The organism is Streptomyces sp. NPDC004065, assembly GCF_044903565.1.
GTDB lineage: Bacteria > Actinomycetota > Actinomycetes > Streptomycetales > Streptomycetaceae > Streptomyces.
Genome location: NZ_JBJDQT010000002.1, coordinates 1 through 56,382, shown reverse-complemented (window position 1 = coordinate 56,382; position 56,382 = coordinate 1). Strand labels below are relative to the sequence as shown.

Genomic DNA, 56,382 nt, shown 5'->3' with positions numbered 1-56,382 from the left:
GTACTGGGCCAGGGCCCGCTCGTAGCGCCACACCACCGACAGCTCGTAGGCCCGCAGTCCGGGGACCTGCTTGGTGAGCCGGTAGCGCTGGACCGAGAACGCCGGGTTCTCCGCGTACATGAGCAGCACCATCCGGGCGGCGTCACAGGCCCGGCGCACCGGATCGGCGCCTCCGTCGGGCGCGGCGAGGAAGGCCGTCATGTCGGCCAGGCACCGCTCGTGGTCGGGGAAGACCACGTCCTCCTTGGAGGGGAAGTAGCGGAAGAACGACCTGCGTCCGACCCCGGCGAGCGCCACGATGTCGTCGACGGTGGTCTGTTCGTAGCCCCGCTCCAGGAACAGCCGGAAGGCGGCCGCCACCAGGGCGTCCCTCATGGGCGGCTTCCCGGCCGCGACAGGTGTCTCCGGCGCCGCCCTCGTGCCGTGCGCCGTCCGCGCGCCCTGCGCTGCCCGGTCCTTCTCGCCGCGACGGGGTGCCGCGCTGCTGGAGCTCATGGACGGGAACGTAGCATCCGGACGGGACAGGATGGCACTCAGTGCACTTCAGGAGGGAACTGAGTGCGCACATCGGACCCCCGGGGTTCCCGAAGTAACCTTTCTCCGCCGCCCTCGCACCCAGGAGCCCCGTATGCCGCCCGCACGTCCCCGCATCCTCTACGTCACCGACCTGGCGTACCCGGCACGCGGCCGGCGCTACTGCGACGAGGACATCCGGCTCACCGCCCGCCTGCGCGAGGACTTCGACCTGGCCCTGTGCCACCCGCGCGACGCCGCCGCGCTGATGGACGCCTTCGACGCGGTCGTCGTCCGCAACAGCGGCCCGGTGCTGGAGTACCGGGAGGCCTACGACGACTTCAGGGCCCGGGCGCTCGCGCGCGGCACCCGCGTCTACAACCCCCTCACCGGCCGCGCCGACATGGCCGGCAAGCAGTACCTCCTCGACCTGACCGCCGCCGGCCTCCCCGTCATCCCCACCGTCGACCGGCCCGAGGACCTGCACCGCCTGCCCCGGGCCGCACGCTACGTGGTCAAGCCGAAGCTCGGCGCCGACTCCATCGGACTGCGCGTCGTCCCCGCCGAGCGGCTGCCCGGGCTCGCCGACGGCACCGTCCTGGTCCAGCCGCACATCGACTTCGCCTACGAGGTGTCCTTCTACTTCGTCGACCACGACTTCCAGTACGCCCTGCACGCCCCCGACCCCGAGCGGCGCTGGGAGCTGCGGCCGTACGCACCCTCCCGCGCGGACCTGGAGTTCGCCCGGCGCTTCATCGACTGGAACACGCTCGGCCACGGCATCCAGCGGGTCGACGCCTGCCGTGCCCCCGGCGGCGAGCTGCTGCTGGTGGAGCTGGAGGACCTCAACCCGTACCTCTCCCTGGACGCCCTCGACGACGACCGCCGGGACGCCTTCGTCGCCGCCGTGAAGTCCTCCCTGCGCCGCTTCCTCGACGCCGTGCACTGACCGTGGCCTGCGCGGACGGCGGCCCGTGAACCGACCCGGCGGCGGACACGTATCCCTCCCCGGGGATGGGGCCGTTGCAGGGACGGAAGGAGTGCAGTGTGTCGACACCGCCCGGACGCGGACAGCCCCACGGCGGGCCGCCCCTCGAGCCGGTCCGCGTCATACGGGCCAGACGGACCGACGCCCTCGCCGAACTGATGCGGGAGTTCGAGCGCGACACCCGCGGACCGGGCGGCGGGGCGACCGCCGGCCCGTCGGCCACCGGAACCGGATCCTGGGCCGGGCCGGCACCCGCGTCCGCCGGGGCGGGGGAGGGCGAGGAGGCGGCCACACAGCGGATGCCGCCCGTGCCGCCGCCCCCGCCACCGGGGCCGCCCCGGCCCTCCGCACGCGGACGGGAGCCCGCGCCCGCCGCGCACCGCCGCGGGGTGCGCCGGGCCGCCGTCGCGGTCGCCGTCGCCGCGGCGGCCACGGCCGGCTTCGCCTGCGCCCTGCTGCTGCCCGGCCGGGGCGAGGCCGGCACGGCGGCCGCGGCGGTCCCGCACCCTTCCACGAGCACGAGCACGAGCACGGGCACGGGCACCTCCAGCGCACCCCCTCCCGCCGGCGCCCCCGCCGCCACCGTCCCACCACCCCCGGCCGGCGCCACCGCCGCCACGGACCCCGACGGACCCGGCACCCTCCGCGAGGGCGACAGCGGCCCGGAGGTCGCCGAACTCCAGCAACGCCTGCTGCGCGTCCCGGACGTCTACCGCGACGGCTCCACCGGCGGCCGGTACGACGCGGCGCTCAAGGCGGCGGTGGCGCGCTTCCAGCTCTGGTACGGCATCAGCGGCGACGAGACCGGCGTCTACGGCGACGACACCCGCCGCTCCCTGGAGGCCCGCACGACGGTGGAGGGAGGCTGACGGCGGGCGAGGCGGCCCCGGACCCCGGCCCGCGGCGCGGCCGCCCGAACCCCGGTCCCCGGTCTTCGGCCCGCGACCGGTGAACGGGCCGCCCGGCCAGGACCAGCCGCCCGGCCAGGACGGGGTGCGTGCCTAGGACGGGTCGTGCGGAACCCGGACGTCCAGCACGCACACGTCGTCGCGCCGGTCGCCCTCCAGTACGGCGGACAGCAGCGGGGTGAGGGAACCCGCCGCGTCGGTGCCGTGGGCGGCGGCGGCCGCGGCGAGCCGGTCCAGACCCCGTTCGATGATCTCGCCGGGCCGCTCGACCAGGCCGTCGGTGTACAGCAGCAGCCGGTCTCCGGGCTCCAGCCGGACCTGCCCCTCCTCGTACACCGGCGCCCTCGCGGCGCCCAGCAGCACACCGTGCGGGCGCTCCAGGTAGCGGGGCTCGCCCCGGCGCAGCAGCAGGGGCGGCGGATGGCCCGCCTGCGCCCACACGAGCAGGTGCTCGGCCCGCTTGTAGCGCGCCAGCACCATGGTGGCGGTCCGGTGGTTCTCGCCGGAGTGCAGCAGCAGCGTGTTCAGCCGGGACAGCGCGCCGGTCAGCGACGAACCCGTGATGATCATGCCCTTCGCCGTGAAGCGGAGCTGGGCCATCGTGGCCACCGCGTCGATGCCGTGCCCCGCGACGTCGCCCACCACGAACAGGGCGTCGCCGTCGGCGAGTTCTATCGCGCTGAACCAGTCGCCGCCGACGTTGATCCCTACCTGCGCCGGCAGGTAGGCGAGGTCGACCCGCAGTCCCGCCAGGCGCACCGCCCGGCGCGGCAGCGGCAGCAGCGCGTGCTGCAGCCGCCCCGCCAGCATCCGTTCCGCCCGCAGGACGCCGTGCTGCGCCAGCATCGCCCGCTCGCTCTCCACCAGGGCCAGCTCGGCGCTGCGCTGCGCGGTCAGGTCCTGCACGAACCCGAGGATCTCCGCCGGGCTGCCCCGACGGTCCGCCACGGTCTCGGCGACCAGCCGCAGATGCCGCGTCCCGGCCCCGGTCCTGACCCGGAACGGCACGTCGAACGGCTTGCCCTCGGTGACCAGTTCCCGCGCGGCCTCGGCCAGCGCGGGCGCGTCCTCGGGGACGGCCAGGTCCGCCAGCTCCTCCAGCCGCAGCGGTCCGTGCGCCGGGTCGCGGTCGAGCAGCGCGTAGACGTGGGAGGACCAGGCCGCCTCCCGGGTGCGCAGGTTCCAGGTGGCCCAGCCCAGGCGGCCGAGGCGCTGCAGGTCCGCCAGACGCTGTTCCTGCCGGTCCGAGGAGTCCTGCCGCAGCCAGGTCACGACCAGGCAGTCGCCCATCCGGGCCGCGCGCACGGAGTAGGTGGACAGCTCCCGGCCGCCGGACGAGAGCTCCTGCTGCGCGTACGGTTCGCTCTCGTACGGCTCTCCGGTCGTGAGCGTGCGCAGCCAGCCCTGCCACACGGGCTCCTCCGCGACGGCCGGCCAGCACTCGAGGACCCGCAGCCCGACCAGTTCACGCCCGCTGCGGCCGACCACGTCGACGGTGGCCGCGGTGGCGGCGTCGACACGGTAGTCCTCCACCTGTCCGGAGGGAGAGCGCAGCGGGGTGAGCAGCGTGGTCGCGCCCGGCATCGCCGCGAACAGCGCGTGCACCCGTTCGTCGTCGGCGCCGCCTTCGAACCGCTCGCCGCGGGCCAGGAAGGCCCGCATCCGGCCCGCGCACAGCCGGGCGACGGCCTGCAGCAGTTCCCGCTCGCGCGGGGTGAACGCGCCCCGCCGCTCGCGCAGTACGCCGATGGCCACGTCCGCCGAGCCGCCGCTCAGCACGGGCAGCCAGGCCCGTGACGGCCACCGCCCGGTGGCGTCCCCGATCAGCAGGTAGCGCTTGCTGTCCGACTCGTGATGCTCCAGCCACAGCGCCTGCCCGCTGCCGAGCACGTCCAGTGCGGCGACCCCGCTGAGCGGCGGCACGTGCCGCCACTGCGCGGCGAGCGTGTCGCCGACGCCCGAGTGGCCCATCAGGGCCATGCCGCCTGCCGGCAGCCGCCGGTACACCATCACCGCGGCGGCCCCGACGGGCCCGGCGAGGTGCTCGTGCAGACACCGCGCGAGGTCGTCCGGCGTACCCACCCGCGCGAGTCCAAGCCCGATCACGGCGAGCACGGCCGACTCGTCCTCCTCCTCGAGGAGGGCGGCTGTGACCGCCCAGGCGCGGCCCTCGTCCGCCGCGGCCCCGGTTCCGGCCCCGGCGCCGGCGTCCGCCCGACCGCCGGGGCCCGTCCCGGTCCCGGCGCCCTCGGCCCCCGTGCCGGCGCCCCTGGCGTCGGCAGGGGTGGCGCTCCCGGTCCCGGCGGCGGACCCGACGCCCGCGCTTCCGGTCCCTTCGGCGGGGGCTCCGGTCCGGGCGGCGGTGCTTGTGACGTCGGCGGGGGTCGCGGTCCCGTCCTCGGCCACGGGCACGGTCCCGGCACCGGCGCCGGTCCTGCCTTCGGCGGCGACTGCTTCGGCCGCGGTTCCCTTACCGGCGGCGGTCCCGGACTCGGCCCTGCGGGCGGTCCCGGCGGTCCCGGTGGCGTCACCGGCGGGCTTGTCGTCCCGGTCCGCGCCGGCCCCGGGCCCCGCGTCGGCGGACGGACCGGACCCGGTGGACGGACCGGACCCGGCGGCGGGTCTCCCGCCTCCCGTGCCGGACGCGCCCTCTCCGCCGGCCGTGCCGGTGGCGGTGCGGTGCGAGCGGGCGGGGGAACCGTCGCCGGCCTCGGCGCCGGGCGCGGGGCTGCCTGTCGTGGCGCCGGGCGCGGGGCTGTCCGCCGTGGGGCCGGGCGAGGGCACCAGGGTGCCGAGGGTGATCCAGCACTCCTCCATCAGGCTGTGGCCGGCGTTCCTCGCCCGCTGGAGCAGCATCTCGTGCGCGGCCTCGGGGGAGCAGCCGGTCAGTGCCATCAGCACGCCCTTGGCGCGCTCGATCACGGCCGAGGCGGCGGCCAGGTCCTGCAGCCGGTCCATCTCGGCGCGCTGCCTGGCCACCACCTTGGCCAGCGCCGCTACATCGGGGACGGCGCCGGGCTCCCCGGGAAGGGCGGGCTCGCTCGTCACGCCACGAGCATTGCACATCCGGCCCGCTTCGATCACGGGCGTGCCTGCGCGAATCCCGTGGACCACCGGTTCCGAGGCCCGGTCACGTCCGCGGCCGGGCTCCCGGACCCCCGCCAGGGAGCCCGGGCGGTCCCCGCCCAGGAGCCCGACCGCGGTGCCCGGGCGGTCCCCGCCCGCGGTCGCCGCGCCGGACCCTGCGACCGTCCGTCCGCGGCGCCTCAGCGGCCGGTGTGGCTGCCGTGCCGCTCCACCAGGGCCTCGGTCACGGCCCGGACGCTGCGGGCGATGTGCTGCAACTGGAGCAGCTCGGCGGCGTACAGCTTGATCGTGTGCTCGATGACCGACTCGGGCATCCCGAGCCGGGGCAGGTCGGCGCGCGCGGTCTGCAGCGCCGTACGGGCCACCCGGATCTCCTGCTGCACCTGGATCTGCGCGTGCCGGGCGAGCAGCACGGGGTGCCGGATCAGCACCGGGTAGCTGCCGTAGCGCGCCGGCACCAGCTCGCGCAGCCACTTGGCCGCCGAGCGCTCCCAGTCGTAGCTGCCCGGCGTCTTGACCTGGCAGGGCCAGTCCGGGCTGATGCGCGTGGTCGTCAGGTGCATGATCATCGCTTCCGGGTGTGCGGCGTCGTGAGGGGTGGTCCGACGAGGGTGGGGTGGCCCCGGCCTAGGGGATGACCGGGGCCACCGCGGGCGATCGCGCAGGCGATGCCCGCTCGAACACCCCGTGTGCCGACGTGGGTAGGAGACGGCGGCGCGGCGTGTCCGTGCAGGAGCCCGGGAGACCGGCGGCACCCGTGCGGGAGGCGGTGCGCACTGCACATGGCGGCCGTCGGCTTTCTCGGGCGTCGCGGATGGTGAGGGCTGGGCTGCGGAACGTGCCTGGAGTGGGCCGGGCCGCGATCCGTGAGCAGTATTTATATATGCCGTCTGCTTTGCAAGACGTATGAAAACATTCATGCCTGCTTTGAACGGCATCCTCCCGCTGAGCGCCGGGGCCGCTCCCGGTCGTCAGTCGCGCAGGAAGAACTGGTGCTGGTCGGCGATCTGCTCGTACTCCTCCAGCCGGGCCTGGGTGCGCTCGGGGTCGGCGTCCGTCATGGCCTGGAGCAGGGCCGCGCACATCACGCCGGACGCCGCGTAGGAGTCGAACACCAGCCGGGAGCCGGTGCCGGTGGTGAACACGACGTCGGCCTCGTCGGCCACCGGGCCGAGCGCGAGGTCGGTGATCAGCGCGACCTTCAGCCCGGCGCTGCGGGCGACCCGGACCGCGGTCAGGGTCTCGTGCGCGTGCCGGGGCATGGAGAAGGCCAGCACCCAGGTGCCGCCGGCCTCCCGGGACTGCAGCAGCGCGTCGTAGGCGACGCTGCCGCCGTGGGTGACCAGCCGTACGTCGGGATGGATGCGCCGGGCCGCGTAGGCGAAGTACTCGGCGAGCGAGACCGAGATGCGCAGGCCCAGCACGGTCAGCGGGGCCGACCGCGACAGCTCGCGGCCGACGGCGATCACCGCGTCCGGGTCGGCGAAGTCGCGGCGCAGGTTCTCCAGGTTCTCGATCTCGGCGTCCACGGCCGCCTGGAGTTCGTTGGCCCGGTCCTCCTCGGCCGCCCCGGGGCCGGTCGCGAGCGTCCGCAGCGCGATGGACTGCAGCTTCTCCCGCAGCGCGGGGTAGCCGCTGAACCCGACCGCCGCGGCGAACCGCGTCACCGAGGGCTGGCTCACACCGGCCCGGTCGGCGAGCTCCGTGATCGACAGGAAGGCCGCCTCGGCGATGTTCTCGATCAGGTACTGCGCGATGCGGCGCTGCCCGGGGGAGAGGTGGGGGCCGTCGAAGAGCGCTCGCAGCTGCGACGCCGGGGCGGCCTCGGCCTCCGGAGCCGTCTTCCCCGAGGTGATCGCGGACGCACTCGCGCGAGCCTGCTGCGGCGATGGCACGGAGCCGCCTCCTTTGTCTCCCACAGAGGTTCAACATAGCTCACTCACCGTTGTGACCAGGGCTTGTACGAACGCATCCGGCCGCGCACCGCGGGAGAAACGGGCACCGGCACGGATAGCCGCGCCGAGCGCGGGCACCCGCTTCACCAGCCCCCCATGAGCCCAGCAGACGACGACCGACGTATCGGCAGGTGAAACCGGACATGAGCGCACTCAGCGCCCTCGAACAGGCTCTGGAGAACCGGTGGGAGGCGCTGTGGGCGCGGATCGCCGGCAAGGGACCGGTCGAACTCCTCGACGCCCTGCGCCGCGAGTGCGACGCGAACGCCGTCGTGTGCAGCGGGCGGCGGGTCATGGTGCCCAACGCCTACGACGTCGAACTCGACGCCTCCGTGCACGACGGACTGGGGCGCCACCGCAACCGGGTGGGCCAGGTGCTCACCGACAGCCTGGCCCGGCACGCCGAGCGCCACGGCTACGAGTGGGCCGGACCGCTGACGGTGCACGTCGCCCGCGCCCGCCGGGTGCCCAACGGCCGCTACCGCGTGGCCAGTCGGGTCATGCCCCACGTCAGCGCCGAGGCGTTCCGGCGCCCGGCCTGAACGGTCCGCCCCCTGGCCGCCGGCCCTCGACCCTCGACCCTCGACCCCCGGCCGTCCCCGACCCCGACCACGGCCCGTCCCCGGCCCGCGCCGCCGTTCACCGCCGGTAGATCGTGATCGAGTGACCGACCTCGTCCACCGCGCGGCTGGAGGCGATCAGGGCGGCCAGCCGCCCGGTGGCCTTGGCCACGGACGAGTCCGACACCACGAGCAGTCCGCGCACCCGTCGCGGGGGCACCGTGCGCGGGTCGGCGGCGCGGATGCCGTAGTACGACGGCACACCGCTGCCCTTGTAGACGAGCCAGACCCGCTCCCGCGGATACCGGGTGCGCAGCCGCTCGGCCAGCCGGCCCAGGTCCTGCCCCCAGTCGACGTTGGAGTCGTGCAGCCACAGATGCGTGCGGGCCGGCCCGCCGAACGCCTCGTTGGAGTACGGCAGATAGTACGGATACGTGCGCAGCGAGCTGACCGCCACGAAGGCCACCAGCGCCGCCGCCACCGCGAGCACCCACCGGGTACGGCGGACGGCGGGCAGGGCGGCGGGCACGGCGGCGGCCACGACGGCGAGGAACATCGGCAGGAACAGCGCGTAGCGGGTGCCGAAGTCGCGCGAGGAGTGCATCGCCGCGGCCAGCAGCACCGCCGGCGGCAGCAGCAGGTACGGCGCCGCCGGCCGCAGCCGCCGCACCGCGAGCAGGAAGGCGGCGCCCGCACCCCACAGGACCAGCATGCCGAGCGGGGTCTTCACCAGCAGCGCGGCCGGCAGGTAGTACCAGCGCGCCCCGGTGTAGACGTGACCGAACAGGAAGCCCTGCCAGGGGTAGTTCTCGAAGCCGAACTGGACCCGCATGCCGTCGCGGTACGCCTCGGGGAACGGCATCAGCGCGACCAGCGCCCCGCGCAGCCCGTGCACCGCCGGCACCGGCTGCGCCGGCGTCCACCGCAGCCGCGGGTCGACCACCAGATAGGCCGCCCAGACCACCGCGACCGCGACCGCCGCCGTCACGGCGGCCCACCCGGCGCCCGCGGCCAGGGCGCGCAGCCGGGCGGCCCGGCCGCGCGGACGGCGGCCCGTCCACACCGACAGCACGGCCAGCGGCAGCAGCACCGCCACCGCCGGCAGCGCGTTCATCTTGGTCGCCAGGGCCGCGCCGAGCGCCGCGCCGGCCAGGGGGACGTACCACCGGGGCCGCCGGCGCGCCCGCCACAGCAGCCACGCCGAGGTGAGCACGAAACCCGCCGCCGGCACGTCCAGCGTGGCGAGGGAGCCGTGCGCGATCAGGTCCGGCGAGAAGGTGTACAGGGCCAGCGCGGTGAGCGCGCCCAGCCGGCCGGCCGGCTCCCGGGCGAAGGCGAACACCACCAGCCCGAACAGCAGCGTGACCGCGACGACCGGCAGCCGGGCCCACAGCATCAGCCGCCAGGGGTCGTTGCCCGACTCGTACAGCAGATGCCGTCCGAGCCGGCCCTGGTCGCCGTGGAACGACGGGTCGAAGCGCGGATCGGCGACCGCGACCCCGGCGGCGATCAGCAGCTTGCCCAGCGGCGGGTGCTCCGGGTTGTAGGCCAGGCTGTGCTGGTGCAGGTAGACGGCCGCCGTGCCCACGTACACCGGCTCGTCGATGGTGGGGGTCTGCCGGGCCGCCGCGGTGACCATCGCGAAGGCCATCTGCGCCAGCAGCAGCACCGCCGCCAGCGGTACCAGCCACCGCCGGTGCCGGTGCAGCGGACCGCGCGGGCGGCGCGGGCGCGCGGTGGCGCCTCCGGCGCGCGGCGGCTCGTGCGCCGCCCCCGCGTCCCCTTCCCCACCGGTCTCGCGGGCCGGGCCGGCGGCGGGCCCGGGAGCCACGGCCGTGTGCTGATCCTGCGCCATCATCCGCCTCGCGGCACGCGTCGTACCGGCAGACCCTCTGCCGTACCCACCCGTACGGCCCGCGACCGGCCGGAGTTCACCCCGGGCCGCCCCCGACTTCACCGCCGCCGGCCGCTCCCGGGTCGCAGCCCGGGCCGGCCCCGTCGTCCGCGCCGGGTCCGGACGGCACGACGTGCGCCGGTACGACGTGCGCGGGTACGACGTGGGCCGGCACGACGAGGTCCGCGCGGTCCCGGGTGGCCGCCACCAGGTCCGCGTTGCGCTGGTCGCTGCGCCGGACCCAGGCGACCGCCTCCTCGTGCGTCTTGCCGAACTGCTCGTGGCGCGCGACGAGACGGCGCACGCGTTCCGCCTCGTCCAGTTCGCAGAACCACACCTCGTCCAGCTCGGCGCGCACCCGCGCCCAGGCGCCGGTGTCCAGCAGCAGGTAGTTGCCCTCCGTCACCACCAGCCGGACCGAGGGGGGCACGGGGATCGCGCCCGCGAGCGGCTGCTCCAGCACGCGCTCGAACCCGGGCGCGTACACCGTCACGCCCTTCCCGCCCCCGCCCGCCGTCACGCCCTTCCCGCCCCCGCCCGCCGTCACGCCCTTCCCGCCCCCGCCCGCCGTCACGCCCTTCCCGCCCCCGCCGGCCGTCCCGCCGCGCCCGTCGCCCGCCGGGCCGGCCGTGTCCCCGGACCGCCCGCCGTACTCCTCGCGCAGCCGGCGCAGCAGGGCCGCGTACCCGGCCGCGTCGAAGGTGTCCGGGGCGCCCTTGCGGTCGCGGCGGCCCAGCCGTTCGAGTTCGGCGTCGGCGAGGTGGAAGCCGTCCATCGGGACGTGCGCGACCCAGGGTTCGCCCGTGCCGTTCAGCGCCCGCACCAGATGCTCGGCGAGCGTCGACTTGCCCGCGCCGGGGCTGCCCGCGATGCCGAGGATCGCGCGGTGTCCCTCGCGGGGCAGGGCCCGGGCCCGTCGCAGCAGTTCGTCCAAGGTCGGCGGCACACCGGACAGTGTGTCACCCGGCGGCGGCGCGTCCCGACGTACCGTGGGCATCTGCCGGCCGCCGAACGGGTCGCCACGTGCCCGATGTGGCGCTCCCCACCCTCTCGACGCCGCGACGCGGGGAAAGGTTCCTGTATGACGGAGCTCGGTCTGCCCGAACACATCAGGGTCTGCCTCTTCGACCTCGACGGGGTGGTGACCCGGACGGCGGTGGTGCACGCGGCTGCCTGGAAGGAGACGTTCGACGCGTTCCTGCGGGAGCGGGAGGGCCCGGACTTCCGGCCCTTCGACGCCGTCGCCGACTACGACGAGTACGTCGACGGACGCCCCCGCGCCGACGGCGTGCGCACCTTCCTCGCCTCCCGCGGCATCCACCTGCCCGAGGGAGAGCCCGACGACCCGCCGGACGCCCCGACCGTCAACGGTGTCGGCAACCGCAAGAACGAGCTGCTGCTGCGGAAGATCCGCACCGAGGGCGTGGAGCCGTACGAGGGCACCCTGCGCTACATCGAGGCGGTCCGGGCGGCCGGCCTGCGCACCGCGATCGTCTCCTCCAGCGCCAACACCCTGGACGTGCTGCGCTCGATCGACGCCGAACGGCTCTTCGACGTGCGCATCGACGGGGTGGTCGCCCGGGAGCGCGGACTGCCCGGCAAGCCGCACCCCGACACGTTCCTGGCCGCCGCCCACGACCTGGGCGTCGACGCCAAGCAGGCCGCGGTCTTCGAGGACGCGCTGGCGGGCATGGACGCGGGCCGCGCCGGCGGCTTCGGATACGTCGTCGGCGTGGACCGCGTCGGCCAGCGCGACGCGCTGTACGCGCACGGCGCCGACGTGGTGGTCGAGGACCTGGCCGACCTGCTGGACGGACCCTGCGCGAAGGGAGGGGACGCGTGATCACCCACCGTTCGTACGCGGTCGAGCCGTGGACCGTGCGCGAGACCGAGCTCAGCCTGGACGTCCTGGCGCAGAGCGAGTCCGTCTTCGCGCTGTCCAACGGCCACGTCGGCTGGCGCGGCAACCTCGACGAGGGCGAGCCGCACGGTCTGCCGGGCTCCTATCTCAACGGGGTGTACGAGGTGCACCCGCTGCCCTACGCGGAGGCCGGCTACGGCTATCCGGAGTCCGGCCAGACGGTCATCGACATCACCAACGGCAAGGTGCTGCGCCTCCTCGTCGACGACGAGCCGTTCGACCTGCGCTACGGCCGGCTCGTCTCCCACGAGCGCGTCCTCGACCTGCGCCGGGGCGTGATGGAGCGGACCTGCGAGTGGATCTCCCCGGCCGGCACGCGGGTCCGGGTGCGCTCCACCCGGCTGGTCTCCCTCACCCAGCGGTCCATCGCGGCGGTGGCCTACGAGGTGGAGGCGGTCGGCGGCCCGGCGCGGGTGGTCGTCCAGTCGGAGCTGGTCGCCAACGAGCAGCTGCCGGAGTCCGACGGCGACCCGCGGGCGGCCAGGGCGCTGCAGGCGCCGCTGGAGCCGGAGGAGGACTTCGCCTCCGGCAGCAGACTGCGGCTGGTGCACCGCACCCGGCACAGCGGGCTGCGCGTGGCCGTGGCCGCCGACCACGTCGTCTCCGGCCCCGAGAGCACCACGACCGACAGCGAGAGCCATCCGGACCTGGCCCGGCTGACGGTGGCCGCGGTCCTGGAGCCGGGGCAGAAGCTGCGGTTGGAGAAGTCCGTCGCCCACGGCTGGTCCGGCGCCCGGTCCCGGCCGGCCATGAGCGACCAGGTGGACGCCGCCCTGGCGGCCGCCGCGCACGGCGGCTGGGCCAACCTGGTCGAGGAGCAGCGGGCGTTCCTCGACGACTTCTGGGCGCGCGCGGACGTGGAGGTGGACGGCGACGAGGAGATCCAGCAGGCCGTCCGCTTCGCCCTCTTCCACGTGCTGCAGGCCGGTGCCCGCGCCGAGGAGCGGGCCATCCCGGCCAAGGGGCTGACCGGTTCGGGCTACGACGGGCACGCCTTCTGGGACACCGAGATGTTCGTGCTGCCGGTGCTGACCTACACCTCGCCGGACGCGGTGGCCGAGGCGCTGCGCTGGCGGCAGAACACGCTGCCCGCCGCCCGCGAGCGCGCCGCCCAGCTGGGCCTGCGCGGCGCGGCGTTCCCCTGGCGGACCATCGAGGGCGAGGAGGGCTCGGCGTACTGGCCGGCCGGCACCGCCGCCTTCCACGTCAACGCGGACATCGCGCACGCGGTGGTGCGTTACGTCGCGGCGACCGGCGACGAGGACTTCGAACGGGACACCGCGCTGGAACTGCTGGTGGAGACCGCCCGGCTGTGGCGTTCGCTCGGCCATCACGACCACCACGGGACCTTCCACATCGACGGCGTGACCGGGCCCGACGAGTACAGTGCGATCGCCGACGACAACACGTACACCAACCTGATGGCGCGGGCGAACCTGCTGGCCGCCGCCGACGCGGTCGAGCGCTGGCCGAAGGAGGCCGAGCGGCTCGGCGCGGACGACGAGGAGAGCGCCACCTGGCGGGACGCCGCCGAGGCCATGAACATCCCGTACAACGGCGAGCTGGGCGTGCACGAGCAGCACGCGGGGTTCACCCGCTACCAGCGCTGGGACTTCGCCGCCACCCGCGCCGACCAGTACCCGCTGCTGCTGCACTTCCCCTACTTCGACCTGTACCGCAAGCAGGTGGTCAAGCAGGCCGACCTGGTGCTCGCGATGTACACCTGCGGCAGCGAGTTCGACGAGCCGCACGTCGCCCGCAACTTCGCGTACTACGAGCCGCTGACGGTGCGCGACTCCTCGCTGTCGGCGTGCGTGCAGGCCGTCATCGCCGCGCAGACGGGCCATCTGCGGCTCGCCTACGACTACGCGGCCGAGGCGGCCCTGATGGATCTGGAGGACCTGGAGCACAACACCCGCGACGGCCTGCACATCGCCTCGCTGGCCGGCACCTGGCTGGCGCTGGTGGCCGGCTTCGGCGGCACGCGCCGGGTGGGCGACCGGCTGGAGTTCTCGCCCCGGCTGCCGGAGAAGTTCAGCCGGCTGGCCTTCACGCTCCAGTTCCGCGGCCGCCGGCTGCGGGTGGAGATCGACCAGCAGAGCGCCACGTACACGCTGCTGGCCGGTACGCGGCTGACGATCCGTCACCACGGCGAGACGTTCACCGTCCACCCCGGCGCTCCCGCGACCGGCCCGGTGCCGCCCCCGAAGCACCTGCCACCCCCGGAACAGCCCCCGCACCGCAAACCGAACAGCCGCTGACCCCCACCGTCCGCGCACCCGCACGACGGACCGCCCCGCGATGCGACCGCCCCGCGTCCGGCAGGCCCGCCGTCCCGCCGTCCGGCTGTCCCGCCGTCCGGCTGTCTCGCCGTGCGGCTGTCCCGGCGTGCGGTTGTCCGGGCGTGCGGTTGTCCAGGCGTGCGGTTGTCCGGGCGTGCGGTTGTCCGGGCGTGCGGCCGTCCCGCGTCCGGCAGGCCGGTCGTCCGGCCCTGCGGCCGTCCGGCCGTTCCGTCGTGCGGCAGGCCGGCCGTGCGGCCGACCCGCCCTCCGGGCGTCCCGTGCTCCGGGGGCCCGCCGTCGCGCCGTGCGGCCGTCCCGGCGGCTCGCTGTCCCGCTGGACGCCCGCGCTCGGGGCAGGGCTGGGCCCTCTGGGCGCGCCCGGGCGGGCCGGGCAGGGGTGCGCCGGACCGCCGCTGACCCGGGCCGTGTGCGGGCCGGGCACCCGGCCGTCCCGGCGTCGGGCCGTTCCGCCGTGCGGCTGGCCCGCCCTCGGCCCGTCCCGTGCTCCGGCGGGCCCGCCATCGCGCCGTGCGGCCGTCCCGGCGGCCTTCCGTCCCGCCGGAAGCCCGCGCCCGGGGAACGGCTGCGCCCTCCGGGCGCGGCCGGGCGGCCGGGTACAGGGTGCGCCCCGCTGCGACCCGGGCTGCGCCGTGACACCTGGACGTCCGGCGGCGACCGGGTGGCGCTGCGGCACCGAGGTGCCGGGACGCCCGGCGGCGGGGACGCGGACGTGATGCCGGACGCGGCGAGGAGCGGCGCCATGGTGCCCAGTCCGTCCGGGTGGCGGCGCCGTGGTGTCGGGACGCCCGGCGGTGGAGGCGGGGCCGGGCAGTCCCGTGCGCGCCCGGCGGCGGAGGGGGCGGAGACGTGATGCCGGACGCGGCGGGTGCGGACGCGGTGGTCAGGCCGGGTCGCCGGTGAGCAGTGCGCGCAGGGCGCGCTCCTCCTCGGGGCTCAGCCCGGTCACGAACTGCTGCAGCGCCGCGATCGGGTCGGGCCCGCGGTCCAGGGCCTCGTGCATCGCCTCGGCGGTCACCTGGGCCGCGTTCTTCGCGGGCCGGTACGCACCGCGCCGCCCGTCGACCTCGCGCAGCACCAGGCCCTTGTCGTAGAGCCGCTTGAGGATGGTGTGCACGGTGTTGTACGCCAGATCGCCGCTTATCCCCGCCTGGATGTCGGCCGGCGTCAGCGGCTGCTCGGTGGCCCACAGCGCCGCGAGGACCTCGCTCTCCAGCTCCCCGGAGCTGCGCCGTTCCGCCCTGCCATGAGGCCCTCCACCAGCCATGCCCTCAACCTTACAGCGCGTAGTAGAAGTCAGGCGTTCGGCCGTATCGCACCCGGCGAGCGCCTCCGGAGCGGGCTACTTTGTCCCTGGTTCCCCGGTTCGCCCGGTGCCCGACGTCCTGCCCGGCTCCCGTGCCGATCCCGCACCTTGCGGCGCAAGAGACCCTACAGTGTGTAGGGGGAGGGGTGGAGATGGCCGACACAGCACACGCGATTCTCGGTGCCATCCGGCGATCCTCGGGCGCCCCCGGGGCCGCGCGGGCGCGGCGGAGTCCCGGCGGCGGCCCCGGACGCCACGCCGAGCGGCGACGGGAGCGCGCGCTCCCGGGCGCGGTGGCCGCCGCCTTCGTCCTGGCCCAGCTCGTCCTCGTACGCCCCGGCCTCGGCCTCGGCTGGGACGAGACCGTGTACGTCAGCCAGGTCGGCACGCACGCGCCCGCGGCCTTCTTCAGCGCCCCACGCGCCCGCGGCGTGCCGCTGCTCGTGGCCCCGGTCGCCGCCTGGTCGTCCTCCACCCCCCTGCTGCGCGTCTACCTCGCGCTGCTGTCCGGCCTGGCCCTGTACCTGGCGCTGCGCGCGTGGCGCGGACTGTTCCCCGCCGGTGTGACGGCCCTGGCCGGCGCCCTGTTCGCCTCCCTGTGGATCACCGTGTTCTACGGCCCGCAGGCCATGCCCAACTACTGGGTCGCCGTCGGCGCCCTCGGCTGCGCCGGCTGCTTCCTGCGCGCCACCGCGGGGAACCGCGACGAGGGCCCCGCCGTGTGGGGAGTGGCCGGGTGCGCGGCCCTCATGGCGTGGATGCGGCCCATGGACGCGGTCTGGGCGGCGTTACCGCTGCTCGTCCTCGCCGTGCGCCGATGGCGGCGCCCGGGGCCGCTGGTCGCGCTGCTCGCCGGCCTCGCCGCCGGATCCGCGGAGTGGGTCGTGGAGGCGCACTTCGCCTACGGCGGCGTGCTGCGCAGACTGTCCGACGCCTCCGCCATCCAGGGCGGCCTGGGCTGGCACCTCGCCGTGGTGGACCAGTTGCGCAGCCTGGGCGGGCGCGCCCTGTGCCGGCCGTGCACGGGGGCGCTGCCGCACCCGGTCGTCACCCTGTGGTGGTACGCCCTGCCGGTGCTCGCGCTGCTCGGCCTCGCCGTGGCCGTACGCGCCCGCCGCGCCCGGCGCACCGTGGTGGTGCTGGCCTGCGCGACGACGGCGGCTTTCCCGTACCTGTTCCTGATCGGCTACGCGGCGCCCCGCTTCCTGCTGCCTGCCTACGCCCTGCTCGCCCTCCCGGTCGCCGACGCCCTGGCCCACCTCGTCAGGACGCCGGACGGCACCTGGCGGCCACGGGCGCTGACCCTGGTCTCCCTCGCACTGGCCGTCCACCTCGCGGCGCAGTACGCCGTCCTGGCGCACACCGTCGGCCGCACCACCGACGACCGGCGCGGCTGGGACCGCACCGCCGCCGCCCTGCACCGGCTCGGCGTGCGCCCGCCGTGCCTGCTCACCGGCGAGGAGGCCATCCCCATCGCCTACTACACCGGCTGTGCCTCCGCCGCGACCTCCGGGCACAACGCCAACACCACACAGCCGGCCATCGAGCGCGCGGCACGGCGCATGCCGGTCGCCGCGCTCGTCCCCGCGCACGCGGCCCCGCCCGCCTACGCCCGTGCCTGGCCCTCCCACCCCCTCGGCGGCCTCAGGGTGTACGTCGCGCCGTCCGCGCGCTGAGGCGCCACGCGGGGAAGCGGCGTACGGGCCCCCGGTCCCGGCACCCTGCGCGCAAGCGGCCGGATTGGGACGGCCGCAGCGGGAAACGCGGTTCGACGACGGCGGACACCGCCGCGGACCGAACCGCCGCTAGGGAGGAAACCCGTGAGCACCGATCCCATGGCCGACGACGCCTACCAGCCCACCGGCAGCAACGAGGAGCAGGAGGACGCCGCGCCGCTGGACATGCAGGACGCGGTGGACGAACGGACGTACGACGACACCCTCGACGAGGGGTACTCCCCGCCGGAGAAGCCGCTGGGCGTCACCAAGTACGGGACCACGGCCGCCGAGCAGCACGAGGGGGAGAGCCTGGACCAGCGGCTGGCCCAGGAGCGGCCCGACGTGGGGGAGCCGGAGGGCGACGACATCGGCGACCTGCCCGGCGGCGAGGGGGAACCGGTCGACCCCGAGGCGGGCGCCGGCCGCGCCGGCCGGCTGGTGGCCCCGGACGAGGGCGCGCACCTGGACACCACGAAGGAGGAGATCGCCGAGGACGTGGGCATCGACGCGGGAGCGGCGGCCGCGGAGGAGGCCGCGGTGCACATCGTGGAGGACGACGGCGTGCTGCCCGAGGACCGCTTCTGAGGCACCGCACCCGGCGGCCCGCAGTGCACCTGGCGGCCCGCAGTGCACCTGGCGGCCCGCACCGCACCTGGCGGCCCGCACCGCACCCGGCGGCCCCCGGCGCACGCGGCGGCCCCCGGCGCACGCGGCGGCCCCCGGCGCGGCGCGCGCGCCGGCGCCCTCAGTCCCCCAGCCGGTCGACCTGGCGCAGCTTGTTCGTCGCGTCCAGGGCGGCGACCTTGTACGACTCCGCGAGCGTCGGGTAGTTGAACACCGCGTCGACGAGGTAGTCCACGGTGCCGCCGCAGCCCATCACCGTCTGCCCGATGTGGATGAGCTCGGTCGCGCCGGTGCCGAAGCAGTGCACCCCGAGCAGGGTGCGGTCCACGGGTGAGACCAGCAGCTTCAGCATGCCGTGCGAGTCGCCGATGATCTGCCCGCGGGCCAGTTCCCGGTAGCGGGAGATCCCCACCTCGAACGGCACGCTCTCCTCGGTCAGCTGGTCCTCGGTGCGGCCCACGAAACTGATCTCCGGGATGGTGTAGATGCCGATGGGCTGCAGGTGGTGCATCCGCCCCACCGGCTCCCCGCAGGCGTGGTACGCCGCAGCCCGGCCCTGCTCCATCGAGGTCGCCGCGAGCGCGGGGAAGCCGATCACGTCGCCCACGGCGTAGATGTGCGGCACCTCGGTGCGGTAGTGCTCGTCGACCTTGATCCGGCCGCGCGCGTCGGCGGTCAGCCCCGCCTTCTCCAGGTCGAGTTCGTCGGTGAGGCCCTGCCGGCCCGCCGAGTACATCACCGCGTCCGCCGGTATCTTCTTGCCGCTCTGCAGCACGGTGAGGGTGCCGTTGCGGTGGCGCTCGACGGCCGCCACCGTCTCGCCGAAGCGGAAGGTGACGGCGAGGTCCCGCAGGTGGTAGCGGAGCGACTCGACGATCTCGGCGTCGCACATGTCGAGCATGGCCGCCCGCCTCTCCACCACCGTCACCTTGCTGCCGAGGGCCGCGAACATGGAGGCGTACTCCATGCCGATGACCCCGGCGCCGACGATGACCATCGAGCGCGGCACCCGCTCCAGTTCGAGCACGTTGTCGGAGTCCATGATGGTGCGCCCGTCGAACTCCACGCTGTCGGGCCGCGCCGGGCGGGTGCCGGTGGCGATCACGATGTGCTCGGCGCTCAGCATCCGCTCGTGGCCGGTGACTTCGCGCAGGGCGACGGTGTGGTCGTCGGCGAAGCGCCCGGTGCCGGCGAACAGCGACACGTGGTTGCGGGAGAGCTGGCTGCGGATGACGTCGACCTCGCGGCCGACCACGTGCCGGGTGCGCGCGGTCAGGTCGGCGACGGTGATGTCCTCCTTGAGCCGGTAGCTCTGCCCGTACAGATCGCGCTGGGACAGGCCGGTCAGATAGAGCACGGCCTCGCGCAGGGTCTTGGAGGGGATGGTCCCGGTGTGGATGGAGACGCCGCCGACCATGTCGGGGCTGTCGACGACGGCGACCCGGCGGCCCAGCTTGGCCGCGGCGATGGCGGCCTTCTGGCCGCCCGGTCCTGATCCGATCACGAGTATGTCGAAGTCGGGCACGCTGGGAGTCTGACAGCACGGAGCCCCGCGGGGAAGGGACCGGCAGCAGCCCTCCGAACTGTGAGCAGGCCACGGGCCGGGACGGCTCCCGGCAGGGGAACCGTCCCGGCCCGCGGCCCGCCTCCCGCAGTGTCCGTTCCGCCGGGGGCGCCCTGGTCCGCGGGGCGCCCCCGGCGGCCCCGGCCGCGGGGCCCCGGGTCAGGGCAGCAGCTTGTCCAGGGCGGCCGGGCCCTCCGTCTCGATCTTGCGCTTGGCCCACTCGAGGTTGCGCGGGGTGATGTCGCGGCCCGCGGCCAGCACCACGTCCTCCGGCGAGACGTCCGTGCCGGTACGGGCGTGCAGCATCTTGTCCGGGGTGAGCCCGCTCCCGGACGGGCGGGACGCATCGGGTTGTGACGTCGACATGTGACCTCCTCGGCTCCGGCCGGGTTCCGCCCGGTCCGGACTGCCCGGCCGCGCCGCGGGACCGGGACCTCCTCCCACGATTGCCCGCCGCGGCGCACCTTGCATCCGGAGCGGCCCGGCGCACGGTGGAATCCGCCGTCCGGGCGGCCCGCTCCTAAGCTGGAAGAGCCGCCGGAGGCCGGACGGCCCCGATCCCCGGAGCCCGTCCGCGTGCCCACACAGGGAGGCCGCCGTGATCCCGGACACCCCAAGCCGCCGCCCCGAGCCGGACACCCCCCGCTATGTGCCGATCGCCGACCACGGCCTGATCGGCGACCTGCGCAGCGTCGCCCTGATCGGCACCAACGGCATCGTCGACTGGTACTGCAGCCCGTCCTTCGACGACCCGAGCGTCTTCGCCGCGGTCCTGGACGCCGAGCGGGGCGGCAGCTTCGAGCTCGCCGCCGTCGACGCGGCACGCACCAAGCAGTTCTACTTCCCCGACACCAATGTGCTGATCACCCGGTTCTTCAGCGAGGACGGCGTCGGCGAGGTGCAGGACTTCATGCCGGTGACCGGCGAGGGCGGGGAGGCGGACCGGCACCGGCTGATCCGCCGGGTGCTGTGCGTGCGCGGCACCGTCCCGTTCCGTGCACGGGTGGCGCCCCGGTTCAACTACGGCGCCGATCCCCACACGGTCCGCCCGGAGGGCCAGGTGGTGGTGTTCGAGTCCGCGGGCCACGCCCTGGCCCTGACGGCCACCGTGCCGCTGGAGTGCGCCGGCCCGGACGTGAAGACCGACTTCAAGCTGGCCGAGGGCGAGTCGGCCGTCTTCGCCCTCGACCAGGTGGGCGGCGCGGTCGCCCCGCGCCGGTGCGCGCACGCCGAGGCCGAGGAACAGTTCGCCGCCACGGTCGCCTACTGGCGCAAGTGGCTGTCCCAGTCCCGCTACCGGGGCCGCTGGCGGGAGATGGTGCACCGCTCCGCCCTCACCCTGAAGCTGCTCACCTACGCCCCGACCGGCGCCATCGTCGCCGCGCCCACCACGAGCCTGCCCGAGCGGCTCGGCGGCGAGCGCAACTGGGACTACCGCTACGTCTGGGTGCGCGACGCGGCGTTCGCCGTCTACGCCCTGCTCAGACTGGGCTTCAGCGGCGAGGCCGAGGCGTTCATGCGGTTCCTGACCCGGCACATCAGCCCCGGCGACGGCTCGGGGGCCGGTCCGCTGCAGATCATGTACGGCATCGACGGCCGCACCGAGCTGCCCGAGCGCGAACTCGCCCACCTGGAGGGACATCAGGGCTCGGCCCCCGTGCGGATCGGCAACGCCGCCGTGGACCAGCTCCAACTCGACATCTACGGTGCGCTGGTCGACTCGGTCTACCTCTACGACAAGTGGGCGCAGCCCATCTCCAGCGGTCAGTGGGACGACGTGAGCGCGCTGGTGGAATGGGTCTGCGAGAACTGGGACCAGCCCGACGAGGGCGTCTGGGAGACCCGCGGCGGGCGGAAGAACTTCCTGTACTCGCGGCTGATGTGCTGGGTGGCCATCGAGCGGGCGATCAGGCTCGCCAACCGCCGCGGCCTGCCCGCCGAGCTGCTGCGCTGGCGGCAGACCCGGGACGCGATCTACCGCCGCATCATGGACCGCGGCTGGTCGGACCGGCGGCAGGCGTTCGTCCAGTACGAGGGCGGCGACGTGCTGGACGCCGCCGTGCTGATGATGCCGCTGGCGAAGTTCATCGCGCCGACCGACCCCAAGTGGCTGTCCACCCTCGACGCGCTGACCGAGGACCTCGTCTCGGACTCCCTCGTCTACCGCTACGACCCGCGCACCAGCCCCGACGGGCTCAGCGGCGACGAGGGCACGTTCTCCATCTGCACCTTCTGGTACGTGGAGGCGCTCACCCGCGCCGGCCGGCTCGACGAGGCCCGTCTCGCCTTCGAGAAGATGCTCACCTACGCCAACCATCTCGGCCTGTTCGCCGAGGAGATCGGCCGCACCGGCGAGCAGCAGGGCAACTTCCCGCAGGCCTTCACCCACCTGTCGCTGATCAGCGCGGCCTACAACCTCGACCGCGCGCTCGGCTGAGGCGGCGTGTGCCCCGCGGCCGGGGAGGGTACCCGGGCGCCGCACCGAGGACGACGTGGAAGTCCACCGAGGAGGAGGTCCGCATGACGAGCGGTACCGAGACCGGCGATGTGACCGGCACGCGGGACAAGGACTACAACCTGATCTGGTACGTCGAGGCGTGCCTGAGCAACGCGCTGCGCCTGGAGCAGTACGTCCAGGACGCCGAGCGCGACAAGGACGACGAGGTCGTCGAACTCTTCCGCAAGGCCCAGGCGGACAGCAGGAAGGGTGCCGAGATGGGCAAGGAGCTGCTGCGCTCGCGCCTGGGCGGCGACTGACGGCACGGCCGGCGCCATGCAGGGGCCGGCCCGGGACCCGGCAGTGCCGGGTCCCGGGCCGGTGTTCGACCGCCCGGCCGCGCGGGGTCCGGTCGCGTGCCGGGCGCCCGGCTCAGCCGATGTGGTACGGGTCTCCGTAGACCCGCCAGTCCAGCGGAGTGTTCAGGTCCAGATTGCGCGCCCGCAGGAAGACCCGCTGCTCGGTGTCCACCCTGCTGGTGTCGCTGTGCGCCTCCTCCTGCTTCATGGCCCACACCCGCGCGTCCAGGAACGCGTCCAGGTAGGTCACCTCGTCGCCGCCCTGGGCCGGCGGCCTGGCGCTGCGCAGGGCCCGCCTGCGGATGTTGCGGAAGCTGGTGGGGTCGTCGCCGTCGCCGTGCATCACGATCGCGTCGTAGTACGCGAACTGGCCGAGCGCGCGCAGTCCGTCGGCCTTGCCCTGCGCGACCGCCGGGTTGAAGTAGACGCGGTCCCGCTCGTCGTTCTGGGCCTGCTGGAACGCCGTGTCCCGGGCGGCCCTGCGCCAGTCCCCGGGGAAGTCCGGGTCGAGCCCGGCGTGCGAGTCGCTGCCGTTGACCCGGCGCAGCGCCGGCAGGTACTTGGCCAGCACGTTGCCGGGCCTGCGGCCGGTGTAGAGCTGGACGAGGTCGAGCATGTCACCGGTGCCGGAGCAGAAGCCGATGATGCCGGCGGTGTAGCCGCGGCCGTCGCCGATGTCCTCGATGTACTTGTACTGCGCCTTCCAGTCCAGCGAGGAGTTCTCGGCGCTGGAGACCAGCCGCATGGCGATCTCCTTCTTCGCCGGGTCGTCCAGTCCCACGGCGGCGGGGGCCGCGACGGAGCGCTGGGCCCTGACGAGGGGGACGGCGGCGAGCGCGGCGCCGAACAGGGCGAGGGCGGCGCGGCGGGAGGTGCCGGAGGGCGCGGTCCTGTCGGGGTTCGATTGCACTGCGGGCTCCAGAGGGGGGGTGGGGGGTGGGAGTCGTTCCGTGCGGTCCGTGCGGTGCACTGACAGGAAGGTTTACTATCAGAACTTCGAACACGTGGTCAGTCGTCGAGCGGAAGTTCGTAGGAACGAACGAGGCCTAGGGCAGCGGCTGTTCCGCCCAGATGACCTTCCCCTCGGGCGTGTAGCGCGTCCCCCAGCGCTCCGCCAGCTGGGCGACCAGGAACAGCCCCCGGCCGCCCTCGTCCGTGCCGGCCGCGTACCGCAGATGCGGGGAGGTGCTGCTGCTGTCGGACACCTCGCAGATCAGGGCGCGGTCGTGCAGCATCCGCACGCGGATGGGCTCGGCGCCGTAGCGGATCGCGTTGGTGACCAGCTCGCTGAGGACCAGCTCGGTGGTGAACGCCAGTTCCTCCAGCCCCCACGCGGCAAGGCGCCGGCTGACCGACGCGCGCACCTCCGCGACGGCCGCCGGGGCCGCGGGGACCTCCCACTCGGCGACCCGGTCCGCCGGCAGGGCCCGGGTGCGGGCGACGAGCAGTGCGATGTCGTCGCCGGGCCGGGACGGCGTGTGCGCGTCCAGCACCGCCCGGCAGATGTCCTCGGGCGACTCGCCGGCCGAGCGCAGCGTGGTGAGCAGGTCCTCCAGCCCGGCGTCGATGTCCCGGTCCCGGTCCTCGACCAGCCCGTCGGTGTACAGCACCAGCCGGCTGCCCTCCGCCAGCTCCAGCTCGGCCGCCTCGAAGGGCAGCCCGCCCAGGCCCAGCGGGGGCCCGGCCGGCACCTCGGCGAGGCGGGCGGTGCCGTCCGGCGCGACCACGGCGGGCGGCGGATGGCCGGCCCGGGCGACGACACAGTGCCGGGAGACCGGATCGTAGATCGCGTACAGGCAGGTCGCGCCGGTGACGGGCGCGCCCGCGCTGTCCGCCGTCTCGTCCTGGTCGATACGGCCGACCAGCTCGTCCAGCAGCCCGAGCAGCTCGCCGGGCGGCAGATCCAGGGTGGAGAAGTTGTGCACCGCCGTGCGCAGCCGCCCCATGGTGGCCGCCGCGTGCAGCCCGTGGCCGACGACGTCCCCCACGACGAGCGCGACCCGCGCCCCCGACAGCGGCAGCACGTCGAACCAGTCCCCGCCGACGCCCGCCTGGGCCGGCAGATAGCGGGAGGCGAGGTCCAGGGCGCTCAGCCGCGGCAGACTGCGCGGCAGCAGGCTGCGCTGCAGGGTGACGGCCATGCCGTGCTCGCGCGTGTAGCGGCGGGCGTTGTCGATGGAGACCGCGGCCCGGGCCACCAGCTCCTCGGCCAGCGTCAGCTCCTCGGCGTCGAACGGCTCGTCCTTCTGCGACCGCCAGAAGTTGACCAGGCCCAGCACCTGGTTGCCGGCCCGCACCGGCACGGTGATCAGCGAGTGGATGCCGAACTCCACCACCTGCTCGGTGCGTTCCAGATCCTGCGCCAGCCAGCCCGGGGCCGCCTCCAGCCGGGGCTCCAGCACCGGCCGGCGGGTCTTGAGGGCGTGTGCCTGCGGGGAGGTGGCGACGAACCGGATCTGCCGGCCCACCGGGTACAGCGGGGCGCCCTTGCTGATGCCGGCCATCGCCGCGCGCCGCAGCGCGGCTCCCGGCTCCGGCTCCTCCCCGGCGAGGACGGCGTCGTGCAGGTCGACGGTGACGAAGTCGGCGAACCGCGGCACGGCCACCCGCGCCAGCTCCTCCGCCGTCCGGGTCACGTCCAGGGTCGTGCCCACGCCCACGCCGGCGTCGTAGAGCAGGCTCAGCCGCTCGCGGGCCACCTCGGCCCGGCCGGACAGGGTCCGCAGCTCGGTGAAGTCGCGCAGGGTGGCGACACTGCCCGAGGGGCCGCCGTCGAGGTCGGTGGGCCGCTGGTTGATCGCCAGCAGCCGGTCGCCGGCCGGACGCACCTCGTCGGTGGCCGTCCGGCCCGAGGCCAGCAGGTCGGCCGTGGCGGGTTCGAGTCGCAGGTCGCGCACATGCCTCCGCTCGGCGTCCTCGGGCAGCCCCAGCAGACGGTGCGCCTCGTCGTTGGCGAGCAGCATTTCGCCGTCGTCGCCGACGATGAGCACGCCCTCGCGCACCGAGTGCAGCACCGCGTCGTGGTGCTCGTACATCCGGGTCATCTCGCCCGGTCCCAGGCCGTGGGTCTGGCGCAGCAGCCGCCTGCTGACCAGCGCGGTGCCCGCGGTGGCCAGTGCGAGGCCCGCGGCCGCGGCGGCCAGCACGACGGGCAGCTGCCGGTCCGCCACGCCCCCCACGTTCCGTGTGGTGATGCCCGCCGAGACCAGGCCCACGACCGTGCCGTCGGGGCGCCTCGACCGGCACCACGGCCTGCACCAGCTGCCCGATGGTCCCGTTGACCTCCTCGACCACGGTGCGGCCGTGCAGCGCGGGCTCGACGGTGCCGACGAACCGCTTGCCGATCCGGTCCGGCCTGGGGTGGGTGTAGCGGATCCCGTCGGTGTCCATCACCACGATGAAGTCGACGTGCGCCGCCTTGCGCGCGGCCTCGGCCTTCGGCTGCAGCAGGGCCGTGGGATCGGGGGCGGCCAGGGCCGCGCGGGTGCCCGGGGCGTTGGCGAAGGTCTCGGCGACGGCGAGCGACCGGTTGCGGGCCTCCTGGGTGCTGTCGTGACGCACCTGGAGGACCAGCGCGACGACCGCGGCGAGCACCAGCAGCAGCACGATCCCGACCTGGAGCGCGAACACCTGTCCGGCGACGCTGCGGGCGCGCAGCGCGGAGCGCAGCCCGGAGGGGCGGCCCGCCGGCCGCTGCCGCTCGGCCCGCCGGCGCGCCCGGCGGGCGGGGCCGGGCGCATGCTCGGGGCGCCGACCGCTCGGGCGACGCGTCGACCGTGTGCCGGTTCGACCCGGAAGCCGGACCATGAGCCATGTCTACACTGCCCCGCCCGGTCGGGCGAGGGCCGTGACCGCCACGGCCGCACCCGGTGTGTGCGCCGGGCGGGCAGGGTGTGTGCGCCGGGCACGGTGGCGGGCACGGGGCGGCCGGACGCGGAGGGGAACCCGGACGGCGTGCGTGCCGCCCGGACGGGGCGGCGCGACGAGGTCAGCGCCGCGGCCGGGGCGCCGGGCAGCGCCTGGCCAGCAGCAACGCGATGTCGTCGGGCCGGTCGGCGGTGTGCCGGGCCGTCGCGGTGAGCCGGTCGGCGACATTCGTCAGGGACTGACCGCCCGGATGGGCGGCGGACGAGCCCATCCGGGCGAGCGCGGTCCGCAGCGCACCGACGCCCTCGTCGATGTCCAGGCCCGGCCGCTCGACCAGGCCGTCGGTGTACAGCGCCAGGATGGCCCCCCGCTCCAGCCGCAGCTCGGCCACCGGGTACTGCGCGCCGGGGTCCACCCCGAGGACCACGCCACCCGGTGTGTCGCACACCTCGGTACGGCCGTCGGGGTGGCGCAACAGCGGCAGCGGGTGCCCCGCCCGGGCGATCCGGACCAGCCCCGTGGCGGGGTCCAGGCGGATGTAGCAGCAGCTCGCGAACTGGCCCGGATCCAGGTCGATCAGCAGGTGGTTGGTGCCGCTCATCACCTCGTCGGGCGGCCGGTCGCTGAGCGCGAACGCCTTCACCGCGCTGCGCAACTGGCCCATGGTGGCCGCCGCCTGCACCCCGTGCCCCTGCACGTCGCCGATGACCAGGGCGAGACCGTCCCCGGCCGCCACGACGTCGTACCAGTCCCCTCCGACCTCCATGCCCTGGGTTCCGGGCAGATAGCGCCCCGCGGTCTCCACCTCGGGGTGGGCGGACAGACGGCGGGGCAGCAGCGCCTGCTGCAGCCCGCGCGCGAGGGCCGCCTCGGTGTCGTAGCGCTGGGCCTTCTCCATGGCGTGGGCGATCAGGCCGGCCAGCGCGGTCAGCACGGCGCGCTCCTCGCCGCTGAAGCTGCGGGGGCGGTCGAACCCGAGGATGCACGAGCCGACCGGGCGCCCGGAGGCGATCAGCGGCAGGAAGGCCCTGGACCCCACCTCCGCGTCCAGGGGCAGGCCCGGGTACTGCGCCGCGAGCTGCGCCATCGAGTCGAAGAACAGCGGCCGGCCGGTGGTGAGCGTCTCCACGCCCGGTATGCGGGCGTCCAGGCCGACGCCCTCGAACGGGGCGAGGAAGCCGTCGGGGAAGCCGGTCTCCCAGGCGAGGTACAGGTGCCGCTCCTGCAGCAGGTAGATGGCGAGGCGGTTGCCGCCGAAGGCGGGCAGCAGCTCCTCCATGACCACGGCCGACACCTGGCGCGCGGTGACCGCCTCGGTCAGGGCGATGGCGAGGACGATCGGCCGGTACAGATGCGCCGCCGCGCTGACGGGCCCGGCGGCGGGCGCCGCGTCCGGGTCGGCCGGCGCCGCGTCCAGCTCCGGGGGCGCCGCGTCCAGGTCCGGAGGCGCCGCGTCCGGACCGGGGGGCGCCGCCCGCGGACCGGGAGGCGCGCCGCCCGGGGCCGCGACGGCGGAGGCGTCCGGGGCGGCACCCGGCGCCGTGGGCCCCGGGGCGGCCGGCGGCGCGTCCGGGCCGGCTGTCGCGCCGGCCGGGCGGACCGTGCACGTCAGCAGGTCCGGCCCGGCATGCGCGGTCAGCGTGAGCAGACCGCTGCCGCCGCCGTGCCGGGGCGGCACCGTGCCCGCGCCGCCGTACGGCCGCCGGGCCTGGAACCGCACCGGTTCGCGGGACAGCAGCGCCGCCCGCAGGGGGTCCTCGCACGACGGGTGGGCGAGCCAGGGCACGCTGTCCCACAGCGAACGCCCCACCAGCGACCTGCGCGGCCGCCCGAGGAGCTGCGCGGCGCGGGGATTGGCGTAGACGACGACGCCCTGCCGGTCGACGCAGAACACCCCGTCCGGCAGCAGATCGGCCGCCGCGTCGCCCACCGTGCCGGGACCGGCGTCCCGCACCAGGCCGTTCACCCGGTACGCGGCCGGCGAGGACGCGGCGTACGACGTCCAGAGCTCCATCAGCCGCGGCGCGCCCTCCCCGGTACGCACCCGCAACGGCAGGACGGGCGCTCTGCCCGAGGCGGCCTCCCGCAGCGCGGCCAGCATCCGGTGGCCGTCGTCGCAGGTCACGGTGTCCGCAAGGGCGCGACCGGTGCCGGGGAACGCCTCGCGGCTCAGCCCGAGCAGCAGAAGGAAGCCGTCGTCGGCGGTCACCGTGTCCGTCGCCGGGTCCCAGGAGAACCGCCCGATCCGCTCCTCGTGGCCGCCCGCGGCGGGTGGCCGCACGCACAGCGGCTCCCTGTCCCAGACCACCGGCGTGTCCTCGCCGTCCAGCCCGGACAGCGCCGCGCCCAGGTCCTCGGCGACACGGGCCAGCCGGTCGCGGCCGGGCAGCATCTCGGCGGCGTCCGCGGCGGCGGGCCGCAGCGCGGCCAGCACCCCGAAGTTCGCCTTCGGGCCGGCCACCGGCACGCACAGCGTCCCGAACTGGAACGGCAGGCCGGCCGCGAACTGCGGGTAACGGCGCATCGTCTCGGTGGCGTTGGGGAGCACGACCTGAGCGCCGAGCCGGTAGGCGTCGGCGACCGGGAAGCCGCGGTTGACGTGCATCCGCCACCAGGCCCGGAACAGCGGACAGGGCAGCCCCGCGAGCACCGCCAGCCGCAGCAGGCCGGGCGTGCCGGAGCGCAGGTAGACGCCGCCGGCGAAGCCGCCGGCCGCGCCGATCGCCTCCACGGAGGCGTCGGCGAGCAGGGCGGCCAGCCGCCCGGCCGTCCGGTCCGCTTCCTCGGCCTCGCCCGTCATCGGTCCCGCCTCGTCGCTGCGCCGCCCCCCTAGGACGACACAGCAAGAATGCGCCACGAGGCGCCCGGCGCGCACCCGGCGCGTGCGAAGACGTGCGGGGTGTACGAGGCGTGCGGACGACGTGACGCATCCCGGGGTGGGCAGGGGCGCACCCTGTACGCGGCCCTCGTACGACCGCCGCTGTGGTGTGGCCGGCGCGATGCGGGTGGCCGGGCGTGGTGCGGGTGGCCGGGCCTGGTGCGGGCGGCCGGCAGTCGATGCCCTGGCTGCCGGTGCCCGGCAGTCGGTTCCGGCACCGCGCGTCGGTACCTCGCGCCGGCCGTGGGACTCCCGGCCGGGCCGGTCGTCGCCCGGGTGCCCGCCGCATCCGGCCGCACGGGCTCGCCCGGGGCGCCCCGGGGCGCGGCCCGACTCCGCGCGGTCGCGCGGAGTCGGGCCGGCAGGGCGGATCAGGACCCGGGCTCCCCACCGCCGGAGGAGCGGATGTTCTGGGCGACGTCGCGGAGCTTGATGTTGTGGTGCTGGGAGATGCGCCGCAGTACGGCGAAGGCGTCGTCCTCGCTGAGATGGTGGCGTTCCCGCAGCATGCCCATGGCCTCGCCGATGGCGTGCCGGGTCTCCAGGGCGTGCTCCAGCTGGTCGACGGTGCGGGCGCTGGAAAGGGCCACGGCGGCGTGCGAGGCGAGCAGCCAGCCGGCCGTCTCGCTCTCCGGGGTGAAGGCACCGGGGCGGTCGGAGTAGACGTTCAGCGCCCCGAAGTCCTCCTCGTGCGTGTAGAGCAGGAAGCCCATCATGCTGCCGATTCCCAGGTCCCGGGCGCCCGGCGCGTACCTCGGCCACTGCGGCTGCGGCCGGCCGAGGTCGGCGATGCGGAACATCCGGTCGCCGCTGACCTTCCGGGCGGCGTCGAAGCACGGGCCCTCGCCCAGCTCGCCCTGCAGCCGGTCGGACTCGACGACGATGTCCGCACTGGCCGACAGGGTCACGGCGCGGCCCTTGTGCACGGCCAGCACACCGGCGGCCTCGCACCCGTCGATCAGCTCGACCGCCGCCGAGACGGCCTTGTCGAGCGTCGCCTCGGCGGAGTCCTGCGCCAGCAGGCTCCGGGCGAGGCCGGCCATCTGCTCGGCGAACCCGCGCCAGTCCATCCGCACCCACCCCTCTGTAGACCGCAGTGTCCGGTGCAAGGGTGACGTCGCGCACGACTCCCGCTCTCGCAGCCTACCTCGCGGGCTCCGGCCCTGTTCGCGGCCGCCGCACACGCGGATGCCCCGGCCGCCCGGGCCGGGGCACCTTGTCGCGACGGCCGGTTCGCGGCCGACGACGGCCGGTTCAGGGCCGTACGGGCGTCACCGGGATCAGGAACCCCAGGTGCCCTGGTTGACCGCGCAGTTCCAGCCGGAGCCGTGCAGGGTGAACTTCAGCTTGTAGTTGCGGGTGTTCAGCAGGTGCGTGCGCACCTTGAAGCCGAGGCTCGCCTTGCCCTTGAACGTGCCGGTGTAGACCGACACGGTCTGCGACGTCCGGTGGCTGATCTTGCCGCCCTTGGGCGTCGCGGTGCTGAAGCGGATGTTCTTGCTGTTGGTCACGGTGAAGGTGACCTTCTTGAAGCTCTTGGTCGTCTTGCTCTTGATGCCGAAGTACAGGCCGCCGTTGGTCACCCAGCCGTTGTGGTCCACGTAGAAGCGGGTCGGGTAGACGATGTTGACCGGGCAGCCGGAGCTCTGCGGCGCGGCGGTCGCCGCGGAGGCGGCCCCGGCGAGGCCCAGCTGAGCGGCGGTGACGGCCCCGACGGCGGCCAGGGCGGCGACGGACGTGCGCATGCGGTTCACTGCGGTGTTACCTCTTCCCCCTACGGCCCTCACGGACCGGAGCGACATGGCCGCGGACGTCCCGGAGGACGCCCGCGAGCCTGTGACGCCGTACTTCTTAGCACGGGGGGCACACCGGCGGGCAACAGGATTGACCGCTGGGTCACTTGGTGACGAAATCGGGACATCCTCGGGGCAACCCCGCGTCAACTGCGCGAATGTGACGGCGACTCATGCGGGGGCGCCGTACTGCGGCGTCGCGCGTCCCGCACACGGCACCCCGTTTCCCACGTGTGGGTGACGTGCGGGCGACCCGCGGATGTCCCAGGTCACGGCCTGGCCAACACCTCCCCGCACGTTGGCCACTTGTTCACCCCTCGTCCCCGACCGGCTCCTCCCGGGCGGGCAGACAGTGGGCGGCGGCCCGTCTCCCGGGCGGGCCACCGGCACGCGTGAGAGCTTCTCCCGCCGATGAAGGGGCATTCATGGCCGAGTTGACACGCCGCAGACTCCTGGGCAACGCCACGGGCGTGCTGGGCGGCGCCGCGGCGCTCTCCCTCCTCCCGCCCAACCTGCAGAAGGCCGTCGCCGCGGGACCGCCCCGGCGCGGTGCGCTGCGGGACGTCGAGCACGTCGTGATGCTGATGCAGGAGAACCGGTCGTTCGACCACTACTTCGGCACCCTCTCGGGCGTCCGCGGCTTCGGCGACCGGCACGCACTCAGGCTCGACAGCGGCCGTTCGGTCTTCCACCAGCCGGACCCCGAGAACCCCAAGGGCTACCTGCTGCCCTTCCACCTCGACACCCACCAGACCAGCGCCCAGGCGATCCCCTCGACGAGCCACGCCTGGTCGGTGCAGCACGAGGCGTGGAACGGCGGCAGGATGGACCGCTGGCTGCCCGCCCACCGCAAGGCCGACGGCGTCAACGGCCCCTACGTCATGGGCTACTACACGCGCGAGGACATCCCGTTCCAGTTCGCGCTCGCCGAGACCTTCACCCTCTGCGACAACTACTTCTGCTCGGTGTTCGGCCCCACCTGGCCCAACCGCCTGATGTGGATGACCGGCACCCTCGACCCCGGCGGCACCCGCGGCGGCCCGGTGCTCACCAACAGGGCGCCCACGCCGTACCGCTGGACGACGTACGCCGAGCGGTTGCAGAACGCCGGCGTCAGCTGGAAGGTGTACCAGCAGGACGACGACTACGGCTGCAACATGCTGGAGCAGTTCGCCGCCTTCAGAAGCGCGCCGCCCGGCTCCGACCTGTACGAGCGGGGCGTACGGCCCCAGCCCGAGGGCGCCTTCGAGGACGACGCCCGCAACGACCGGCTCCCCGCGGTCTCCTGGATCATCCCGACCAGCCACCAGTCCGAGCACCCGGACTACCTGCCGGCCGCCGGCGCCGACTTCGTGGCCTCGAAGCTGGAGGCGGTCGCCGCCAGCCCCAAGGTGTGGCGCAAGACGGCGTTCATCCTCAACTACGACGAGAACGACGGCCTGTTCGACCACGTGCCCCCGCCCACGCCGCCCGCCGGCACCCCGGACGAGTTCGTCCAGGGCCTGCCCGTCGGCGCCGGCTTCAGGGTGCCGGCCATCGTCGTCTCGCCCTGGACCGTCGGCGGCTGGGTGGCCACGGAAGCCTTCGACCACACCTCGGCGCTGCGCTTCCTGGAGCGGTTCACCGGCGTCGAGGAGCCCAACATCAGCGACTGGCGCCGGGAGACGTTCGGCGACCTCACCTCCGCCTTCCGCTTCTCCCACGGCCGGCCGCGCCCGCCCCGCCTGCCGGACGACACGGCCGAGCAGCTGGAGAGGGCCAAGGAGGAGGTGGCGACGCTGCCGAAGCCGACGCTGCCCGGCGCCGACCAGACGTTCCCCCGCCAGGAGAGGGGACACCGGCCGCACCTGTGACCCCGTGCCGCACGGCCGTCGCGGCACGGCGCGGCGCCGGACGCAGTACGGTGCCGCCATGTACGCCACCACGGTCTCCCGGCACGTGAACGCGCCGCCCGCCGCCGTGTACCGGGCGCTCCTGGACCCGGACGCGGTGGCGGAATGGCGCGTCCCGGACGGCATGACCGGACGGGTGCACGAGTTCGACCCGCGCGAGGGCGGCCGGTACCGGATCTCCCTCACCTACGACGGCCCCGAGGGCGCGGGCAAGTCCGGCGGGCGCACGGACACCTGCCACGGGCACTTCGAACGGCTGGTCCCGGACCGGCTCGTGGTCGAGGCCGTCGAGTTCGAGACCGACGACGAGGCGCTGCGCGGCACGATGACCCTGACCACCACGCTGACCGGTGCGCGGGACGGCGGGACGGACGTCGTCCTCGTGCACGAGGGCGTCCCGGACGCCGTCCCGCGCGGGGACAACGAACGGGGCACGCGCATGGCCCTGGACAACCTCGCCCGGCTGGTGCAGGGCGGTCACTGACGGCAGGCGCTCCGGGCCGCGGCGACCGCCTGCCCGGCGTACCCCCGCCCGAACAGCACCGTGTGCACCAGCAGCGGGAACAGCTGGTGCAGACCGACCCGCTCCGCCCAGCCCGCCGCGAGCGGCGCCGCCTCCTGGTAGCCCTCCAGCACCCGCTCCAGGTGCGGGCAGCCGAACAACCGGAGCATCGCCAGGTCGGTCTCCCGGTGCCCGCCGTGCGCGGCCGGGTCGATCAGCCGGACGTGCCCGTCGGCGCCCCAGAGCACATTGCCGTTCCACAGGTCGCCGTGCAGGCGTGCGGGCGGCTCGGGAGGGCCGGCCAGCTCGGGCAGCCGCTCCAGCGCCTCCTCGACGACGGCCGCCTCGGACCTGCGCAGGGTGCCCGCGTCCACCGCCCGGCGCAGATAGGGCAGCACCCGGTGCTCCCCGTACCAGCGGGGCCACTCGTCGCCGGGGACGTTGCGCATCGGAGCGAGCCCGATGTACGCGTCCCCGGGCCCGCCCGGCGGGGGCGCGCCGAACGCGGGCGCCCCGGCCGCGTGCAGCGCGGCCAGCTCGCGGCCGAACCGGACGGCCGCCCCCGGGCTCGGCCGGCCCGCCGGCACCCGGTCGCTCACCAGCCAGGCGCCGTCGTCGCCGTGCACCCGGGGCACCCGCACCGCGCCCGCGGCGGCCAGCCAGCGCAGCCCGGCGGCCTCGGCCCGCACCGCGCCCGGCCCGTGACCGTGCTTGACCACGACCACCCGTCCGCCCTCGAGGGTCACCTCGGTCAGCGCGCCGGACAGCGGCCGCTGCCCGGTCACGGCCAGGCCGGTGAACCGGGCCGCCGCGGCACCCGGTCCGTCCCCGCCGGTGCCGGCCGCCGGGGACCCGGTCATGACGCCAGGCGCTCGCGCACCCAGGCGAGCAGCCCGGGCACCGCGGCCTCGATCATGTCCAGGACCTCGTCGAACCCCTCAGGGCCGCCGTAGTACGGGTCGGGGACGTCGAGATCGCCGGTGGCGTCGGGGTCGAAGGAGCGCAGCATGCGCACCCGGGAGGGGTCCTCGACCAGGCGGCGCAGCGCCTTCTCGTGGCCCCGGTCCATGGCCAGGAACAGATCGGCGTCCAGATGCTCCGCACCGACCTGCGCGGCGACGTGCTCGACCGGGTAGCCGCCGCGGGCCAGTGTCCCGGCGGCGCGCTCGTCGATGCCCTGTCCGACGTGCCACGGCCCGATCCCGGCACTGGTCACCCGCACCGTCCCGGCCAGTCCCGCGCGGCGCAGGTGCTCGGCGAACACGAGGGCGGCGGTGGGCGAGCGGCAGATGTTCCCGCTGCAGACGAAACAGATGTGCACGGCCCCCAGGGTACGGGGGGCGGCCGTAGGCCCGCGGCGGCCCACCCCGGGGTGGACGCGGCGGGCGAGCGGAGTCCACCCGGACCTCCACTCGCGGGTTGATCACCGGGCGTCGGCCGATTCACAGCCTTGCTTCATGGACGCGCACGCCCTCGAAGTCGTCGGAGGCGACGGTGTGTCATCGACGCGGAAGGAGAGCGCAATGGGCCGGGAGAGGGCGGCAGATGGGCCGGAGGCGGGCGCAATGGGCGCAATGGGCCGGAAGGAGGCGGGAGTTGTCCGCGCGGGCGCGGCCCGGACGGCCCCGGGTGCCGGGCGGGACCACACGGGAGGGGCACAGGACCGAGGGGGCCCGGGGGTCACCGGCCGGCCGCCGCCGCCTCGCGGTGCCGCGCCCAGGCCAGGTCGCGCAGCTCCGGGCCGCTCAGGACGTCCGCCGCGGTGCACGCCAGCGCCTCGGTCACCGCCCGCAGTACCTCGCGGGCCCGGGGCGAGGCCGCGGCCTGCGCGAACTCGGGCGTGTGGTCGGACCCGTCGGAGCCGATGACGGCCACGAAGGGATGGATGGCCGGCACAGCGGGGACATCCGCGGGGTGGCCCGGGTGTGCCACGAGTACGACGTGCCGCTCATCGTCGACGAGGCCTGGGGCGCGCACCTGCCCTTCCACTCCGCCCTGCCCCCGTGGGGCATGGACGCCGAGGCGGACCTGGTCGTCACGAGCGTGCACAAGATGGGCGGCGCGATCGAGCAGAGTTCCGTCTTCCACCTCCAGTACGACAGAGTGGCGCCCGAGGTGCTCAAGCAGCGCGAGGACCTGCTCGGCACCACCAGCGCCTCCACCCTCGTGTACGCCGCGCTGGACGGCTGGCGGCGCCAGATGGTCGAGCAGGGGCACGAACTGCTGGACGGCGCGCTGCGCCGGGCCGAGCGGATCCGGGCCGCGGCCGGCGAGCTGCCGGGGCTGCGGGTGATGGGCGGGGAGATCGTGGACGAGGGCCTGGCCGCCACCTACGATCCGCTGAAGATCGTCATCGATGTGCGGGGACTCGGGGTGAGCGGCATGCAGGCGGCCGAATGGCTGCGCGCCCACTGCCACGTCGACGTGGGTGGCTCGGACACCTGCCGGATCAGCGCCTCGATCACCCACGCCGACGACGACGAGACCGAGAAGGTTCTCCTCGACGCCCTGCGCTCGCTGGTGGACCGCGCCGACACCATCGAGCGGAAGCCCGGGGTACGGCTGCCGGCCCCCTCGGCACTGGAGCTGGAGCAGGCCCTACTGCCGCGTGAGGCGTTCTTCGGGCGCGCCGAGCAGATACCGGCCGACCGGGCGGAGGGGCGGATCGCGGCGGAGATGATCAGCCCCTACCCGCCCGGCGTCCCTGTCGTGGCACCGGGCGAGGTGATCACCGGGGAGGTGCTGGACTATCTGCGCAGCGGTGTGGCGCACGGCTTCCTGATCGCGGACGCGGCGGACCCCACGCTTGAGACCCTGCGCGTGGTGGCCCGGCGCTGACCGGCCTGCGCCCGCCGGGCCCGCTGGGCCCGCCGTGCCCCGCCGGGGGGCCCGCGTCGGCCAGGTGTGGCGGGCGTGGGTCGGCCGGGGGCGGCCGGGGGCGGCCGGGGCGTGGGGCCGGCGGCCGGCCGGTGCCCGGGCGGGCACGAGGGCGCGCCGTGCGGGAGGGCGCGGTGCCGTCAGGTCACCGGCTGGCGTTCGTGGACGTGGTAGACGTGAAAGGCGCGTCCGATGACGGGCTGGGCGACATTGCGGACCCGGACGCCGCCGGTCGTCATGCCGTTCTCCGAGCCGGCGTGGGCGTGGCCGTGCACCGCGAGGTCGGCGCCCGCCGTGTCGATCGCCTCGGCCAGCAGATAGCTGCCGAGGAAGGGATAGATCTCCAGCGGCTCCCCGGCCAGCGTCTCGGGCACGGGGGAGTAGTGGGTGAGCGCGACGCGCACGTCGCAGCCCTGCTCGCCCAGGTGCTCCAGTGATGTGCGCAGCCCGTCGGCGCAGCGGCGCGAGTACCGGATGAACTCCTTCATCACCGGCTCGCCGAACTCGCCCCCGCTGCGGCCCAGGAAGCCGCCGCCGAACCCCTTGGTCCCGGCCACCCCCACGCGCGCCTCGCCGCAGGGCACCACGACACCGCGTCCCTCCAGCACCTGCGCGCCCGCGTCCTCCAGGATGGCGGTCACCTCCTCGGGCCGGCCGTCGTGGTGGTCGTGGTTGCCGAGGACCGCGACGACCGGCACCGGCAGACCCTCGATCTCCCGGGCCACCACCCGGGCCTCCTCGGGCGTGCCGTGCCGGGTGAGGTCCCCGGCCAGCAGGAGGACGTCCGCGCAGTCGGGCAGCGTGTCGAAGGCGGGGCGCAGCGTGCCCTGGGTCTCGGGCGCCATGTGGATGTCCCCGACGGCTGCTATCCGGATCATGCGAGGTCCTCCGCGTGGTCGGGAGAGGATGCGTCGGCGACGACGAGGTCGCAGTGGACCGGGTGTCCGGCCAGTTCCCGGTCGACGAGTCCGCAGATCTGGTCCCGGCACTGCGCCGACGGCACCGTGCCCGTGAGCAGTACGGCCTCGCCGCGCACCTCCAGCCGCACCCCCAGTTCGCCGAGCGGGCCGCCCGCGATGCGTTCCCGCAGGTGGGCGGCGCGGTACTCGAGGTTGTCCGACGTGTCGTCCCGGGTGCGACGGCCGCCACCGGGAGCGCCGGACGCCTGCTCTCCTGCGTGATTGCTCATGACCGCTCCTTGCGCGGGGAGATGACATTCAGGCGCTCGAGGAGGAAGAAGAACGCGGCAGGCATCGGCTCGTCCTCGCAGGCGCGCCGGACCCGGTCCCAGTCGACCTTCTCGCGCAACGCCCGGGCGATGGGCAGGACGGCGCCGAAGTCGCAGTGGTGTTCGGAGAAGGCGGCGATCAGGCTCCACAGCAGATCGGTGGGCGCGAGCACGGGCATGCGCACCGAGTCGACCGACAGCTCCTCGGCCCGGGCCAGCATCTCCGACGAGACCGGCTCATGGGCCAGTTCGAAGATGACGTCGATGTCCTGGTCGAAGCACTTGGCCTTGATCAGCCAGTCCTCCGGGGGCGTGAAGACCGTCAGACCGCCCTCGCGAAGAGTGGCGGCCACCGCCTCGGCGTCCTCGGGCCGTACACAGAAATCGGCGTCGTGCTGCAGATTCTCGCTGCCGCCGTGGGCGTAGACGGCCACACTGCCCGCCAGCGCGAACGGGTGCCCCTTCCTCTTGAGCAGCGCGCCCACCTGTTTGGCGGCCTCCAGGATCGCCTGGTTGCGGTCGTGGGGCAGCTGCTGGAGCCGCGGGTGCGCCGCTCGGTCCGACGGCATTCCGTCCTCGCCCGCCGCCAGACGAAGGCCGGGGGGACCCGCGCGCCGGGCGGGGGCCGCGTCGCCTCCGTTCCGGGTCATGGTCACTCCATTCACCGGCGCGCGGCGTGCGCTGCCGGACGTCGCGTCCCTGACGCCTGCCTGTGTCCGGCGGGTACCCGGCGGACCCTGCACGACACGGAGAGATCGCCCGGCCGGGGGCCGGAGGGCGCGGCTCAGGTGGTGCGCAGGGTGCGCCTGGCCAGCTCGTAGGCCGGGAGCATCTGCTCGTGCTCCTCGTCGTCCAGTCCGCCCAGGTGCAGGATCACCGGCCCCTTCGGGGTGCCGACCGCCAGCGCGCTCTCCCGCTTCGACTCGTCCGTGAGCTCGCTGGTGTACCGGTACTCCACCTCCACACCGCGCAGTCCGCCCGTGGTGAACTCGCGGTAGGTCTCCGAGTCGACGGCGCCCTCGGCCGCCACGAAGGCGCGCAGCACCGTACGGGCGTCCCCGGCCCCCGGAGCACCCGTCCAGACGCGCAGGAAGCCGATGTTCCCGGCCGGCTTGGCGTCGATCTCGCACGCTGCGGTCACCGGGCCCTGGCGCAGGAGCGCGTCGGCGAGCTCCCCGGACAGCGGGGACCCGTTCGCGGCGTCGCGGTCGACGGCCTTGGCCTTCCAGCCGGCGGCGATGTCGAAGGCGACGGGCAGCTCGCAGGACGAGCCGGGAGCGCCGATCCTGCCCCCGCTGCGGGCGGCGGCGCGGGTCGCACCGGCCGCGGGCGTCCCGCTCGCCGCCGTGGTCGCCGTGGTCGCCGTCGCAGCCGGGGCGGCCGGGGCGGCCGGGGCATCGTCCCCGCCCGGCGATCCGGAGCAGCCGGTCACCGTCCCGCCCACCAGCAGCGCCACCGCGGCGCCCGCACCCCGCCACGCCGTTCCCGCCCCGACCCGCGCCACGTCCGTCCCCTCCCTGTGAGCGGATCACAGTAACCGAGAGAACGCTTCCCCGCGGAGGCGTGAGCGGCCACGTCGTGACGGCCAGGGCCGCCCCCGACGGCCCGGGCCGCTTCCCGCCCTCGTCCCCGGCTCGGCGGCCGGCGGACGACGCGTGCCCGGATGTGGCGGAAGCCACGTCCCGAAAGAGGTTTGGGCCATATTCCGCCCGCCGGGCCGCGAGTTACGGTGCACGTGTCCTTTTTGTCCCTCAGGAGCGCGGACGGCCTGGCAGTGCACGAAGACCTCTCCCCTCTCATCGCGGCTACCGCACAGTGGCTCACCAGCGCGTACCCGCCCTCCGGCGGTGCGCTGGCCTCCGTCCTGTGCGAGGTGCAGGCACGTCAGGCGGTCACGGTGGCCGCCTGGCTGCGCTACCCGACGGCGATGGACGCCGGGCTGGTCGGTATGGCCGGCCCCGGCGGCTCCGGCCGTCTGGACTGGATCAGCGGCGCGGACGGCGCGGAGACCGACGACCCGGACGTACACGCGTGGCGCACCTGGGTGGACGAGGTCGTGGCGAGCTGGGCCGCGTGCCTGCTCACCGACCCCGGACTGGCCGCCCGTGCGGTGGCCGCGGTCGAGGGGTGCGCCCACGCGGCGGGCACGCCCGTCGAGTTCCGGCGCCTGGTCGCCCCCGACGAGCCCGACCGCAGCGCGGCGGCGCTCCTGCGCCACCCCGACCTGCTGGCCCCGGTGACCGCCCTCCACCGGGCCGAGCTCCTGACCCGCCTCGGCCCGGACCCGGCCCTGGCGGCCTGACCCCGGCCGCACCCGCGGCGTGCGCGGCCCTCACCCCGGTCCGGCGGCAGCCCGGATGCGGCGTCCGGCTGCCGCATGCGGGCTGCCGCGTCCGGGGCTGCCGCGTCCAGCGCCGGACCGCGCCGGACCGCGTTCAGCTCCGGATCTCGGTGCCGACCGCGACTCCGGCTGTGCAGCGGCCTGCTGAGGGTCATCCTCGTTCTGACCGCTGACCGCTGACCGCTGACCGCTGACCGCTGACCGCTGACTGCTGACCGCTGACTGCTGACCGCTGACTGCTGACTGCTGACCGCTGACCGCGCACGCCGCGGGCTGCGGGCCGCCGCCCGAGCGCGGGCGTCCCGCGGTGGCTCGTACTGCCCGGCCGACGTCCGCCGCAGTCCCCGTCACAGCCGCCCCCGCCCCGCCCCTTGAAGGGGCCGAGGTCCCCCCGAGCCCGGTGGCACACCGGCCCCGTACCCCAAGGTCGCTGGAGCCTCGTCACCCCTGTCGCCGTCGCGGCTGCGCCGCCTCCTCCGTCGCCCGTTGGAGCGCTTCCCGGGCGGCCTCGAGAGCCGTCGCGCGGTCGGCCGGGACCAGGCCGACGCGGGTGCGCCGGTCGAGGAGGTCGTCCTCGTCCAGGGCGCCCTCGTGCCGCGCGGCCCAGAGCAGTTCCGCGCGGGTGACGGGATGGCCCGCCGTCAGGGGCTCGCCCAGCCGCGGGTCGCGGGCGGCCAGGGCGACCAGGGCCGGCGCCTCGGTGCCGTAGCTCCGCACCAGCCGGCGCGGAGCGGGGAGCGAGGCGAGCACGCGCGGTGACGCCGCGCCGACCAGGGGCAGCCCTGCCGTGGGGGAGGGCCCCGCGACCAGGCCCTTCGCGGACACGGCCGCGTCGACCGCGTCCTCGGCCATCCTCCGGTACGTGGTGAGCTTGCCGCCGACCACGGTGATCACACCGTCCGGCGAGGTGAGCACCGCGTGGCGGCGTGAGATGTCGGCGGTCCGGGGCGCCGCGCCGGACCCCGCGCCCGGCTCGGTGTCCAGCAGCGGGCGCAGGCCCGCGAAGGCGCCCACCACGTCCTCGCGGTGGACGGGCGTGTCCAGCGCGCTGCCCAGTACGTCGAGCAGGAAGCCGACGTCGCTCTCGGGGACCTCCGGAACGTCCGGGACGTCCCCCTCCACGGGCTCGTCGGTGAGGCCGACGTACACCCGCCCGTCCCCCTGCGGCAGCACCAGGACGAAGCGGTTGGTCTCGCCCGGCACCGGTATGTGCAGCCCGGCGGGCAGCTCGCCGAGCCGTTCGGCCCGCAGCACCAGATGGGTGCCGCGGGAGGGCCGTATCCGGATGCCGTCCACCAGCCCGTCCGCCCACACCCCGGAGGCGTTGATGACGGCGCGGGCCCGGATCTCGCCCTCCTCGCCGGTCAGTTCGTCGCGCACCCGGGCTCCCGTGGCGGTGAGTTCCAGCGCCCGTACCCGGGTGAGGACGCGGGCCCCCTGGGACGCCGCCGTCCGGGCGACCGCGGTGACCAGGCGGGCGTCGTCGGTGAGCCGGCCGTCCCAGGACAGCAGGCCGCCGCGCAGTCCGGTCGTGCGCAGCGCGGGCGCGAGGTGGCGGGTCTCCACGGCGGACAGCCTGCGCGGCGCGGGCAGGGTGGCCCGGGCGGTACGCGCCGCCAGGCGCAGGCCGTCGCCCGCGCGGAACCCCGCCCAGGCCAGGGCGGCCTGGCCGCGGGAGACCAGCGGGGTGAGCGGCAGCACGAACGGCTGGGCCCCCACCAGGTGCGGCGCGGTGCGCTCCATCAGCACACCGCGCTCGACCGCGCTCTCGTGGGCCACGTCGAACTGCGCCGAGGCGAGGTAGCGCAGGCCGCCGTGGATGAGCTTGGAGCTCCAGCGGGAGGTGCCGAAGGCCAGGTCGTGGGCGTCGATCGCGACGACGTCCAGTCCGCGCGCCGCGGCGTCCAGGGCGGCCCCGGCGCCGGTCGCGCCGAGCCCGACCACCAGGACGTCCACGGCCGGGCCGCCCACGGTGCGGGCCAGTTCGCGCGAGCGGCGCCGGGCGTCGAGGGAGGAGCCGGGGGCCACGCTCCCCGGCCCCGGGATGGCCGTGCCGCTGCCGGAGGTCATGGCGTCAGGGTCCTCTCCAGGATGGTCCGCAGCTCGGCGAGGAAGGCCTCGCCGGTGAACTCGGGGTCGTCCTCGTCGGTCATCGTGCGCAGCGACAGGGTGAAGGACTGGACGACCAGCAGCAGGGCGCGCGCCTGCCGGACGGGGTGCCCGGCCCGGACCGAGCCGTCCGCGTGGCCCTCGCGCAGGGCCTGCGCGAGCAGCCCGAGGAGGGCGTCCTGGCTCGCCCCGCGCCGGTCCAGGACGTAGGGGAGCAGCAGCTCGGGGTCCACGTCGACGATCTTGCGGAAGAGCGGGTGCGCGCGGAACGCGGCGACCCCGGCCGTCAGTCCCTCCACGATCGTGGCACGCGCCGTGACGCCGGCCCGGCGCTCGGGCATCGCCCCGGTCGCCACGCCGATCCACTCACGCGTCATCAGGTCCCCGACGAGCGACCGCACGTCGGGCCAGCGCCGGTAGAGCGTCATGCGGGAGACACCGGCGCGGCGGGCCACGTCCGTCATGGTCGTCCGGCGGACGCCGACGGCCAGCACGCAGTCCCGCACGGCGTCGAGCACGGGATCGCTCTCAGGGCCCCCCGCGCGGACCGGGGAGGCGGCGCGGCTCGGAGAACCGGAGAGGCCCGGGGTGGCAGCGCGATCCGGGGAACCGGAGCCGCCCGGGGATGCGGGGTGTTCCGGGGAACCGGACGCGCCCGGGGGAGTGGGGCGGTCGGAGCCGGGGGCGTCCGGGGCGTCGGCGGCGTCGGGGGAGGGGGCGCCGCGGGAGGCGGCGCGATTCGGAGAACCGGAGAGGTCCGGAGAGTCGGCGCGTTCCGAGGGACCGGGGCTTTCCGGAGACCCGGAGCCGGCCGAAGGACCCGGGCCGTCGGAGGCAGCGCCGCCGTCGGGGGCGTTGCGGCCGTCCGGGGCATCGCTGCCGTCCGAGCTGTTGTGACGAATAGGCGTCATGTGTCACAGTGTAACGCCCCCGGCGGTCACGCGGCAGACGGCGGCCCGGCACGACCGCGCGCCGGGCATGCCCGACCCGCCGGGTCCGCCCTTCCGGGCGGCGCCCGCTGCCAGGACCGGGACATTCCACGTTCCCGAGACCTTCGACCTTCCCTTCCCCTTCCAAGACGACCGGTGAGGAACACCCCATGGACATGCTGTGGAGCGGCTGGGGCGACCCGGCGCGGGCCACACCGCTGCCCGACACGGTGGTCGGACTGCTGCGCGACCTGCTCGGGGTCGAACCCCGCGGCACCGGCCCGGTCGCCCTCGGCGAGATCCCCGTGCCCGACTCACCGCTGACCGCCGCCGCACGGCGGGCCCTGTGCCACGCCGTCGGCGACGAGGCGTACGTCCGCACCGACGCCGAGCCGCGGATCCGCCACACCCGAGGCAAGTCCACGCCCGACCTGCTGCGGATCCGTGGCGGTGACGTGAGCGACGTCCCCGCGGCCGTGGTGCTCCCCGCGTCGCACGACGACGTGGTCGCCGTGCTGCGCGCCTGCACGGCGCACGGCCTGGCGGTCGTCCCGTTCGGCGGCGGCACCTCGGTCGTCGGCGGCCTCGCCCCCCAGCGGCGGCGCCCGTTCGTCGCCCTGGACCTGCGCCGCATGGACGGCCTGCTCGACCTCGACCCGGTCTCGCGCACCGCCACCCTCCAGCCCGGACTGCGCGCCCCGCGGGCCGAGGCCCTGCTGGCCGCGCACGGCTTCACCCTCGGCCACTTCCCGCAGTCCTACGAGTGGGCCACCATCGGCGGTTTCGCCGCCGCCCGCTCCAGCGGGCAGGCGTCGGCCGGCTACGGCCGCTTCGACGAGATGGTCCTCGGCCTCACGCTCGCCACCCCCGAGGGCACCCTGGAGGCGGGACGCGCCCCGCGCTCGGCGGCGGGGCCGGACCTGCGCCAGCTCGTTCTCGGCTCCGAGGGCGCCTTCGGCGTCATCACCTCGGTGACCGTCCGCCTGCGCCCGCTCCCGCGCAGCCGGGTGTACGAGGGCTGGCGGTTCCGCTCCTTCGAGGAGGGCGCCACCGCGCTGCGCCGGCTCGCCCAGGACGGGCCGCGGCCCACCGTGCTGCGCCTGTCCGACGAGACGGAGACGCTGATCGGCCTGGCCCAGCCCGACGCCATCGGGTCCCCGGGGGGGTCGCAGGACTCGGGCTGCCAGGCGATCGCCGGGTACGAGGGGACCGAGGAGGACACCGCCCACCGCAGGGAACGCGCGGCGGCCGTGCTGCGCGAGGGCGGGGGCACGTACCTGGGGGAGGAGCCGGGCGAGCGGTGGGCGCACGGCCGCTACTCGGCGCCGTACCTGCGCGACGCGCTGCTGGACGCCGGGGCGTTCGCCGAGACCCTGGAGACCGCCGCCTTCTGGTCGCGCGTCCCCGCCCTGTACGCCGGCGTCCGCGAGGCGCTCACCGGCACGCTCACCGCGGCCGGCACCCCACCCCTGGTGATGTGCCACATCTCCCACGTGTACGAGAACGGCGCCTCGCTGTACTTCACCGTGGTGTCCGCCCAGGGGAAGGACCCGGTGGCGCACTGGGCGCCCGCGAAACGGGCCGCCAACGAGGCGATACTCGCCGCCGGCGGCACCATCAGCCACCACCACGGCGTGGGCACCGACCACCGGGACTGGTACGTCCGCGAGGCCGGGCCGCTCGGCATCGAGGCCCTGCGGGCCGTCAAGCGGCGACTGGACCCGGGCGGACTGCTCAACCCGGGCGTCCTGCTGCCCGCCGACGACGCCGCCGACTGACGCCCGCCGCCCGCCGACCGGCACCCGCACCCCGCCGCCGCACACCCCGCCGCCGCGCGTGGCGCAGGGCGTCCGCGCGGCACCCCCGTCCCCGCGCCGCACCCCGCATGGCACGCTGTACGCCGCCGGCCGCCACCCCCGGTGCACGTCACCCGGCGTCCGGCACCCCGCCACCCGTCACCGTCCGCCCGTCCCGCGGTTCCCGCCGCCACCACCCCGTCCCGCCCCGGAGGCCCACCGATGCGACAGTTCACCGCCATCGTCAACCCCACCGCGGGTGGCTCCGCGGGCGCCGCGGCGCTGCTGAGGGTGGCCCGGCCGCTGCGGGAGGCCGGCGCCGGACTGGAGACGGAGTACAGCCGCAGCCTGGCCCACGCCCAGGACCTCGCCCGGCAGGCCGGGGAGCGCGGCCGCGTGGTCCTCGCGGTGGGCGGTGACGGTATCGCCGGCGGCATCGGCGGGGCGCTCAGCGGCACCGGCGCCCTGTTCGGGATGGTCCCGGCCGGCCGGGGCAACGACTTCGCCCGTGCGCTCGGGCTGCCCGAGGAGCCGTCCGAGCTGGCGCGCGTGCTGCTGCACCACGACCCGCGCCCGGTGGACACCATAGAAGTGGAGTCGGCGGTCCACCCCCGCACGGTCGTGCTCGGCAGCGTGTACGCGGGCGTGGACGCGCTCGCCAACCGGCACGCCAACCGGGCCCGGCTGCTGCGCGGCGCCGCCTCGTACTACGCCGGCGGACTGCGGGCCGTCGCCACCTGGCGCGCCGCAGCCTTCCGCGTGACCGTGGACGGCGAGGAGCACACCCACCGGGGCTACACCGTGGTGGCCGCCAACTCGGCCTACTACGGCTCCGGCCGCATGATCGCCCCCGGCGCCCGGGTGGACGACGGGCTGCTCGACGTGGTGATGATCCGCCATGCGCCGCGCCGGCTGTTCTTCACCCTGATGAACGAGCTCAAGTCGGGCGCGCACGTCGAGCGGCCGGAGGTGGTGGTGCTGCGCGGCAGGGAGATCCGTATCGCGGCCGACCGGGACGTGCCGTACGGCGCCGACGGCGAGGTCGACGCCGTCCTGCCCGTCACGGCCCGGGTGCTGCCGGGCGCGCTGTCCGTGGTGTGCTGAGCCGGGGCGTTCTCAGGCGCAGCCCCAGGCCGACATCCCCTGGAGGGCGGCCAGCCGCCGGGCCACGGCGATCTGCTCCTCGCGCGTGGCCAGGTCGGCCCGGGGCGCGTAGCGCAGGCCGCCGGCGGCGATCCAGCTGGACTGTGTGAACTGCAGCCCGCCGTAGTAGCCGTTGCCGGTGTTGGCCTTCCAGTTGCCGCCGGACTCGCAGGCCGCGATGACGTCCCAGTCCGGGCTGCGGTGGCCGCCCGGCGCCGCCGCCGGGCCTCCGGTGAGTGCGGCGGTGGTCGCCGCGGCCAGCAGGGCTCCACGCAGCGCGTGGCGGCGCGGGGAGCGGCCGGGGGCCCTGTCGTTGTGCTGCTGCCAGATCATGTGCAGACTGTTACATCATATCAACGGAAAGTAGCCGAGCGACACGCCGGAGATGACGGGGTGTCACGCGCGCTCGCCCGTGGGATCCGTGGATCCGCGCCCACCGCCCAAAGGGGCCGACGGAAACGCTCCGGATGGCGGAAGAGTGCGGACATAAGCGGACGAAACGCCGCAAAGGTCCTTCGTCGCGCCCTCCGGAGCGGCGACCATGCCGTGTCATGGACATCCTGCTCGTCGCCAGCGCGTTCAACAGCCTGTCCCAGCGTGTCCACGCGGAGCTGACGGACCGTGGGCACCGGGTGGACGTCGTCCTCGCCACCCACGGACCCGACGCTGTCCGGGACGCCGTGGCGGAGACACGGCCGGAGCTGATCGTGGCGCCGATGCTCAAGACGGCGCTGCCCGAGGACGTGTGGCGGGAACACACCTGCCTCGTGGTGCACCCCGGACCGCCGGGGGACCGCGGCCCCTCCTCCCTGGACTGGGCCATCACCGAGGGCGCCCGGCGCTGGGGCGTGACGGTCCTCCAGGCCGAGGCGGGCATGGACGCCGGTGACATCTGGGCCGACATGCCCTTGGACACCGCCCCGGTGGGCAAGAGCGACCTGTACCGCAACGAGGTCTCCGACGCCGCCGTCGCCGCCGTGCTGCTGGCCGTACGGCGCTACGCACAGGGCGAGTTCAAGCCGCGGCCGCAGTCCGACCCGGCCGTCCGCGTCGTCCGGCGCGACTTCCTGCGCCAGGAACAGCGGCGCGTCGACTGGGAGAACGACACCACCGACACCGTGCTGCGCAAGCTGCGCGCGGCCGACTCGCAGCCCGGCGTCCTCGACGAACTCCTCGGCCGGGAGCTCTTCCTGCACGGCGGGCACCCCGAGGACCGGCTGCGCGGACGCCCCGGCGAACTGCTCGCCGCACGCGACGGAGCCGTCTGCCGCGCCACCCGCGACGGCGCCGTGTGGATCCCCGAACTCAGGCCGCGCAAGAACTCCGGCGACCCCGCACCGTTCAAACGCCCCGCCGCGTCCGTCCTCGGCCCCCTCGCGCCGCCGGAGTCGACCGTCCCACTCGAACTCCCGCCCGGCAGACGCACCTGGAGCGACATCCGCTACCGGCGGCGCGGCGACACCGGCTTCCTGACCTTCTCCTTCCCCGGCGGGGCGATGAGCACCGACCACTGCCGCAGGCTGCTCGCCGCCTACCGGTACGCGCTCACCCGCCCCACCCCGCTGCTCGTGCTCGGCGGCGCCCGCGACTTCTTCTCCAACGGCATCCACCTGAACGTCATCGAGGCGTCCCCCGACCCCGCCGCCGAGTCCTGGGCCAACCTCAACGCCATGAACGACCTCGTCGAGGCGGTGCTGCGCACCACCGACCGGCTGGTCGTCGCCGCGCTCGGCGGCAACGCGGCGGCCGGGGGCGTGATGCTGGCCCTCGCCGCCGACGAGGTGTGGTGCCGCACCGGCGCCGTGCTCAACCCGCACTACCGCAGGATGGGCCTGTACGGCTCGGAGCTGTGGACCTACACCCTGCCGCGCCGCACCGGCGCGCACACCGCCGAACGGCTGACCGAGCAGGCCCTGCCGGTCAGCGCCGCGACCGCGCACGGCCTCGGCCTCGTGGACCGCCTGCTGCCCGTCCCCGCCGCGCAGTTCACCGCCGAGACCGAGCGCATGGCCGCGGCGCTCGCCGGCGACCCGGAACTCGGCCGCCGGATCGAGGCCAAGGCGGCGGCGCGCGCACGCGACGAGGCGGTACGGCCGCTCGACGAGTACCGCCGCGCCGAACAGGCCCGGATGCACGAGATCTTCTTCGACCCCGGCGCGCCCTACCACGCGCTGCGCTCGGCCTTCGTGCGCAAGGTGCCCGGCCCCTGCGTACGCCCGCTCGCCCCGGTCGCGGGACCGCTCGCCGGCGGCACCCGGTGACGCCGGCACCGGCCCGGCTGCTGGTCGCGGGCATCGGCAACATCTTCCTCGCCGACGACGCCTTCGGCCCCGAGGTGATCCAGGCCCTCGGCGCCCACCCGCTGCCGCCCGGGGTGCGCGTACGGGACTTCGGCATCCGCGGCCTGGACCTCGCCTACGAACTGCTCGACGGTTATGACACCGCGGTCCTGGTCGACGCGGCCCCGCGCGGCCACCGGCCCGGCACCCTGTCCCTGATCGAGCCCGAGCCCCCCGGCGGCCCGGACGCGCCGGCCGCCCCGCCCGAGGCGCACGGCATGGACCCGGCCAAGGTGCTGGCCCTGGCCGCCCACCTCGCCGACGGACCGCTGCCGCGCGTCCTCGTCCTGGCCTGCGAGCCCGAGATCCGCCCGCGCGGCGACGAGGACATCATGCCGGGACTGAGCGCCCCGGTCCGCGAGGCCGTCCCACGGGCCGCGACGGCCCTGCACACGATGGTCCCCGTCCTGCTCGCCGACCCGGCGGCGAGCCCGCCGTTGGGCCGCCCGGAGGAATCCGCCCCGCCCCCCACGGCTGCGCTCCCGCCCCTGACGGCCGCCGCACCCGAAGATCGATGAGGACCACCCGGTCCCGGCATCGGACCCGGCGACCGGTTCCGGCGATCGGTTCCGGACCCGGCGGCCGGGTCGGGACCCGGCGACCGGCTCCGGGGCCGACAACCGGTTCCGAGGGCCGGCGACGGGTTCCGGGGCCGGCGGCCGGTTCGGGGCCCCGGGTCCCGGGTCCTCGTTCCCGGGTCCCCGACCACGGACTCCTTCGTCCCTCGCCCACCGAACCCCCGAGGAGCAGCGCCATGTGCCGGTCCGTCGACGTCAAGCAGGCCGTCCTCGCCAGGAACGACGGTCTGGCCCAGGCCCTGCGCGAGGATCTGGCCCGGCAGGGCGCCGGCGTGGTCAACCTGCTGTCCAGCCCCGGCAGCGGCAAGACCGAGCTCCTCGGCCGGGTCCTGGCCCGCGCCGTCGAGCGGGGCGTACCGGTGGCCGCGCTCACCGCGGACCTGGCGACCGAGAACGACGCCCGCCGCCTGGCCCGTTCGGGCGCTCCCGTGCAGCAGGTGCTCACCGACGGGCTGTGCCACCTGGAGGCCCGCCAGGTCCGCGCCCGGCTCGAGGGCTGGCTGCCGCCGGGCACCGCGGTGCTGTTCGTGGAGAACGTCGGCAACCTCGTCTGCCCGGCGTCGTACGACCTCGGCGAGACCCTGCGGATCGTGCTGATGGCGGTGACGGAGGGCGAGGACAAGCCGCTGAAGTACCCCACCGCCTTCGGCTCCGCCCACCTGGTCGTGGTCACCAAGACGGACCTGTCCGAGGCGGCCGGTTTTGACGAGGGCGCCTTCCGGGCCAACGTGGCGCGGGTCAACCCGGGGGTGGAGATCGTGCGGACCTGTGCCCGCACCGGCGACGGCGTCGACACCGTCCTGGACCGCGCGCTCGCCGTCCGCGACGGAGCCCCGCCCCACCGGCCGCCCCTCGCCCCGCACCCCCACGACCACGACCACGACCACGACGAGCCGTACGGTCACAGCCACACGCACGACCACAGCCACGACCACGGCCACGGCCACGACCGCGCGGAGACGGGCGACCGGGCCTCCGGGCACCCCGCAGATCCGCATCCCGCGGCCACCCCCGCCTCATGACCGCGCCCGCCGCCGGCCGGGTGCGCCGCCGGCTCACCGTGCGGGGCACGGTCCAGGGCGTGGGCTTCCGGCCGTACGTGCACCGCCTGGCCGGCGGACTGGCGCTGGCCGGCTTCGTCGGCAACACCGCCGGCGGCGTGCTCATCGAGGTCGAGGGGACCGCGGACGACGTCGCCCGGTTCTGCGACCTGCTGGTCCGCCGGCCGCCGCCGCTGGCCGCCGTCACCGGCGTCGCCCATGAGGACCTCGAACCCACCGGCGCCGACGGCCCGTTCACCATCCGCGCCACCGAGCGGTCCACGGGCCGCACCCAGCTCCCGCCCGACACCGCCACCTGCCCCGACTGCCTGCGCGAACTGGCCGACCCGGCCGACCGCCGCCACCGGCACCCCTTCATCACCTGCACCCACTGCGGCCCCCGCTTCACCATCGCCACGGCCATGCCGTACGACCGCAAGGCCACCACCATGGCCGGCTTCCCCCTGTGCCCCGCCTGCGCCCGGGAGTACGCCGACCCCGCCGACCGGCGCTTCCACGCCCAGCCCGTGGCCTGCCCCGACTGCGGGCCGCGGCTGCGCCTGGTGCCCGCCGAGGGCAGCGGCGCCCGCCCCGCCCGGGACGGCGAGGCACTGGCCGCGGCCCGGGCGCTGCTGGCCGCCGGGCGGATCGTCGCCGTCAAGGGCGTCGGCGGCTACCACCTCGCCTGCGACGCCACCGACGCCCGCGCCGTCGCCACGCTGCGCGCCCGCAAGGAACGCGGCGGCAAGGCGTTCGCGGTGATGTGCGCCGACCTCGCCACGGTGGAGCGGATCGCCGCCCCGACCGACGCCGAACGGGCCGCGCTCACCGGCCCGCGCCGGCCCATCGTGCTGCTGCGCCGGGCCCGGCGCCCGGCCGGCCTCCGCCTCGCCGACGAGGTCTGCCCGGGCAGCCCCCACGTCGGCGTGATGCTTCCCTACAGCCCGGTGCACACCCTGCTGTTCGGCCTGCCCGGCGATCCGCCCGGCCCCCGCGTCCTGGTGATGACCAGCGGCAACCGCTCCGGCGAACCCATCGTCACCGACGACGTCGAAGCCCTGACCCGGCTGGCCGGGCTGGCCGACGCCTGGCTCGCCCACGACCGCCCCATCGCCTCGCCCTGCGACGACTCCCTGCTGCGCGTCCGGCCCGACGGCACCGAGCAGGTGCTGCGCCGCTCCCGCGGCCACGTACCGCGCCCGCTGCGCCTGCCCGTGCCCGTGCGCCCCGCGCTCGCGGCCGGCGGCGACCTGAAGAACGCCCTGTGCGTGGGCGACGGCGACCAGGCCTGGTTCGGCCCGCACACCGGGGACATGGGCGACCTGGCCACCCTGGAGGCCGCCGGGCGGGCCGAGCGGCACCTGCTGCGCCTGACCGGTGTCACCCCCGCGCTGCTGGCCGCCGACCGCCACCCCGGCTACCACTCCGCCCGCCGGGCCCGCGAACGCGCCGCCCACCTGGGCCTGCCCCGGCCCGTGCTGGTCCAGCACCACCACGCGCACATCGCCTCCGCGATGGCCGAGCACGGCCTCGACGGCGCCACACCCGTGATCGGCGTCGCCTTCGACGGCACCGGCTACGGCGACGACGGCACCGTCTGGGGCGGCGAGGTGCTGCTCGCCGACTACGCCGGCCACCGGCGCTTCGCCCGCCTCACCCCGGCCCCGCTGCCCGGCGGCGACGCCGGCGTCGCCAACCCCTGCCGGCTGGCCCTGGCCCGGCTGTGGGCCGCCGGCCTGGACTGGGACCCCCGGCTGCCCAGCGTCGCCGCCTGCACACCGGACGAACTCTCGGTGCTACGGCGGCAGTTGGAGCGAGGACTGGCCTGTGTGCCGACCTCCAGCATGGGCCGGCTCTTCGACGCCGTCTCCTCCCTCACCGGCGTGTGCCACCGCGCGGGATACGAGGCCCAGGCCGCCCTGGAGCTGGAGGCGGCGGCCGCCGAGGCCCACGACGCGGACGGCGCGGCGTACCCCTTCGGACTCACCGGACGCACCGCGGGAACCGGGACGGGCGCGACCGGGACGGGCGCGCGGCCGGGGCCGCTGGGCTGCGACCCCGCGCCCATGCTGCGGGCCCTCCTCGCCGACCTGCGCGGCGGCACCCCGGCGCCGGTCATGGCCGCGCGGTTCCACCGGGGCGTGGCACGCGCCGTCGCGGAGATCTGCCGGCGCGCCCGCGCGGCCACCGGCCTGCACACGGTGGTGCTCAGCGGCGGCGTCTTCGCCAACGGCCTGCTGGAGCAGGAGTGCGCCGGGCTGCTGGACAAGGACGGCTTCACCGTACTGCGCCACGGCGAGGTCCCCCCGAACGACGGCGGGCTGGCCCTCGGCCAGCTCGTGGTCGCGGCGCACATCCCGCAGGGCGGGACGCACATCCCGCAGGACGGGACGCATACCCCTCAGGGCGGGAAGCACATTCCCCCGGGCGGGGCGCACATCCCCCGGGGCGGGACGACCGGCGGGCCGGGCGACCGGCGGCCCGCAGACAGCGACGAGACGGAGTGACCCCATGTGTCTGGCAGTGCCCGGCAAAGTCGTGTCCATCGACCACCGCGCCGATCCGCTCACCGGCCTGGTCGACTTCGGCGGCGTGCGGAAGCAGGCGTGCCTCGAATACCTGCCCGACGTCCGGGTGGGGGAGTACGTGATCGTCCACGTCGGCTTCGCCCTGCAGCGACTGGACGAGGAGTCGGCCCGCGCGTCCCTGGAGCTGTTCGAGCAACTGGGGCTGCTGGAGGAGGAGTTCGGCGACGCCTGGCAGCAGGCGGCCGAACAGGCCGGGACCGCCGGGACGGCGGCCCCACCCGCCCGCGCGGCCGCGGAGCACGAGCACGAGCACAGTGGGAGTGAGGCCCGATGAAGTACATCGACGAGTTCAACGACCCGGCCCTGGCCCGGCGGCTGCTGGACGAGATCCGCGCGACGGCCACCAGGCCCTGGGCGCTGATGGAGGTCTGCGGCGGCCAGACCCACTCCATCATCCGCCACGGCATCGACCAGCTCCTCCCCGAGCAGGTCGAGTTGATCCACGGTCCGGGCTGCCCGGTCTGCGTGACCCCGCTCGAGGTCATCGACAAGGCACTGGAGATCGCCGCCCGCCCCGAGGTGATCTTCTGCTCCTTCGGCGACATGCTGCGGGTGCCCGGCACCGACCGGGACCTGTTCCGGGTCAAGGGGGAGGGCGGCGACGTACGGGTGGTGTACTCGCCGCTCGACGCGCTGCGGCTCGCCCGTCAGCACCCCGGCCGCCAGGTGGTCTTCTTCGCCATCGGCTTCGAGACCACCGCGCCCGCCAACGCGATGGCCGTGCACCAGGCCCGCCGCCTCGGCCTGGACAACTTCAGCCTCCTGGTCTCGCACGTGCGCGTGCCCCCGGCCATCGAGGCGATCATGACGGCGCCGGCCTGCCGGGTGCAGGGCTTCCTGGCGGCCGGGCACGTGTGCAGCGTCATGGGCACCGCCGAGTACCCCGACCTGGCCGCACGGCACCGGGTGCCCATCGTGGTCACCGGGTTCGAACCGCTGGACATCCTGGAGGGCATCCGCCGGGCCGTGCACCAGCTGGAGCGCGGCGAGCACCGGGTGGAGAACGCCTACCCGCGCGCCGTGCGCGAGGCGGGCAACCCGGCCGCGCTGCGCATGCTGGAGGAGGTCTTCGAGGTGTCCGACCGCGCCTGGCGCGGCATCGGGCCCATCCCCGCCAGCGGCTGGCGGCTGTCGGAGGCCTTCCGCGAGTACGACGCCGAGCACCGCTTCGACGTCGGCGGCATCCGCACCGAGGAACCCGCCGTGTGCCGTGCGGGCGAGGTCCTGCAGGGCCTGATCAAGCCCACCGAGTGCGCCGCGTTCGGCACCAGCTGCACCCCGCGCACCCCGCTGGGCGCCACCATGGTCTCCAACGAGGGCGCCTGCGCGGCCTACTACCTGTACCGCCGGATGAACGGCACCCCGGCACAGGGTTCCCGCATTCCGCAGGAGGAGATGAACCCCGTTGGCTGAACTGGCTTCCGCCGCGTCCGAGGCCCCCGCCCGGCCGGCCGTCCCCACCGAACCCGTCGACCCCGCGAACTGGACCTGCCCCGCCCCGCTGCGCGACCAGCCCGTCGTGGTGATGGGGCACGGCGGGGGCGGCGCCCTGTCCGCCGAACTCATCCACGACGTCTTCGCCCCCGCCTACGGCAACCCCGTCCTCAACGGCATGGGCGACTCCGCGGTCCTCCACCTGGGCGGCGCCCGGCTGGCGTTCTCCACCGACTCCTACGTCGTACGGCCGCTGTTCTTCCCCGGCGGCAGCCTCGGCGACCTGGCGGTCAACGGCACCGTCAACGACCTGGCGATGAGCGGCGCCCGGCCCGCCTACCTCTCGGCCGCCTTCGTCCTGGAAGAGGGCGTGGAGCTGGCGGTCGTGGACCGGATCGCCCGGGCCATGGGCGCGGCGGCCGAGGCGGCCGGCGTCACCGTGGCCACCGGCGACACCAAGGTGGTGGAGGCGGGGCACGGCGACGGCGTGTACGTCACCACCGCCGGCGTCGGACTCGTGCCCGAAGGGGTGGACATCCGCCCCCAGCGGGCCCGGCCGGGCGACGCCGTCCTCGTCAGCGGCCCGATCGGACTGCACGGCGTGGCCGTCATGAGCGTCCGGGAGGGCCTGGAGTTCGGCGTCGAGGTCGCCAGCGACACCGCGCCGCTGGCCGACCTGGTGGCGGCCATGCTGGCCGTCACCCCGGACATCCACGTGCTGCGCGACCCCACCCGGGGCGGGCTCGCGGCCTCCCTCAACGAGATCGCCCGCGCCTCCGGCACCGGCGTCCGGCTGCGCGAACGCGCCGTCCCGGTCCCGGACGCGGTGGTCAACGCCTGCGGATTCCTCGGCCTGGACCCCCTCTACGTCGCCAACGAGGGCCGGCTCGTGGCGTTCGTGCCGCCCTCCGAGGCCGAGGCCGTCCTGGCGGCGATGCGCGCCCATCCGCAGGGCGGCGGGGCCGCGCTCATCGGCGAGTGCGTCGCCGAGCACCCCGGCATGGTCGTCGTCGCCACCGCGCTCGGCGGCACCCGGGTCGTCGACCTGCCGCTCGGGGAGCAACTGCCGCGCATCTGCTGATCCGCACGCGGTGGCCGGCCGTACGGTGATGCCGCGGGTGCGCACGCACCCGCGGCACCACCGCCGCCACAACGGCCCCCGGGCTGCCGGGCCCCGGGCTGACTACATGCTCCGGCCGCACCCGGGAAGGCGCGTCCGCCGCGGCCGGAGCGGACCGCCCGGCCGCGGCGGACGCGCACGGGCCGTCAGAGCGGTGGTGGGCCGGGCTCGATCCCGGTGATCTCCAGCTCCCGCCCGCTGCGCAGCTCCCGCGACGGGCGGTCGCAGTCCGGGCACCAGAAGAACGGCGGCATGCCCACGGCGAACTCGCGCGCGCACGGCGCGCAGTACGCCCGTGCGGCGACCTGCTCGACGACCAGCCGGGCGCCGGCCAGGGCGGTGCCCTCGCGGGCCACCTCGAAGGCGAAGTCCAGGGCGTCGGGCACGACGCCGGACAGCTCGCCCACCCGCACGGTCACCGCCGAGACGGTGTCCGTCCCGTCCTCCCGCGCCAGTGCGCCGGCCCGGTCCACGATGGCGGCAGCGATCGACAACTCGTGCATCCGCTCACCGCCGTTCGGTCAGTTCCGAGAAGAACTGCTCGACGGCCGGCCACACCCGGCCGCCGCCCGACAGCCCCCGCCACTCCCGGCGCACCACGGCGACCATGCGCAGACAGTCGTCGACGGGCACGATCCAGTGGTGGTCGAGCCCCCGCACGGTGTTCACCAGCAGCGCCTCCACCTCCGGCCGCACCGAGGCCAGGTGCGGGCAGTCCTCCGCCGCCCGCCGCCAGGCGGCGGCGTCCACCTCCCACCGCATGGCCCCCGCCGGGCTCGGTCCCTGCGCGGTGACCGTGCCGTCGTCGTGCGGTACGAAGAACACCAGGCCGACCGGCACCCCGAGGGCGGCCGTGTCCACCCGGGGAAGCCGCACCCGGCGCCGGGGCACGAGCCGCAGACGGCCGCCGCCGGCGCCGTTCCCGTCGAACAGCAGCGAGCAGGGCCGGCAGGCGCACCGCACCTGCGCCCGGCCGGTGTCGTAGAGATGCGGGTGGTCCTCGGGCAGCGGCGCCGCGCACAGTTCGCACACCTCCGCCCGGGCCGTCGCCGTGCGTCCGGCCGAGGAGCGGATGATCCGGGCCAGCGCCCCGTCCGCGGTCACCGCGTCCCCCGGGCCGCCGGCGAGCCGCGGCGCGTCAGCGTCTCCAGCGGTACGAACGCGGGAGCCGCCCGCCCCGGCTCCTCGTCCGGCAGCGGCTCCACCGCCGTCAGCTCCGGCGCCGCGGCCAGCACCGCGGCCCGCACCGCCTCGGTCACCTCGCCCGTCCCGGCCCCGCCCCCGCACCCCGCGCCGCAGCCGCCGCCCGTGGTCAGCCGCACCCGGGCCACCCGCCCGTCCAGCCCGGCCCACTCCACGTCGCCGCCGCGCTCCCGCACCACGGGACGCAGCCGCTCCACCGCGCGGGCGGCGCGTCGCTCCGCGGACTCCGGATGGATCGCGTGCAGCACCAGCAGATGCCCCAGCAGCTCGTCCTCCGCCAGCAGCCGCGCCAGCTCGCCGTCCGCGTGGTCCAGCACCCGGGCCAGCGCCTCGCCGTAGACCTCGGTGACCAGCCCCACCGCCTCCAGGGCGGAGCGCACGGTCGGGCCCGGCGCCTCCTCCAGCCCGGCCAGCAGCTCGTCGACCCGCGCCAGCCGGGCCTCGATCTCCGGGTCCGCCAGCCGCCCGGTGGCCGGCGCCTGCCCCGCCGTACCGGTCATGGTGTGCCTGGTGTCAGGCATGGGGTGCTCCGTAGGTGGGGGTGTGGTGGGTGGTGAGGGTTTTGCCGTTGCCGAGGTACATGTGGACGCC

48 protein-coding genes and 1 pseudogene (1 of these 49 only partly in view) are annotated in these 56,382 nt (G+C 75.5%); 22 read left to right on the top strand and 27 right to left on the bottom strand.

Features of this window, described 5'->3' with window-relative positions; translation table 11 throughout:
• Positions 1-495, bottom strand: partial view of a TetR family transcriptional regulator gene (locus tag ACI2LW_RS04155; RefSeq protein WP_404729577.1) — the 5' portion only. The gene continues 321 nt to the left of window position 1, outside the view; only the first 495 of its 816 coding nucleotides appear in the window; it begins with the start codon at positions 493-495; its stop codon lies beyond the left edge, outside the window.
• Positions 496-628: 133 nt separating this feature from the next.
• Between ACI2LW_RS04155 and ACI2LW_RS04150 the strand changes: the two genes are divergently transcribed.
• Entirely contained in the window at positions 629-1,462 is an 834-nt protein-coding gene (locus ACI2LW_RS04150; RefSeq protein WP_404729576.1) for a hypothetical protein, read from the top strand.
• Positions 1,463-1,560: 98 nt separating this feature from the next.
• Positions 1,561-2,370, top strand: coding sequence for a peptidoglycan-binding protein (locus tag ACI2LW_RS04145; protein WP_404729575.1), 810 nt, complete (start codon positions 1,561-1,563; stop codon positions 2,368-2,370).
• A gap of 132 nt (positions 2,371-2,502) precedes the next feature.
• Here ACI2LW_RS04145 and ACI2LW_RS04140 read toward each other — a convergent pair whose 3' ends face one another.
• The 3 genes from ACI2LW_RS04140 to ACI2LW_RS04130 form a co-directional block, all read right to left on the bottom strand.
• The gene (locus ACI2LW_RS04140; protein WP_404729574.1) at positions 2,503-5,457 is read right to left on the bottom strand and encodes a SpoIIE family protein phosphatase; all 2,955 of its coding nucleotides are present in this window, start codon (positions 5,455-5,457) and stop codon (positions 2,503-2,505) included.
• 218 nt (positions 5,458-5,675) lie between these two features.
• Positions 5,676-6,065, bottom strand: coding sequence for a hypothetical protein (locus tag ACI2LW_RS04135; RefSeq protein WP_404729573.1), 390 nt, complete (start codon positions 6,063-6,065; stop codon positions 5,676-5,678).
• A gap of 402 nt (positions 6,066-6,467) precedes the next feature.
• Positions 6,468-7,391 carry a MurR/RpiR family transcriptional regulator gene (locus ACI2LW_RS04130; protein ID WP_404729572.1) on the bottom strand — a complete coding sequence of 308 codons (924 nt, stop codon included), beginning with the start codon at positions 7,389-7,391 and terminating at the stop codon, positions 6,468-6,470.
• A 203-nt stretch (positions 7,392-7,594) separates the two neighbouring features.
• Here ACI2LW_RS04130 and ACI2LW_RS04125 point away from each other — a divergent pair, with 203 nt between their 5' ends.
• Positions 7,595-7,993: a DUF3662 domain-containing protein gene (locus ACI2LW_RS04125; RefSeq protein WP_404729571.1), complete on the top strand. Its 399-nt coding sequence runs from the start codon at positions 7,595-7,597 to the stop codon at positions 7,991-7,993.
• Between the two features lie 97 nt (positions 7,994-8,090).
• Here ACI2LW_RS04125 and ACI2LW_RS04120 read toward each other — a convergent pair whose 3' ends face one another.
• Together ACI2LW_RS04120 and ACI2LW_RS04115 are read right to left on the bottom strand one after the other, a co-directional pair.
• Complete coding sequence (locus ACI2LW_RS04120) at positions 8,091-9,869, bottom strand: ArnT family glycosyltransferase (RefSeq protein WP_404729570.1); 1,779 nt, start codon at positions 9,867-9,869, stop codon at positions 8,091-8,093.
• Positions 9,870-9,942: 73 nt separating this feature from the next.
• Positions 9,943-10,851: a nucleoside triphosphate hydrolase gene (locus ACI2LW_RS04115; protein ID WP_404729569.1), complete on the bottom strand. Its 909-nt coding sequence runs from the start codon at positions 10,849-10,851 to the stop codon at positions 9,943-9,945.
• Positions 10,852-10,986: 135 nt separating this feature from the next.
• Between ACI2LW_RS04115 and ACI2LW_RS04110 the strand changes: the two genes are divergently transcribed.
• Both ACI2LW_RS04110 and ACI2LW_RS04105 read left to right on the top strand, forming a co-directional pair.
• Positions 10,987-11,748 (top strand): HAD family hydrolase, encoded by a 762-nt coding sequence (locus ACI2LW_RS04110; RefSeq protein WP_404729568.1) that lies wholly within the window; start codon positions 10,987-10,989, stop codon positions 11,746-11,748.
• Positions 11,745-14,087, top strand: coding sequence for a glycoside hydrolase family 65 protein (locus ACI2LW_RS04105; RefSeq protein WP_404729567.1), 2,343 nt, complete (start codon positions 11,745-11,747; stop codon positions 14,085-14,087). Before ACI2LW_RS04110 ends, ACI2LW_RS04105 begins: the two co-directional genes overlap by 4 nt.
• 922 nt (positions 14,088-15,009) lie before the next feature.
• Here ACI2LW_RS04105 and ACI2LW_RS04100 read toward each other — a convergent pair.
• Positions 15,010-15,393 carry a BlaI/MecI/CopY family transcriptional regulator gene (locus ACI2LW_RS04100; protein ID WP_404729566.1) on the bottom strand — a complete coding sequence of 128 codons (384 nt, stop codon included), beginning with the start codon at positions 15,391-15,393 and terminating at the stop codon, positions 15,010-15,012.
• A 191-nt stretch (positions 15,394-15,584) separates the two neighbouring features.
• On the opposite strand from ACI2LW_RS04100, the gene ACI2LW_RS04095 reads away from it, so the two are divergent.
• Together ACI2LW_RS04095 and ACI2LW_RS04090 are read left to right on the top strand one after the other, a co-directional pair.
• A complete protein-coding gene (locus ACI2LW_RS04095) occupies positions 15,585-17,108 on the top strand; it encodes a hypothetical protein (protein WP_404729565.1) in 1,524 nt (507 codons plus the stop codon).
• A gap of 144 nt (positions 17,109-17,252) precedes the next feature.
• Complete coding sequence (locus ACI2LW_RS04090; RefSeq protein ID WP_404729564.1) at positions 17,253-17,735, top strand: DUF5709 domain-containing protein; 483 nt, start codon at positions 17,253-17,255, stop codon at positions 17,733-17,735.
• Between the two features lie 160 nt (positions 17,736-17,895).
• Here ACI2LW_RS04090 and sthA read toward each other — a convergent pair whose 3' ends face one another.
• Positions 17,896-19,299 (bottom strand): Si-specific NAD(P)(+) transhydrogenase, encoded by a 1,404-nt coding sequence (sthA, locus tag ACI2LW_RS04085; protein ID WP_404729563.1) that lies wholly within the window; start codon positions 19,297-19,299, stop codon positions 17,896-17,898.
• A 198-nt stretch (positions 19,300-19,497) separates the two neighbouring features.
• Positions 19,498-19,704 (bottom strand): hypothetical protein, encoded by a 207-nt coding sequence (locus tag ACI2LW_RS04080; RefSeq protein ID WP_404729562.1) that lies wholly within the window; start codon positions 19,702-19,704, stop codon positions 19,498-19,500.
• Positions 19,705-19,939: 235 nt separating this feature from the next.
• Between ACI2LW_RS04080 and ACI2LW_RS04075 the strand changes: the two genes are divergently transcribed.
• Positions 19,940-21,775: a glycoside hydrolase family 15 protein gene (locus ACI2LW_RS04075; protein WP_404729947.1), complete on the top strand. Its 1,836-nt coding sequence runs from the start codon at positions 19,940-19,942 to the stop codon at positions 21,773-21,775.
• An 83-nt stretch (positions 21,776-21,858) separates the two neighbouring features.
• Positions 21,859-22,095: a hypothetical protein gene (locus ACI2LW_RS04070; protein ID WP_404729561.1), complete on the top strand. Its 237-nt coding sequence runs from the start codon at positions 21,859-21,861 to the stop codon at positions 22,093-22,095.
• A 112-nt stretch (positions 22,096-22,207) separates the two neighbouring features.
• On the opposite strand, the gene ACI2LW_RS04065 is transcribed toward ACI2LW_RS04070, so the two are convergent.
• The 5 genes and pseudogenes from ACI2LW_RS04065 to ACI2LW_RS04045 all read right to left on the bottom strand — a co-directional run bounded on the left by ACI2LW_RS04065 (position 22,208) and on the right by ACI2LW_RS04045 (position 30,624).
• Positions 22,208-23,044 (bottom strand): chitosanase, encoded by an 837-nt coding sequence (locus tag ACI2LW_RS04065; RefSeq protein WP_404729560.1) that lies wholly within the window; start codon positions 23,042-23,044, stop codon positions 22,208-22,210.
• A 136-nt stretch (positions 23,045-23,180) separates the two neighbouring features.
• A pseudogene (locus ACI2LW_RS04060) lies at positions 23,181-25,941 on the bottom strand (SpoIIE family protein phosphatase).
• A gap of 181 nt (positions 25,942-26,122) precedes the next feature.
• Positions 26,123-28,801, bottom strand: a complete 2,679-nt coding sequence (locus ACI2LW_RS04055; RefSeq protein WP_404729559.1) for a SpoIIE family protein phosphatase — start codon at positions 28,799-28,801, stop codon at positions 26,123-26,125.
• 449 nt (positions 28,802-29,250) lie between these two features.
• On the bottom strand, positions 29,251-29,949 hold the full coding sequence (locus tag ACI2LW_RS04050; protein WP_404729558.1) for a GAF and ANTAR domain-containing protein: 699 nt from the start codon (positions 29,947-29,949) through the stop codon (positions 29,251-29,253).
• Between the two features lie 210 nt (positions 29,950-30,159).
• The gene (locus tag ACI2LW_RS04045) at positions 30,160-30,624 is read right to left on the bottom strand and encodes a hypothetical protein (RefSeq protein WP_404729557.1); all 465 of its coding nucleotides are present in this window, start codon (positions 30,622-30,624) and stop codon (positions 30,160-30,162) included.
• A gap of 473 nt (positions 30,625-31,097) precedes the next feature.
• Between ACI2LW_RS04045 and ACI2LW_RS04040 the strand changes: the two genes are divergently transcribed.
• Positions 31,098-32,525: an alkaline phosphatase family protein gene (locus tag ACI2LW_RS04040; RefSeq protein ID WP_404729556.1), complete on the top strand. Its 1,428-nt coding sequence runs from the start codon at positions 31,098-31,100 to the stop codon at positions 32,523-32,525.
• 58 nt (positions 32,526-32,583) lie between these two features.
• The gene (locus ACI2LW_RS04035; RefSeq protein WP_404729555.1) at positions 32,584-33,048 is read left to right on the top strand and encodes an SRPBCC domain-containing protein; all 465 of its coding nucleotides are present in this window, start codon (positions 32,584-32,586) and stop codon (positions 33,046-33,048) included.
• On the opposite strand, the gene ACI2LW_RS04030 is transcribed toward ACI2LW_RS04035, so the two are convergent.
• From ACI2LW_RS04030 to ACI2LW_RS04020, 3 genes are all read right to left on the bottom strand, one after another.
• Positions 33,042-33,926: a fructosamine kinase family protein gene (locus ACI2LW_RS04030; protein WP_404729554.1), complete on the bottom strand. Its 885-nt coding sequence runs from the start codon at positions 33,924-33,926 to the stop codon at positions 33,042-33,044. The two genes, ACI2LW_RS04035 and ACI2LW_RS04030, sit on opposite strands and share 7 nt — an antisense overlap.
• Positions 33,923-34,387, bottom strand: coding sequence for a low molecular weight protein-tyrosine-phosphatase (locus ACI2LW_RS04025; protein WP_404729553.1), 465 nt, complete (start codon positions 34,385-34,387; stop codon positions 33,923-33,925). Before ACI2LW_RS04025 ends, ACI2LW_RS04030 begins: the two co-directional genes overlap by 4 nt.
• A gap of 359 nt (positions 34,388-34,746) precedes the next feature.
• Entirely contained in the window at positions 34,747-34,962 is a 216-nt protein-coding gene (locus ACI2LW_RS04020) for a hypothetical protein (RefSeq protein ID WP_404729552.1), read from the bottom strand.
• Between ACI2LW_RS04020 and ACI2LW_RS04015 the strand changes: the two genes are divergently transcribed.
• A complete protein-coding gene (locus ACI2LW_RS04015) occupies positions 34,948-35,904 on the top strand; it encodes an aminotransferase class I/II-fold pyridoxal phosphate-dependent enzyme (protein WP_404729551.1) in 957 nt (318 codons plus the stop codon). The genes ACI2LW_RS04020 and ACI2LW_RS04015 overlap by 15 nt on opposite strands.
• 179 nt (positions 35,905-36,083) lie before the next feature.
• Here ACI2LW_RS04015 and ACI2LW_RS04010 read toward each other — a convergent pair whose 3' ends face one another.
• From ACI2LW_RS04010 to ACI2LW_RS03995, 4 genes are all read right to left on the bottom strand, one after another.
• Positions 36,084-36,821 (bottom strand): metallophosphoesterase, encoded by a 738-nt coding sequence (locus ACI2LW_RS04010; RefSeq protein WP_404729550.1) that lies wholly within the window; start codon positions 36,819-36,821, stop codon positions 36,084-36,086.
• On the bottom strand, positions 36,818-37,132 hold the full coding sequence (locus tag ACI2LW_RS04005) for a BON domain-containing protein (protein WP_404729549.1): 315 nt from the start codon (positions 37,130-37,132) through the stop codon (positions 36,818-36,820). The genes ACI2LW_RS04010 and ACI2LW_RS04005 overlap by 4 nt, the downstream gene beginning before the upstream one ends.
• A complete protein-coding gene (locus tag ACI2LW_RS04000) occupies positions 37,129-37,821 on the bottom strand; it encodes a nucleotidyltransferase family protein (protein WP_404729548.1) in 693 nt (230 codons plus the stop codon). The genes ACI2LW_RS04005 and ACI2LW_RS04000 overlap by 4 nt, the downstream gene beginning before the upstream one ends.
• 134 nt (positions 37,822-37,955) lie before the next feature.
• Complete coding sequence (locus tag ACI2LW_RS03995; protein ID WP_404729547.1) at positions 37,956-38,675, bottom strand: lipoprotein; 720 nt, start codon at positions 38,673-38,675, stop codon at positions 37,956-37,958.
• A gap of 270 nt (positions 38,676-38,945) precedes the next feature.
• Between ACI2LW_RS03995 and ACI2LW_RS03990 the strand changes: the two genes are divergently transcribed.
• Positions 38,946-39,473: a hypothetical protein gene (locus ACI2LW_RS03990; protein WP_404729946.1), complete on the top strand. Its 528-nt coding sequence runs from the start codon at positions 38,946-38,948 to the stop codon at positions 39,471-39,473.
• 480 nt (positions 39,474-39,953) lie between these two features.
• Here ACI2LW_RS03990 and ACI2LW_RS03985 read toward each other — a convergent pair whose 3' ends face one another.
• Entirely contained in the window at positions 39,954-41,582 is a 1,629-nt protein-coding gene (locus tag ACI2LW_RS03985; RefSeq protein ID WP_404729546.1) for a glycerol-3-phosphate dehydrogenase/oxidase, read from the bottom strand.
• Positions 41,579-42,139, bottom strand: coding sequence for a TetR/AcrR family transcriptional regulator (locus ACI2LW_RS03980; protein WP_404729545.1), 561 nt, complete (start codon positions 42,137-42,139; stop codon positions 41,579-41,581). The genes ACI2LW_RS03985 and ACI2LW_RS03980 overlap by 4 nt, the downstream gene beginning before the upstream one ends.
• Before the next feature lie 581 nt (positions 42,140-42,720).
• On the opposite strand from ACI2LW_RS03980, the gene ACI2LW_RS03975 reads away from it, so the two are divergent.
• Together ACI2LW_RS03975 and ACI2LW_RS03970 are read left to right on the top strand one after the other, a co-directional pair.
• Complete coding sequence (locus tag ACI2LW_RS03975; protein WP_404729544.1) at positions 42,721-44,328, top strand: FAD-binding oxidoreductase; 1,608 nt, start codon at positions 42,721-42,723, stop codon at positions 44,326-44,328.
• 240 nt (positions 44,329-44,568) lie between these two features.
• The gene (locus ACI2LW_RS03970) at positions 44,569-45,450 is read left to right on the top strand and encodes a YegS/Rv2252/BmrU family lipid kinase (RefSeq protein WP_404729543.1); all 882 of its coding nucleotides are present in this window, start codon (positions 44,569-44,571) and stop codon (positions 45,448-45,450) included.
• 12 nt (positions 45,451-45,462) lie between these two features.
• On the opposite strand, the gene ACI2LW_RS03965 is transcribed toward ACI2LW_RS03970, so the two are convergent.
• On the bottom strand, positions 45,463-45,822 hold the full coding sequence (locus tag ACI2LW_RS03965) for a transglycosylase family protein (protein WP_404729542.1): 360 nt from the start codon (positions 45,820-45,822) through the stop codon (positions 45,463-45,465).
• Between the two features lie 218 nt (positions 45,823-46,040).
• Here ACI2LW_RS03965 and ACI2LW_RS03960 point away from each other — a divergent pair, with 218 nt between their 5' ends.
• From ACI2LW_RS03960 to hypE, 7 genes are all read left to right on the top strand, one after another.
• The gene (locus tag ACI2LW_RS03960; protein ID WP_404729541.1) at positions 46,041-47,750 is read left to right on the top strand and encodes an enoyl-CoA hydratase-related protein; all 1,710 of its coding nucleotides are present in this window, start codon (positions 46,041-46,043) and stop codon (positions 47,748-47,750) included.
• Positions 47,747-48,346, top strand: a complete 600-nt coding sequence (locus tag ACI2LW_RS03955; RefSeq protein ID WP_404729540.1) for a hydrogenase maturation protease — start codon at positions 47,747-47,749, stop codon at positions 48,344-48,346. The genes ACI2LW_RS03960 and ACI2LW_RS03955 overlap by 4 nt, the downstream gene beginning before the upstream one ends.
• A gap of 236 nt (positions 48,347-48,582) precedes the next feature.
• A complete protein-coding gene (hypB, locus tag ACI2LW_RS03950; RefSeq protein WP_404729539.1) occupies positions 48,583-49,428 on the top strand; it encodes a hydrogenase nickel incorporation protein HypB in 846 nt (281 codons plus the stop codon).
• Positions 49,425-51,953, top strand: coding sequence for a carbamoyltransferase HypF (gene hypF, locus ACI2LW_RS03945; RefSeq protein ID WP_404729538.1), 2,529 nt, complete (start codon positions 49,425-49,427; stop codon positions 51,951-51,953). Before hypB ends, hypF begins: the two co-directional genes overlap by 4 nt.
• Positions 51,954-51,957: 4 nt before the next feature.
• Positions 51,958-52,308, top strand: coding sequence for a HypC/HybG/HupF family hydrogenase formation chaperone (locus tag ACI2LW_RS03940; protein WP_404729537.1), 351 nt, complete (start codon positions 51,958-51,960; stop codon positions 52,306-52,308).
• The gene (gene hypD, locus ACI2LW_RS03935) at positions 52,305-53,447 is read left to right on the top strand and encodes a hydrogenase formation protein HypD (RefSeq protein ID WP_404729536.1); all 1,143 of its coding nucleotides are present in this window, start codon (positions 52,305-52,307) and stop codon (positions 53,445-53,447) included. Before ACI2LW_RS03940 ends, hypD begins: the two co-directional genes overlap by 4 nt.
• 112 nt (positions 53,448-53,559) lie before the next feature.
• A complete protein-coding gene (hypE, locus tag ACI2LW_RS03930; RefSeq protein ID WP_404729945.1) occupies positions 53,560-54,549 on the top strand; it encodes a hydrogenase expression/formation protein HypE in 990 nt (329 codons plus the stop codon).
• Between the two features lie 185 nt (positions 54,550-54,734).
• Here hypE and hypA read toward each other — a convergent pair whose 3' ends face one another.
• From hypA to ACI2LW_RS03915, 3 genes are read right to left on the bottom strand one after another with little or no spacing between them, the layout of a single operon-like run.
• Entirely contained in the window at positions 54,735-55,091 is a 357-nt protein-coding gene (gene hypA / locus ACI2LW_RS03925; protein WP_404729535.1) for a hydrogenase maturation nickel metallochaperone HypA, read from the bottom strand.
• A 4-nt stretch (positions 55,092-55,095) separates the two neighbouring features.
• Positions 55,096-55,692: a DUF5947 family protein gene (locus ACI2LW_RS03920; RefSeq protein WP_404729534.1), complete on the bottom strand. Its 597-nt coding sequence runs from the start codon at positions 55,690-55,692 to the stop codon at positions 55,096-55,098.
• On the bottom strand, positions 55,689-56,312 hold the full coding sequence (locus ACI2LW_RS03915) for a NifU family protein (protein WP_404729533.1): 624 nt from the start codon (positions 56,310-56,312) through the stop codon (positions 55,689-55,691). Before ACI2LW_RS03915 ends, ACI2LW_RS03920 begins: the two co-directional genes overlap by 4 nt.
• Between the last annotated feature and the right edge of the window lie 70 nt (positions 56,313-56,382).

What these genes read in the sequence shown, in the direction of transcription:
- ACI2LW_RS04055 (WP_404729559.1), bottom strand. Translation starts at nt 28,801, where the DNA reads ATGACGGGCGAGGCCGAGGAAGCGGACCGGACGGCCGGGCGGCTGGCC.
- ACI2LW_RS04150 (WP_404729576.1), top strand. Translation starts at nt 629, where the DNA reads ATGCCGCCCGCACGTCCCCGCATCCTCTACGTCACCGACCTGGCGTAC.
- ACI2LW_RS03965 (WP_404729542.1), bottom strand. Translation starts at nt 45,822, where the DNA reads ATGATCTGGCAGCAGCACAACGACAGGGCCCCCGGCCGCTCCCCGCGC.
- ACI2LW_RS04050 (WP_404729558.1), bottom strand. Translation starts at nt 29,949, where the DNA reads ATGGACTGGCGCGGGTTCGCCGAGCAGATGGCCGGCCTCGCCCGGAGC.
- hypF (WP_404729538.1), top strand. Translation starts at nt 49,425, where the DNA reads ATGACCGCGCCCGCCGCCGGCCGGGTGCGCCGCCGGCTCACCGTGCGG.
- ACI2LW_RS04125 (WP_404729571.1), top strand. Translation starts at nt 7,595, where the DNA reads ATGAGCGCACTCAGCGCCCTCGAACAGGCTCTGGAGAACCGGTGGGAG.
- ACI2LW_RS04095 (WP_404729565.1), top strand. Translation starts at nt 15,585, where the DNA reads ATGGCCGACACAGCACACGCGATTCTCGGTGCCATCCGGCGATCCTCG.
- hypB (WP_404729539.1), top strand. Translation starts at nt 48,583, where the DNA reads ATGTGCCGGTCCGTCGACGTCAAGCAGGCCGTCCTCGCCAGGAACGAC.
- ACI2LW_RS04005 (WP_404729549.1), bottom strand. Translation starts at nt 37,132, where the DNA reads ATGAGCAATCACGCAGGAGAGCAGGCGTCCGGCGCTCCCGGTGGCGGC.
- ACI2LW_RS03970 (WP_404729543.1), top strand. Translation starts at nt 44,569, where the DNA reads ATGCGACAGTTCACCGCCATCGTCAACCCCACCGCGGGTGGCTCCGCG.
- ACI2LW_RS04015 (WP_404729551.1), top strand. Translation starts at nt 34,948, where the DNA reads ATGGATGGCCGGCACAGCGGGGACATCCGCGGGGTGGCCCGGGTGTGC.
- ACI2LW_RS04040 (WP_404729556.1), top strand. Translation starts at nt 31,098, where the DNA reads ATGGCCGAGTTGACACGCCGCAGACTCCTGGGCAACGCCACGGGCGTG.
- ACI2LW_RS04030 (WP_404729554.1), bottom strand. Translation starts at nt 33,926, where the DNA reads ATGACCGGGTCCCCGGCGGCCGGCACCGGCGGGGACGGACCGGGTGCC.
- ACI2LW_RS04010 (WP_404729550.1), bottom strand. Translation starts at nt 36,821, where the DNA reads ATGATCCGGATAGCAGCCGTCGGGGACATCCACATGGCGCCCGAGACC.
- ACI2LW_RS04135 (WP_404729573.1), bottom strand. Translation starts at nt 6,065, where the DNA reads ATGATCATGCACCTGACGACCACGCGCATCAGCCCGGACTGGCCCTGC.
- ACI2LW_RS03915 (WP_404729533.1), bottom strand. Translation starts at nt 56,312, where the DNA reads ATGCCTGACACCAGGCACACCATGACCGGTACGGCGGGGCAGGCGCCG.
- ACI2LW_RS04100 (WP_404729566.1), bottom strand. Translation starts at nt 15,393, where the DNA reads ATGGCTGGTGGAGGGCCTCATGGCAGGGCGGAACGGCGCAGCTCCGGG.
- hypD (WP_404729536.1), top strand. Translation starts at nt 52,305, where the DNA reads ATGAAGTACATCGACGAGTTCAACGACCCGGCCCTGGCCCGGCGGCTG.
- ACI2LW_RS04045 (WP_404729557.1), bottom strand. Translation starts at nt 30,624, where the DNA reads ATGCGCACGTCCGTCGCCGCCCTGGCCGCCGTCGGGGCCGTCACCGCC.
- ACI2LW_RS04070 (WP_404729561.1), top strand. Translation starts at nt 21,859, where the DNA reads ATGACGAGCGGTACCGAGACCGGCGATGTGACCGGCACGCGGGACAAG.
- hypA (WP_404729535.1), bottom strand. Translation starts at nt 55,091, where the DNA reads ATGCACGAGTTGTCGATCGCTGCCGCCATCGTGGACCGGGCCGGCGCA.
- ACI2LW_RS04110 (WP_404729568.1), top strand. Translation starts at nt 10,987, where the DNA reads ATGACGGAGCTCGGTCTGCCCGAACACATCAGGGTCTGCCTCTTCGAC.
- ACI2LW_RS04080 (WP_404729562.1), bottom strand. Translation starts at nt 19,704, where the DNA reads ATGTCGACGTCACAACCCGATGCGTCCCGCCCGTCCGGGAGCGGGCTC.
- ACI2LW_RS04120 (WP_404729570.1), bottom strand. Translation starts at nt 9,869, where the DNA reads ATGATGGCGCAGGATCAGCACACGGCCGTGGCTCCCGGGCCCGCCGCC.
- ACI2LW_RS04035 (WP_404729555.1), top strand. Translation starts at nt 32,584, where the DNA reads ATGTACGCCACCACGGTCTCCCGGCACGTGAACGCGCCGCCCGCCGCC.
- hypE (WP_404729945.1), top strand. Translation starts at nt 53,560, where the DNA reads ATGGGGCACGGCGGGGGCGGCGCCCTGTCCGCCGAACTCATCCACGAC.
- ACI2LW_RS03975 (WP_404729544.1), top strand. Translation starts at nt 42,721, where the DNA reads ATGGACATGCTGTGGAGCGGCTGGGGCGACCCGGCGCGGGCCACACCG.
- ACI2LW_RS03940 (WP_404729537.1), top strand. Translation starts at nt 51,958, where the DNA reads ATGTGTCTGGCAGTGCCCGGCAAAGTCGTGTCCATCGACCACCGCGCC.
- ACI2LW_RS03960 (WP_404729541.1), top strand. Translation starts at nt 46,041, where the DNA reads ATGGACATCCTGCTCGTCGCCAGCGCGTTCAACAGCCTGTCCCAGCGT.
- ACI2LW_RS04000 (WP_404729548.1), bottom strand. Translation starts at nt 37,821, where the DNA reads ATGACCCGGAACGGAGGCGACGCGGCCCCCGCCCGGCGCGCGGGTCCC.
- ACI2LW_RS03985 (WP_404729546.1), bottom strand. Translation starts at nt 41,582, where the DNA reads ATGACCTCCGGCAGCGGCACGGCCATCCCGGGGCCGGGGAGCGTGGCC.